The 56,416-nt window shown below is 70.5% G+C and carries 53 protein-coding genes (1 of these 53 cut by a window edge); 27 read left to right on the forward strand and 26 right to left on the reverse strand.

Annotated features, from left to right (window positions below; all coding sequences use genetic code 11):
* Positions 1 to 376 precede the first annotated feature (376 nt).
* From HH310_RS00005 to HH310_RS45155, 7 genes are all read right to left on the reverse strand, one after another.
* Positions 377 to 1,852, reverse strand: a complete 1,476-nt coding sequence (locus tag HH310_RS00005) for an oligosaccharide flippase family protein (protein WP_169173266.1) — start codon at positions 1,850 to 1,852, stop codon at positions 377 to 379.
* 1 nt (position 1,853) lies between these two features.
* Positions 1,854 to 5,540 carry a DUF4082 domain-containing protein gene (locus HH310_RS00010; protein WP_169173267.1) on the reverse strand — a complete coding sequence of 1,229 codons (3,687 nt, stop codon included), beginning with the start codon at positions 5,538 to 5,540 and terminating at the stop codon, positions 1,854 to 1,856.
* Between the two features lie 116 nt (positions 5,541 to 5,656).
* Positions 5,657 to 6,742 carry a DegT/DnrJ/EryC1/StrS aminotransferase family protein gene (locus tag HH310_RS00015; RefSeq protein ID WP_169173268.1) on the reverse strand — a complete coding sequence of 362 codons (1,086 nt, stop codon included), beginning with the start codon at positions 6,740 to 6,742 and terminating at the stop codon, positions 5,657 to 5,659.
* Complete coding sequence (locus tag HH310_RS00020; RefSeq protein ID WP_169173269.1) at positions 6,739 to 7,371, reverse strand: acetyltransferase; 633 nt, start codon at positions 7,369 to 7,371, stop codon at positions 6,739 to 6,741. The genes HH310_RS00015 and HH310_RS00020 overlap by 4 nt, the downstream gene beginning before the upstream one ends.
* The gene (locus HH310_RS00025) at positions 7,368 to 8,510 is read right to left on the reverse strand and encodes a DegT/DnrJ/EryC1/StrS family aminotransferase (protein ID WP_312033713.1); all 1,143 of its coding nucleotides are present in this window, start codon (positions 8,508 to 8,510) and stop codon (positions 7,368 to 7,370) included. Before HH310_RS00025 ends, HH310_RS00020 begins: the two co-directional genes overlap by 4 nt.
* Positions 8,492 to 9,457: an NAD-dependent epimerase/dehydratase family protein gene (locus HH310_RS00030; RefSeq protein ID WP_312033714.1), complete on the reverse strand. Its 966-nt coding sequence runs from the start codon at positions 9,455 to 9,457 to the stop codon at positions 8,492 to 8,494. The genes HH310_RS00025 and HH310_RS00030 overlap by 19 nt, the downstream gene beginning before the upstream one ends.
* Entirely contained in the window at positions 9,454 to 10,527 is a 1,074-nt protein-coding gene (locus HH310_RS45155) for a Gfo/Idh/MocA family oxidoreductase (protein WP_312033715.1), read from the reverse strand. The genes HH310_RS00030 and HH310_RS45155 overlap by 4 nt, the downstream gene beginning before the upstream one ends.
* Positions 10,528 to 10,773: 246 nt before the next feature.
* Here HH310_RS45155 and HH310_RS00040 point away from each other — a divergent pair, with 246 nt between their 5' ends.
* Complete coding sequence (locus tag HH310_RS00040) at positions 10,774 to 11,403, forward strand: acyltransferase (protein WP_169173271.1); 630 nt, start codon at positions 10,774 to 10,776, stop codon at positions 11,401 to 11,403.
* Positions 11,404 to 11,496: 93 nt separating this feature from the next.
* Positions 11,497 to 12,924, forward strand: a complete 1,428-nt coding sequence (locus HH310_RS00045) for a family 43 glycosylhydrolase (RefSeq protein WP_169173272.1) — start codon at positions 11,497 to 11,499, stop codon at positions 12,922 to 12,924.
* A 39-nt stretch (positions 12,925 to 12,963) separates the two neighbouring features.
* On the opposite strand, the gene HH310_RS43420 is transcribed toward HH310_RS00045, so the two are convergent.
* A complete protein-coding gene (locus HH310_RS43420) occupies positions 12,964 to 13,695 on the reverse strand; it encodes a helix-turn-helix transcriptional regulator (protein WP_169173273.1) in 732 nt (243 codons plus the stop codon).
* Between the two features lie 128 nt (positions 13,696 to 13,823).
* Here HH310_RS43420 and HH310_RS00055 point away from each other — a divergent pair, with 128 nt between their 5' ends.
* On the forward strand, positions 13,824 to 14,078 hold the full coding sequence (locus HH310_RS00055; protein WP_169173274.1) for a hypothetical protein: 255 nt from the start codon (positions 13,824 to 13,826) through the stop codon (positions 14,076 to 14,078).
* Here HH310_RS00055 and HH310_RS45160 read toward each other — a convergent pair.
* Together HH310_RS45160 and HH310_RS00065 are read right to left on the reverse strand one after the other, a co-directional pair.
* Complete coding sequence (locus HH310_RS45160) at positions 14,062 to 16,965, reverse strand: glycoside hydrolase family 2 TIM barrel-domain containing protein (RefSeq protein WP_211191589.1); 2,904 nt, start codon at positions 16,963 to 16,965, stop codon at positions 14,062 to 14,064. The two genes, HH310_RS00055 and HH310_RS45160, sit on opposite strands and share 17 nt — an antisense overlap.
* Positions 16,962 to 19,280, reverse strand: a complete 2,319-nt coding sequence (locus HH310_RS00065; protein ID WP_169173275.1) for a glycosyl hydrolase family 95 catalytic domain-containing protein — start codon at positions 19,278 to 19,280, stop codon at positions 16,962 to 16,964. The genes HH310_RS45160 and HH310_RS00065 overlap by 4 nt, the downstream gene beginning before the upstream one ends.
* 97 nt (positions 19,281 to 19,377) lie before the next feature.
* On the opposite strand from HH310_RS00065, the gene HH310_RS00070 reads away from it, so the two are divergent.
* Positions 19,378 to 19,812: an Rrf2 family transcriptional regulator gene (locus tag HH310_RS00070; protein WP_169173276.1), complete on the forward strand. Its 435-nt coding sequence runs from the start codon at positions 19,378 to 19,380 to the stop codon at positions 19,810 to 19,812.
* 8 nt (positions 19,813 to 19,820) lie between these two features.
* The gene (locus HH310_RS00075) at positions 19,821 to 21,005 is read left to right on the forward strand and encodes a globin domain-containing protein (RefSeq protein WP_169173277.1); all 1,185 of its coding nucleotides are present in this window, start codon (positions 19,821 to 19,823) and stop codon (positions 21,003 to 21,005) included.
* A gap of 34 nt (positions 21,006 to 21,039) precedes the next feature.
* On the opposite strand, the gene HH310_RS00080 is transcribed toward HH310_RS00075, so the two are convergent.
* Complete coding sequence (locus HH310_RS00080; protein WP_169173278.1) at positions 21,040 to 22,083, reverse strand: iron-siderophore ABC transporter substrate-binding protein; 1,044 nt, start codon at positions 22,081 to 22,083, stop codon at positions 21,040 to 21,042.
* Positions 22,084 to 22,184: 101 nt separating this feature from the next.
* Between HH310_RS00080 and HH310_RS00085 the strand changes: the two genes are divergently transcribed.
* Genes HH310_RS00085 through HH310_RS00095 form a run of 3 tightly spaced genes read left to right on the forward strand, consistent with a single transcriptional unit; the run spans position 22,185 to position 25,074 of the window.
* Entirely contained in the window at positions 22,185 to 23,234 is a 1,050-nt protein-coding gene (locus tag HH310_RS00085; RefSeq protein WP_169173279.1) for an iron ABC transporter permease, read from the forward strand.
* A complete protein-coding gene (locus HH310_RS00090; protein WP_312033721.1) occupies positions 23,231 to 24,265 on the forward strand; it encodes an iron chelate uptake ABC transporter family permease subunit in 1,035 nt (344 codons plus the stop codon). Before HH310_RS00085 ends, HH310_RS00090 begins: the two co-directional genes overlap by 4 nt.
* The gene (locus HH310_RS00095) at positions 24,262 to 25,074 is read left to right on the forward strand and encodes an ABC transporter ATP-binding protein (RefSeq protein ID WP_169173280.1); all 813 of its coding nucleotides are present in this window, start codon (positions 24,262 to 24,264) and stop codon (positions 25,072 to 25,074) included. Before HH310_RS00090 ends, HH310_RS00095 begins: the two co-directional genes overlap by 4 nt.
* Positions 25,075 to 25,264: 190 nt before the next feature.
* Here the strand turns inward: HH310_RS00095 and HH310_RS00100 are convergent, their stop codons facing one another.
* Positions 25,265 to 28,036 carry a BTAD domain-containing putative transcriptional regulator gene (locus HH310_RS00100; RefSeq protein WP_169173281.1) on the reverse strand — a complete coding sequence of 924 codons (2,772 nt, stop codon included), beginning with the start codon at positions 28,034 to 28,036 and terminating at the stop codon, positions 25,265 to 25,267.
* A 61-nt stretch (positions 28,037 to 28,097) separates the two neighbouring features.
* On the opposite strand from HH310_RS00100, the gene HH310_RS00105 reads away from it, so the two are divergent.
* Positions 28,098 to 28,325: a hypothetical protein gene (locus HH310_RS00105; protein ID WP_169173282.1), complete on the forward strand. Its 228-nt coding sequence runs from the start codon at positions 28,098 to 28,100 to the stop codon at positions 28,323 to 28,325.
* Positions 28,322 to 29,017 carry a DUF4386 family protein gene (locus HH310_RS00110; RefSeq protein WP_169173283.1) on the forward strand — a complete coding sequence of 232 codons (696 nt, stop codon included), beginning with the start codon at positions 28,322 to 28,324 and terminating at the stop codon, positions 29,015 to 29,017. The genes HH310_RS00105 and HH310_RS00110 overlap by 4 nt, the downstream gene beginning before the upstream one ends.
* Here HH310_RS00110 and HH310_RS00115 read toward each other — a convergent pair.
* From HH310_RS00115 to HH310_RS00125, 3 genes are read right to left on the reverse strand one after another with little or no spacing between them, the layout of a single operon-like run.
* Positions 28,938 to 30,068: a S9 family peptidase gene (locus tag HH310_RS00115; protein ID WP_169173284.1), complete on the reverse strand. Its 1,131-nt coding sequence runs from the start codon at positions 30,066 to 30,068 to the stop codon at positions 28,938 to 28,940. The two genes, HH310_RS00110 and HH310_RS00115, sit on opposite strands and share 80 nt — an antisense overlap.
* 4 nt (positions 30,069 to 30,072) lie before the next feature.
* Positions 30,073 to 30,255 carry a hypothetical protein gene (locus HH310_RS00120; RefSeq protein ID WP_169173285.1) on the reverse strand — a complete coding sequence of 61 codons (183 nt, stop codon included), beginning with the start codon at positions 30,253 to 30,255 and terminating at the stop codon, positions 30,073 to 30,075.
* Positions 30,252 to 30,758, reverse strand: coding sequence for a hypothetical protein (locus HH310_RS00125; protein ID WP_169173286.1), 507 nt, complete (start codon positions 30,756 to 30,758; stop codon positions 30,252 to 30,254). The genes HH310_RS00120 and HH310_RS00125 overlap by 4 nt, the downstream gene beginning before the upstream one ends.
* Before the next feature lie 158 nt (positions 30,759 to 30,916).
* Between HH310_RS00125 and HH310_RS00130 the strand changes: the two genes are divergently transcribed.
* Genes HH310_RS00130 through HH310_RS00145 form a run of 4 tightly spaced genes read left to right on the forward strand, consistent with a single transcriptional unit; the run spans position 30,917 to position 34,144 of the window.
* Positions 30,917 to 31,666: a LamB/YcsF family protein gene (locus tag HH310_RS00130; protein WP_169173287.1), complete on the forward strand. Its 750-nt coding sequence runs from the start codon at positions 30,917 to 30,919 to the stop codon at positions 31,664 to 31,666.
* Complete coding sequence (locus HH310_RS00135) at positions 31,663 to 32,280, forward strand: allophanate hydrolase subunit 1 (protein ID WP_169173288.1); 618 nt, start codon at positions 31,663 to 31,665, stop codon at positions 32,278 to 32,280. Before HH310_RS00130 ends, HH310_RS00135 begins: the two co-directional genes overlap by 4 nt.
* Positions 32,277 to 33,110 (forward strand): biotin-dependent carboxyltransferase family protein, encoded by an 834-nt coding sequence (locus tag HH310_RS00140; RefSeq protein ID WP_169173289.1) that lies wholly within the window; start codon positions 32,277 to 32,279, stop codon positions 33,108 to 33,110. The genes HH310_RS00135 and HH310_RS00140 overlap by 4 nt, the downstream gene beginning before the upstream one ends.
* 38 nt (positions 33,111 to 33,148) lie before the next feature.
* Entirely contained in the window at positions 33,149 to 34,144 is a 996-nt protein-coding gene (locus HH310_RS00145; protein ID WP_169173290.1) for a DUF6879 family protein, read from the forward strand.
* A 228-nt stretch (positions 34,145 to 34,372) separates the two neighbouring features.
* Here the strand turns inward: HH310_RS00145 and HH310_RS00155 are convergent, their stop codons facing one another.
* Both HH310_RS00155 and HH310_RS00160 read right to left on the reverse strand, forming a co-directional pair.
* Positions 34,373 to 35,212 (reverse strand): hypothetical protein, encoded by an 840-nt coding sequence (locus HH310_RS00155; protein WP_169173291.1) that lies wholly within the window; start codon positions 35,210 to 35,212, stop codon positions 34,373 to 34,375.
* A 9-nt stretch (positions 35,213 to 35,221) separates the two neighbouring features.
* Positions 35,222 to 36,556: an FAD-dependent oxidoreductase gene (locus HH310_RS00160; RefSeq protein WP_211191590.1), complete on the reverse strand. Its 1,335-nt coding sequence runs from the start codon at positions 36,554 to 36,556 to the stop codon at positions 35,222 to 35,224.
* Between the two features lie 151 nt (positions 36,557 to 36,707).
* Between HH310_RS00160 and lexA the strand changes: the two genes are divergently transcribed.
* From lexA to HH310_RS00190, 6 genes are all read left to right on the forward strand, one after another.
* Positions 36,708 to 37,337: a transcriptional repressor LexA gene (gene lexA, locus HH310_RS00165; protein WP_169173292.1), complete on the forward strand. Its 630-nt coding sequence runs from the start codon at positions 36,708 to 36,710 to the stop codon at positions 37,335 to 37,337.
* A gap of 157 nt (positions 37,338 to 37,494) precedes the next feature.
* Complete coding sequence (locus HH310_RS00170) at positions 37,495 to 39,117, forward strand: hypothetical protein (RefSeq protein WP_169173293.1); 1,623 nt, start codon at positions 37,495 to 37,497, stop codon at positions 39,115 to 39,117.
* Positions 39,118 to 39,298: 181 nt separating this feature from the next.
* Positions 39,299 to 40,204, forward strand: a complete 906-nt coding sequence (locus HH310_RS00175) for a DUF1295 domain-containing protein (protein ID WP_312033722.1) — start codon at positions 39,299 to 39,301, stop codon at positions 40,202 to 40,204.
* Between the two features lie 315 nt (positions 40,205 to 40,519).
* Positions 40,520 to 41,164, forward strand: a complete 645-nt coding sequence (locus HH310_RS00180) for a response regulator transcription factor (RefSeq protein WP_169173294.1) — start codon at positions 40,520 to 40,522, stop codon at positions 41,162 to 41,164.
* A 67-nt stretch (positions 41,165 to 41,231) separates the two neighbouring features.
* Positions 41,232 to 42,383, forward strand: a complete 1,152-nt coding sequence (locus HH310_RS00185; protein WP_169173295.1) for a DUF418 domain-containing protein — start codon at positions 41,232 to 41,234, stop codon at positions 42,381 to 42,383.
* A complete protein-coding gene (locus tag HH310_RS00190; protein WP_169173296.1) occupies positions 42,380 to 43,270 on the forward strand; it encodes a sensor histidine kinase in 891 nt (296 codons plus the stop codon). Before HH310_RS00185 ends, HH310_RS00190 begins: the two co-directional genes overlap by 4 nt.
* Here HH310_RS00190 and HH310_RS00195 read toward each other — a convergent pair.
* Complete coding sequence (locus HH310_RS00195) at positions 43,267 to 43,476, reverse strand: dodecin (RefSeq protein ID WP_169173297.1); 210 nt, start codon at positions 43,474 to 43,476, stop codon at positions 43,267 to 43,269. The genes HH310_RS00190 and HH310_RS00195 overlap by 4 nt on opposite strands.
* A 144-nt stretch (positions 43,477 to 43,620) precedes the next feature.
* On the opposite strand from HH310_RS00195, the gene HH310_RS00200 reads away from it, so the two are divergent.
* The gene (locus HH310_RS00200; RefSeq protein WP_169173298.1) at positions 43,621 to 43,935 is read left to right on the forward strand and encodes a helix-turn-helix domain-containing protein; all 315 of its coding nucleotides are present in this window, start codon (positions 43,621 to 43,623) and stop codon (positions 43,933 to 43,935) included.
* Positions 43,936 to 44,015: 80 nt separating this feature from the next.
* On the forward strand, positions 44,016 to 46,055 hold the full coding sequence (locus HH310_RS00205; protein WP_312033723.1) for a GAF domain-containing protein: 2,040 nt from the start codon (positions 44,016 to 44,018) through the stop codon (positions 46,053 to 46,055).
* A gap of 6 nt (positions 46,056 to 46,061) precedes the next feature.
* Here the strand turns inward: HH310_RS00205 and HH310_RS00210 are convergent, their stop codons facing one another.
* Complete coding sequence (locus HH310_RS00210) at positions 46,062 to 46,298, reverse strand: DUF5999 family protein (RefSeq protein WP_169173299.1); 237 nt, start codon at positions 46,296 to 46,298, stop codon at positions 46,062 to 46,064.
* A gap of 96 nt (positions 46,299 to 46,394) precedes the next feature.
* Between HH310_RS00210 and HH310_RS00215 the strand changes: the two genes are divergently transcribed.
* Positions 46,395 to 47,039 (forward strand): response regulator transcription factor, encoded by a 645-nt coding sequence (locus tag HH310_RS00215; RefSeq protein ID WP_211191637.1) that lies wholly within the window; start codon positions 46,395 to 46,397, stop codon positions 47,037 to 47,039.
* A gap of 130 nt (positions 47,040 to 47,169) precedes the next feature.
* On the opposite strand, the gene HH310_RS00220 is transcribed toward HH310_RS00215, so the two are convergent.
* Entirely contained in the window at positions 47,170 to 47,541 is a 372-nt protein-coding gene (locus tag HH310_RS00220; protein ID WP_312033724.1) for a response regulator, read from the reverse strand.
* A gap of 159 nt (positions 47,542 to 47,700) precedes the next feature.
* Between HH310_RS00220 and HH310_RS00225 the strand changes: the two genes are divergently transcribed.
* A complete protein-coding gene (locus HH310_RS00225) occupies positions 47,701 to 48,060 on the forward strand; it encodes a DUF6582 domain-containing protein (RefSeq protein WP_248293544.1) in 360 nt (119 codons plus the stop codon).
* A 14-nt stretch (positions 48,061 to 48,074) separates the two neighbouring features.
* Here HH310_RS00225 and HH310_RS00230 read toward each other — a convergent pair whose 3' ends face one another.
* The 6 genes from HH310_RS00230 to HH310_RS00255 form a co-directional block, all read right to left on the reverse strand.
* Positions 48,075 to 48,752, reverse strand: a complete 678-nt coding sequence (locus tag HH310_RS00230) for a GNAT family N-acetyltransferase (protein ID WP_169173303.1) — start codon at positions 48,750 to 48,752, stop codon at positions 48,075 to 48,077.
* A 58-nt stretch (positions 48,753 to 48,810) separates the two neighbouring features.
* Complete coding sequence (locus tag HH310_RS00235; protein WP_169173304.1) at positions 48,811 to 49,518, reverse strand: hypothetical protein; 708 nt, start codon at positions 49,516 to 49,518, stop codon at positions 48,811 to 48,813.
* A gap of 17 nt (positions 49,519 to 49,535) precedes the next feature.
* Positions 49,536 to 50,240 carry a DUF6973 domain-containing protein gene (locus tag HH310_RS00240; protein ID WP_169173305.1) on the reverse strand — a complete coding sequence of 235 codons (705 nt, stop codon included), beginning with the start codon at positions 50,238 to 50,240 and terminating at the stop codon, positions 49,536 to 49,538.
* Positions 50,241 to 50,355: 115 nt separating this feature from the next.
* Positions 50,356 to 51,435: a S9 family peptidase gene (locus HH310_RS00245; protein WP_169173306.1), complete on the reverse strand. Its 1,080-nt coding sequence runs from the start codon at positions 51,433 to 51,435 to the stop codon at positions 50,356 to 50,358.
* A 12-nt stretch (positions 51,436 to 51,447) separates the two neighbouring features.
* On the reverse strand, positions 51,448 to 52,725 hold the full coding sequence (locus HH310_RS00250; RefSeq protein ID WP_169173307.1) for a dihydrolipoamide acetyltransferase family protein: 1,278 nt from the start codon (positions 52,723 to 52,725) through the stop codon (positions 51,448 to 51,450).
* Between the two features lie 19 nt (positions 52,726 to 52,744).
* On the reverse strand, positions 52,745 to 54,913 hold the full coding sequence (locus tag HH310_RS00255; protein WP_169173308.1) for a thiamine pyrophosphate-dependent enzyme: 2,169 nt from the start codon (positions 54,911 to 54,913) through the stop codon (positions 52,745 to 52,747).
* 121 nt (positions 54,914 to 55,034) lie between these two features.
* On the opposite strand from HH310_RS00255, the gene HH310_RS00260 reads away from it, so the two are divergent.
* The 3 genes in view from HH310_RS00260 to HH310_RS00270 are tightly spaced (at most 2 nt apart) and all read left to right on the forward strand, a layout consistent with a single transcriptional unit that may run on beyond the window.
* Positions 55,035 to 55,529 (forward strand): VOC family protein, encoded by a 495-nt coding sequence (locus tag HH310_RS00260; RefSeq protein WP_169173309.1) that lies wholly within the window; start codon positions 55,035 to 55,037, stop codon positions 55,527 to 55,529.
* Complete coding sequence (locus HH310_RS00265; RefSeq protein ID WP_169173310.1) at positions 55,526 to 56,167, forward strand: GntR family transcriptional regulator; 642 nt, start codon at positions 55,526 to 55,528, stop codon at positions 56,165 to 56,167. The genes HH310_RS00260 and HH310_RS00265 overlap by 4 nt, the downstream gene beginning before the upstream one ends.
* 2 nt (positions 56,168 to 56,169) lie before the next feature.
* A protein-coding gene (locus HH310_RS00270) for a (2Fe-2S)-binding protein (protein WP_169173311.1) crosses the window boundary here: on the forward strand, positions 56,170 to 56,416 show its 5' portion. Its footprint extends 197 nt past the window's final position; 247 of the gene's 444 nt are visible here — the first part of the coding sequence; it begins with the start codon at positions 56,170 to 56,172; its stop codon lies off the right edge, out of view.

The following is a 56,416-nucleotide window of genomic DNA, read 5'->3' on the forward strand; positions in this document are numbered from 1 at the left end:
AGGTCTGGAAAATCTGCTGCAGACGCCTGAGCGGGGCAGACGCGCGGACGGACCGGCGGGCGGGATAGGGGACGTAACGAACGACGGATGCCATGGGCTGCCGCGGGACGAGCCGGGACCACCTGCCGCGATGACCGGGCCGGAGGACTCGCTTGGAGGACTGATCAGCCGGGGCGCGGGGCGAAAACATGCGCAAGGCCCGGACGGGGGCGCGCGCACGGCACGGCGGGCGGGACGGGCACGGCACGGCGGGCGGGACGGGCACGGCACGGCGGGCGGGACGGGCGCGCGGGCAAGGGCCGGAAGCCGGGGACGGCCCGGTGTTGCAGGGAGAGTGGCCGTAAAACCTAGGGGACTCTTCGTACGCCGTACGGGCTCAGGCTGGAATGGGGGTTGCCTCGGGGGAATCGTTGCCGACCGAGCGCAACGAGCGGACCGTGCCTCGCATGCCGTAGAGCAGGACGCCCAGGGCGGCGCCGGCGGCCAGGCCAGCGACGGCGACCGCGCCGAAATCGTTGGTGATGAGGCGTGCGGCCAAGGCGGAGACCAGCGCGACGCACGCGGCGGCCAACGCGGGGGCGGCGAGCCGGCGGGCGACCTGGGAGGTGGCCACGCCGGTGCGGGAAAGCTCGAACAGGTAGATCGGCGCCACCACGAAGGCGGCCACCGCGAAGGCCGCGAACGCCGCGCCGTCGACGCCCAGATAGTGCGCGCCGGCCCACAACGCGGGGGCCAGCGCGGCCAGCCATACCAGCTGCACCGTGAACACGACGCGGGTGTGGGCCAGCACGACGAAATAGTCGTAGACGAGCTCGAACAGGATGCGCAGAGCCGCCAGCAGACCAAGCCAAGCCAGCACGGTGGCGGCCGGCTGCCAGGCCTGGCCGTAGACCAAGGTGATCAGCGGGTCGGCGGCGGCCGCGAGCACGATGCAGGCCGGCAACGTGATGGCGGCCAGCAAGCCGCCGGTCGACAGGAAGGTCGCGCGCATTACCGGTGGGTCGTGCTGCAGGCGGGCCAGCAACGCGGGCGCCACCGAGCGGACCGGCAGCGCGAACATCTGGGCCGGCCAGTTCGACAGGTTCGCGGCCAGGACGTAGAAACCGAGCGGGACCGGGCCGAGGACCGCGCCCACGACGAGTTTGTCGACGTTCGTGACGGCGAACACGACGATGCTGGAACCCGCCAGCGGCAGGCCGAATTTGAGCAGGGCGCGCGCCTTGAGCGGGTCGAAGCCGAAGCGCAGCGAGCGCGGCGCGAACGCGATGAACAGGGCCGCGCCGACCGCCGAGCCGGCCAGCTGGCCGATCGCCAGGCTCATCGCGCCGGTGCCGGCCAGCGCGAAACCGACCGAGGTGAGCGCGCTGGTCCAGCTGCTCACCTGGTCGGCGACCATCTTGCGGTCCTGGCGGAAGGTGCGCTGCAGCATGGCGACCGGCGCCGCCGCGATGCCGCTGACGATGACGCTGAGGCCGAGGACCCGCACCACCGGGGTGGCGGCCGGGTCACCCATCGCGGCGGCGAACGCGGGCGCGCCGAAGAAGCAGGCGGCACAGATCAGCGTGCTGGAGAGCACCGAGATCGTGGTGACGGTCGGCGCGATCTCCTTGGGGTCGCCCGGCCATCGCACGATGGCCAGGCTCACGCCCAGCTCGTTGAAGCTCAGCACGGCCAGCAGCGCGACCGTCGCGACCGCGAAGGTGCCGAACTCGTGCGGCCCGAGGACCCGCGCGAGCACGATGCCGATCGCGAGCTGGCTGAACTTGGCCAGCGCGGTGCTGGCGAAGCTCCACCCCAGCGCCCGGCCGGCGCGGGAGAACAGCGAGCCGTCCTCCCGGACTCCCAGACCCATCTCAGTTGTCCGCTGTGAACACGACGTCCACGTAGTAGTTGTGGTCCACGGCGTTGGCCGGGAAGCCGCCGCCGTAAACGTAGGAGCCACCCCCGGCCACCGTACGCAGCGGCGCGTTGACCACCGGTGACTGCAGGCCGCCCACCTCGACCGCGTAATGGCCGGCCGGCGCGGAGTAGGAGACCACGTACGGGGTGTCCGGGTCGATCGATACCGGCGCGGCGAACAGCATGGTCTGCCATCCGGTCGCGCTCTCGCCGACGAACGATCCGCTCGCGAGGAAACCACCGGCCGCGGTCCACAACGTGGCGCTGTGCACCCCGCCGTTGTCCTCGCCCTTGTAGAACCGGACGCCGTTCACCTTGCCGGCCACGTCCGCGGTGAACTTCATGCCGACCTCGACGTCGGCGGGGTCGTTCCAGTTCGGGTTGGCCGGCACGGTGCTCTGCGGGAACACGGTGACCGCCCCGGACGGCACGGTCGGCTGCTGCGGCGGCGGCGCGGCCACGAACAGCGGATCCACCCAGTAGTTCGTGTTGTTCCACGAGCTGTCCGGGAACGTGTCGGACCCGTAGTGGTACACGCCGTTCGACCCGCCCGGCGCGCTGAGCGGCGCCCGCGTCCAGGTGCTGTTGAAGAAGCCGGCCGACGAGGCGTAGTTGCCGCGCGGGGCGTAGTACGAGGCGACGTAGCCGGTGCCGGCCGTCACCTGGACCGGGCTGGCGAAGTAGACGGTCTGCCAGCCGCTGGACGACTCGCTGACGAAGGTGGCCGTGGCCAGCCGCGTCCCGGCCGCGGTGAACAGGCTGCCGGTGTGCGTGCCGCCGTTGCCCGTGCCCTTCCAGAACCGGACGCCGATGACCGCGCCGGACGTGCTGGGCGTGAACCGGGTGCCGACCGAGATCGCGCCGGAGTCCTTGACCGCGGCCGTGTCGGGTGTGTCCGACGCCGAGAACAGGGTGCTGATCGTGGTGGTTCCCGGGTCGGTGGTGAACGACCACGTCTGCGGTGCGGCCATCACGTTGCCGTTGGTGTCGGTCGCCTTGGCCGAGGCCGTGTACTTCTGGCCGGCGGCCAGCGCGGCGGACGGCGTGAACGTCGCGGTCTTCGTGGTCGCGTCGTACGACACCGACCCGGCCACCGAGCCGCCGCCGTTCGCGGTGACGGTGAACTGGACGGTCGCCGCGTTGACCGGCTTGCTGAACGTCGCGGTCGGGTGGGCCGTGGCCGGCACGTACATCGCGTTCGGCGTGGGGGTCACGGTGGTGACCGTGGGCGGGGTGAGCGCCGACGAGTCGAACATGACGTCGACGTAGTAGTTCGTCGCGCCGTACGACTTCACCGGGAACTCCCCCGGGTCGCCGTACACCCCGTTGCCACCGGAGTCGGCGCTGCGCGGCGTGGACAACGGCGGTGCCGTGACGGCGTTGTAGACGAACGCCCACGGGTCGGCGGCGAAGTGGCCGTTGGGTGCGGTGTACGAGGCGACGTACGTGTTCCCGGCGATGACCGGGACCGCGTTCTCGAACGTCATGGTCTGCCAGCCGGACGTGCTCTCGTCGCCGAACGAGCCGCTGGCCAGCAGGTCGCCGTCCACCGACCAGAGCGTGCCGGTGTGCGTGCCGGTGTTGCCGGTGCCCTTGTAGAACCGGATGCCCTTGATGAAGCCGTCGGTCTGCGGCACCACCTTGACGCCCAGCTCGGTGGGGCTCGCGTCGGTGGTCGCCGGAGTGGCCGGCACGCGGCCGCCGAACAGCGACGTCGAACCGGTCAGCGTCACCGTCCGGGTGGCGACCGGACCGATGTTGGCGCTGTCGTCGGTCGAGCGCACCTTGATGGTGCCGACCCCGTCGCCGACCAGATAACCGCTGTACGACCAGCTGGTCGTGCCGCTGGCCGCCGGATGCCAGGTGGTGCCGTTGTCGAGCGAGACCTCGACGCCGCCGACCTGACCGGCGGTGTCGGTCGCGGTGCCGGTGACGGTGACCTTCGCGCCGTTGGCCACCGAGGATCCCGCGGCCGGCGCGGTGATCGTCGTGGTCGGGCCGGTCACGTCGGTGGACGCGCTGGCCGCCCGCAGGTTGCTCATCCGGGTGGCCGGCTGCACATGCATGTCGGCCAGCAGGTTGACCAGCATCTGCTGCATGGGCTGGCTGACCGGCGTCTTCGGGTCGTACGAGCTGTCGTGCTGGTCGTCGAGGCCCCAGGCGAACTGGATGGTACCGGCGCCGAACACCAGCGCCCCGCTCGCCGCCTTGTACAGCGTCATGTTGTGGGTCGTGGTGCCGGGCACGACGTCCTTGCCGAAGTCGGTCAGGTATTCCGGGGTGTCGCCGGTGGTCTGGGACACCCGGATCAGGCCGGCCGGGCGGAACCCGTTGTCCAGGTCCTCGTCCGACTCGTAGCCGACGGTGTGGTCGCCGAGCGGCGTGGACGCCGCCGTCATGTTCTCCAGCCCGCTGCCGCGCCAGATCCGCAGCTTGCCCATGGCCTTGGGCACCGTCATGTTCAGGTCGTCGCTGTTCGACATGAACATGGTGCCGGTCAGCTGGTTCTCCGGGCGGCCGCCGTTGGACGGCGGGCTGTACGTGGGGTCGCGCCAGGTGCCGGTCCACTCGGGCGTCGGGTCGCTCTTGGTCTTGTCCCAGGTCTCCTTGTAGCAGACCAGCGTGCGGTACGCGGTGTTCGCGCCGTCCTTGCTGGTCTCCCACCGGGTGCGCCAGTAGACCTCGTTGCCGCTGAGGAACGCCAGGTTGACGCCGGCGTCGCGGGCCGCCTCGACGTTGGCCCGCTCGCCGCCGGACCAGTACTCGTCGTGGCCGACGGACAGGAACGCCTTGTGGTTGGTGAGCAGGTTGCCGTGCCGATCGGCGTCAATGTCGGTCATGTACGAGACGTCGTAGCCGTTGCGCTCCAGGAAGCGGATCGCCGGGTACTCGTTGCTGAACACGAAGTCCCGCCCGTCGAGCGCGCCCCGGGTGGCGAACGGGCGGTTGTAGCTGATCTTCGTGGCCCGGCCCTGCGGCCCGCCGTAGAAGTCCGAACCGCCGAACGTGTTGTACGCCTGCCAGGTCGCGTCGGACGTCTTGAAGATGACGTCCGAGGTGCTGGCGTCGTCGCGGACCACGAACGTGACGTGGCTGCGCAGCGACTCCTCGGTGTTCGTGCCTTCCAGCAATGCGAAGTACACGCCGGAGACGGAGGTGGCCGGGACCGCCCACGTGGCGGACTGGGCCCACGTGCCGCAGTCGTAGATCTGCGTGGCGTCGTCCGTGACGCACTGGGTGTTCTGGTTCTGCGCCGGGAAGGTCGTGCTGCCGGTCGCCGTCTTCAGCTGCGTGATCTGCCGCGCGCCATCGCCGTTGTAGTAACCCATCCGGAAGATGGTGATCGTGTAGGACGACTGGGCCTGGATCTTGAACTTGACGGTCTCGCCGACGTTGACGCTCATGTCGGTCGTGAAGCCCTGGATCTCGTCGTCGCCGGCCCCGTCGATGTCCCACACCTCGGGGTCGGTGCCGGTCTTCTGGTTCTCGCACACCACCGGGTTGGGTGAGCAGGCCGCGGCCGAGGCCGGGGTGTCACTGCCGATGAGGCCGGCCGCGATCAGCAGGCCGACGCTCGCCAGCGCCACGAATCCCCGGAATGGATGACGCTTCCACGGCCCGGCCGCGACCATTATGTCCATATTGCTCGATCCATTCAGGGGAGTCTTTAATACGCGCGGGAGAGAAATTCAGGGATGACGATAGAACCGCCGTGCCAGCACGGGGACTCCACCGATTGGGCGGTGCCGGAGGAGATTCAGCCGAGCGCGGTCGCCAGAGTGTCCACGACCCGTTCCTGCACAGCGGCGGTGATCTGCGGGAAGATCGGCAGGGACAGCAGCTCGGGGGCGGTGGCCTCGGCGTTCGGGAAGGATCCGCCGAGGTGCGCGAACGCGCCCGTGCGGTGGATCGGCACCGGGTAGTGGATGCCCGCGCCGATCCCGGCCGCGTTCAGCGTGCCGAGCACCTCGTCGCGGCGGCCACCGGGCACCCGCACGCAGTAGATGTGCCAGACATGCTCGTTGCCGTCGAGGGTCACCGGGCGGATGACGTCCAGCCCGGCGAGGAGCTCGTGGTAGCGGGCGGCGGCCGCGCGGCGCAGCGCGTTCCAGTCGGCGAGGCGGGCCAGCTTGGCGCGCAGCACCACCGCCTGCAGACCGTCGAGGCGGCTGTTCACCCCGATCAGGTCGTGCGTGTACTTCTGCAGGCCGCCGTGGCTGCCCAGCGTCCGGACCGTGGTGGCCAGCTCTTCCGACGACGTGACGACCGCGCCCGCGTCCCCGTACGCGCCGAGGTTCTTGCCGGGATAGAAGCTGGTCGCGGCGATGCCGTCCACGCCCGCCGTGCGGCCGTGGCGGGTCGCGCCCTGGCTCTGGGCGGCGTCCTCCACGATGGCGACCCCGGCGTCCTTGAGACGCTCCACCGGGGCCATCTGGCCGTAGAGATGCACCGGCACGATCGCGCGGGTCCGCGGGGTGACGGCGGCGAGCGCGGCCTCGACGTCGATGAGGAAGGTCGCCGGATCGCAGTCGACCAGCACCACCTCGGCGCCGGCCCGGGCGACCGCCTCGGCGGTGGCGATGAAGGTGTTGGCCGGCACGATGACCTCGCTGCCCGGGCCGACGCCGGCCGCGCGCAGCGCCAGTTCCAGGGCGTCCGTGCCGTTCGCCACGCCGACGCAGTGCGGCAGCCCGGAGAACGCGGCGTACTCCTGCTCGAACGCGGCCACCTCGGCGCCGCCGACGAACGCGGTCTCGGCGATGATGCGCTTGAAACCGGCCTCGACCTCCTCGGCCACCTCCGCGTGGGCGGCGGCGAGGTCGACGAGCGGGATGCGGGTCATGATGAAGGCTCCTCGATGTCACGCAGTTTGCGGGCCGGGTTGCCGGCCCAGATCTGTCCGGGCGGGACGTCGTGCAGCACGACCGAGCCCATGCCCACGAGCGACCAGGCGCCCACCGTGACGCCCTCGCGGATGAGTGCGCCGGCACCGATGTACGCGCCGTCCTCGATGACGGCGCCGCCGCCCAGCCGGACGCCGGACGCGATGGTCGCGTAGTCGGAGATTTTGTCGTCGTGGGTGAGTACGACGTGCGGCATGATCGCCACGTGCGCGCCGACTTCGACGTCGGCGGTCAGGACCGTGCCGGCCAGCAGCACGCTGCCGGCGCCGACGACGCTGCCCGCACCGACGACGGCGGTGGGATGTGCCACGGACGCGTAGCGGACGTCACCCAGACGGTCGACGATCTTCTGGCGCGCCCGGTAGTTACGGGGGTTGCCGACGCACACCACGACGGCCGCGTCCATGCCCTTGACGGTGTCGACGCTGCCCAGGATCGGCAGGCCGGAGCGGGTGGTGCCGTGCAGTGCCGGGTCGTCGTCGACGAAACCCCGGACCCGCCAGAGCGCCGCGGCCGCCGCCGTCTCCCGGGCGAAGCCGCCCGCCCCGACGATGACCAGGTCGTTCACCGCCGGGCCATGTCCCTCAGCACGCCGGCGATGTGGTCCTGGTCGTCCTCGGTGAGCTTGTGGTGCAACGGCAGGATCAGCGAGTCCCGGGTGATCCGCTCGGTCACCGGCAGCGCCGCCGGGGTGACGTCGGCGTACGCCGGTTCGAGGTGCGAGGCCATGATGCCGCGCCGCGCGGACACGCCGCGTCGCGCGAGCTCGGCCAGCACCTCGTCGCGGCCCCTGGGATATTCCTCGCGAAGCAGCACCCAGAACGACTGGTAGTTGGTTTGGCCGTGGGCCGGGTCGCGCACCGGCACCAGGCCGTCGATGCCGGCCAGCAGCTCGTGATAGCGGGCCGCGAGCTCCCGCCGCTGCGCCACCAGCCCGGCCAGCCGGCCCAGCTGCACCAGCCCGACCGCGGCCTGAATGTCGGTCATCCGGTAGTTGAAGGCGGTTTCCAGGTACGCCTCGAGGACCGGCTGCGCACTGGCATGGCGCTCGGCGGCCGAGACGTTCATCCCGTGCTCCCGCAGGCGGCGCAGGCGCTTCGCGCCGTCCGCGTCGTCGAGGGTGACCATGCCGCCCTCGCCGGTCGTGATGACCTTGCGCGGGTGGAACGACCAGGCGGCGATCGCCGCGCCGACCCCCACCGACTGGCCGTATGCCGTGGACCCGGCGGCGCACGCGGCGTCCTCGACCAGCGCGACGCCCCAGCCGTCCGCGGCCTTGCGCAGCGCGGCCGTGTCGAACGGCACGCCGCCCTGATGCACCGCGATCACCGCGCGGGTGCGCGGGGTGCGGACCGCGTCGATCGTCTCGACCGTGAGGTTGCCGGTGGCGAGGTCGACGTCGGCGAACACCGGGGTGGCCCCGACGTGGCGGACCACGTTGGCGGTGGCGATGAACGACAGCGACGGAACGACCACCTCGTCGCCCGGGCCGAGACCGAGCAGCACCAGGGCCAGGTGCAGCCCGGTGGTGCAGGAACTGACGGCGACGCCGTGCCCGGCGCCGACCAGGCCGGCGAACTCCTGCTCGAAGCGGGCCACCCGCGGGCCCTGCGCGACCCAGCCGGAGCGGACCGCGTCGGCCGCCGCGAGGGCCTCTTCCTCGCCGAGCATCGGCACCATCACCGGAATCACTTCGACGACCTCCACCAGTCGACCAGGCCCTGCAGGCCGTCGTGCAGGCCGATCTCGGCGCGGAAACCGATCCGCTCGGCGGCCGTGCTGGTGTCGGCGAGCCGGCGGGTGACGCCGTTGACCGCGCGGGCCGGGCCGTGCTCGGGCGCGAGGTCGGACTTCATCACCTCGCTGAGCGCCGCGGCCAGCTCCTTGAGGCTGGTCTCGGTGCCGCTGGCCACGTTGAAGACGTCGTCGGTGACGTCCGCCTCGGCGGCCAGGATGTTGGCGCGGGCGATGTCGGCGACGTGCACGAAATCCATCGTCTGCAGCCCGTCGCCGAGGATCAGCGGCGGCGTGCCCGACTCGATGCGTTCCATCCAGCGGATCAGCACCTCGGTGTAGAGGCCGTAGATGTCCATCCGCGGGCCGTACACGTTGAAGTAGCGCAGGGCCACGTAGTCCAGCCCGTACATGCTGTGGAAGCTGCGCAGCATGGACTCGTTGAACGCCTTGGCCGCGCCGTAGAAGGTGTCGTTGTTGTACGGGTGGTGGCGTTCCGTGGTGGGGAACTGCTCGGCCAGGCCGTAGACGGAGGCCGACGAGGACGCGACGACCTTGCGCACCTTCTCGGCGGCGGCCGCCTCGAGGACGTTGAACGTGCCGTCGACGAGCACCTCGTTGGCCAGCCGCGGTTCCTCGGCGCACTGGGTGATGCGGATCGCGGCGAGATGGAACACCAGATCCTTGCCGGCGGTGAGCCGGCGCACCGTTTCCTGGTCACGGATGTCGCCCTCGACCAGTCGCACCGGGCCGTTCGCGGCGGCCCAGGCGAGATTGTCCGCCCGCCCGCGCACCAGGTTGTCCAGCACCACGATCTCACTCGCGCCGCCGCGGACGAGCTCGTCCACCACGTGCGACCCGATCGTGCCCGCTCCGCCCGTGACGAGGGCACGCGCGCCCTCGATCCGTACCGCCGTCACGCCAGTTGCCCTTCGTCCAGCTTGATCATCGTGCCGCCCTCGGCGAGGCTTCGCGAGGCGGCCTGCAAGATTTCCAGTACGCGCAGCCCGGACCGGCCGTCGGTCAGCGCGGGCGTGCCGGTGGTGATGGCCCGGCCGAACTCCTCGACCATGGTGCGCAGCGCCTCCCGCTCGGTGAGCGCGGGCGCGACCATGTCGCCGGAACGGTACGAGATGAGGATGTCGCGGCGCTGCTCGTCGCCCAGCTCGTCCGGGGAGGCCACGTCCACGCCGCGGTCGTAGATGGCCAGGCGCTGGCTGGGGTTGAGGTCGTCCCACACCAGGGTGCGCTTGGACCCGCCGAAGATGGCCGTGCGGACCTTGACCGGCGACAGCCAGTTGACGTGGATGTGCGCGATCGCGCCGCTGCTGAGCTGCAGCGTCAGATAGGCCACGCAGGCCCGTCCGGCGCCGATGCCGTCGGCGCCGTGCGCGGCGACCGCGACTGGGCGGATGGCCGGCGGCAGCACGAAGTCCAGAATCGACAGATCGTGCGGCGCGAGGTCCCAGACCACGTCGATGTCGCGCTGCACCAGGCCCAGGTTGATCCGCACCGAGTCGAGGAAGTGCAGGTCGCCGAGCTCGCCGGCGTGCAGCAGCTCGCGGATGCGCAGCACCGCCGGGGTGTAGCAGTAGGTGTGGTCGCACATCAGCGTGAGCCCGCGGCTCGCCGCCTCGCCGACCAGCTCGCGACCCTCCGCCATGGTGGCGGCGAGGGGCTTCTCGACCAGGACGTGCTTGCCGGCGCGCAACGCGGCCATCGCGACCGGCAGATGCGTCCCGGCGGGCGTGGCGATGGCGACCGCGTGCACGTCCGGGTCGGCCAGGACCTCGTCGAGGTCGGCGGTGACCTGGACGGTCGAGTAGGCGCCGAGCACCCGCTGGGCGCGCTCGACGTCGAGGTCGCACAGCCGGCGGAGCCGGAACGACGGCGTCGCCTGGAAGTTGCGGACGAGATTGGGGCCCCAGTATCCGGCCCCGATGACGGCGATTCCGATCGGGTCGTCGAGGGCGGGACGCGATGCAGACACAGACATCCGTTTCGTCGGGAAGCCACGGCTTCGACGCTGATTCCGACGGGAAGCTATCGAGGGTCTCCACTGTCACGCCAGAGCGCGGAGCGAATTACAGCTTCGCCGCGATACGAGCCGGACCGTTCGTCGCGCCGGGGGTACGCCCTTCGGTCAGATTGATGGGACTCGTCGTTTTCCGGACATCGTCCGTGCGGCGTAACCACTACCCTGATCCGACCTCCACGGTGTCGCGAAAGGACTGAAATGACCGATGTCGATGTGACGGTTGCCGCTACCGCCGATGTGGACGGACGCGCGCAAATCGGGGCAGGCACGCGAATCTGGCATCTCGCCCAGATCCGGGAGGATGCCGCACTGGGCCGGAACTGCAACATCGGCCGCGGCGCGTACGTCGGCCCGGGGGTCACCATCGGCGACAACGTCAAGTTGCAGAACTATTCATTGGTGTACGAACCGGCGGTCCTCGGTGACGGCGTGTTCATCGGCCCGGCCGCGGTGCTGACGAACGACGAGTATCCGCGCGCGGTCACCCCGTCCGGCCGCCTGAAGACCGACGACGACTGGACGACCGTCGGGGTGACCATCGGCGAGGGCGCGGCGATCGGCGCCCGCGCGGTGTGCGTCGCCCCGGTGACGGTGGGCCGCTGGGCGCTTGTCGCGGCGGGCGCGGTGGTTACCAAGGACGTGCCGGACTTCGCCTTGGTGGTCGGCGTCCCGGCGCGGCGAGTCGGGTGGGTCGGCCGTTCGGGCCGGCCGCTCGTCGCCGAGGACGGCGGCGTCTGGGTCTGCCCGGAGACCGGGGCAGAGTACACCGAAAAGGACGGTCGTCTGACCGAAAACATTTCGGTCGTTGACGGAGGAAAATCCTTCTGAAAAGGTTTTCGCTGTACTGCTCGGAACGTCGACCGCCGCGTGCCTCCCCGCGCCCGTCGGTTCCACCCTCCCACCCCGTCCGGAGGTAGCAGCATGGTCAGAAAATGCGCCGCAGCGCTCCTGCTGGTGCTCGGTCTCCTCCTCATCCCCGGCCGCGCGGACGCCGCGGTCACGTTCACCTCCACGATCGTCAACACCGCGAACGGCAACTGCGTCACCGTGCCCGGGGGTGCCACCACCAACGGGCTGCAGCTGACCCAGGCGGCGTGCGGAGTGTCGTTCACCCTCACCCCGGTGTCCGGCACGTCCGACACGTACACGATTGCCACCGGGGGCGGCCGTTGCGTCGACGTGTCCGGCGCGAGCACCGCCGACAACGCGCAGATCATCCAGTGGTCCTGCAACAGCCAGACCAACCAGCGGTTCCAGTTGCGGGCGGTCGGTACCAACACGTTCAACCTGGCGGCCGCGCATTCGAGCAAGTGCGTCGCGGCGTCCGGCAGCACGGCCGGGCTGGTTCAGCTGCCGTGCAGCACCGCGGCGGGCCGGGTGTGGCAGCTGTCCGGGTTCCCCACCGGCTCCGCGCACACTTTCACCAACCCGTTGAAGACGCAGGGCCCCGACCCGTGGCTCACCTATTACCAGGGCTTCTACTACCTGGCGACCACGACCTGGAACAACACGATCACGATGCGCCGCTCGGCCACCCTCGGCGGGCTCGCGTCGGCCGCCGACCAGACCATCTTCACGCTGACCCGGCCGAACGGCGCCGGCACCATGTGGGCGCCCGAGTTCCACCTGATCAACGGGCACTGGTATCTGTACTACGTGGCCGGCCAGGAGCCGTACAACCTGGGCACCCAGCGCATCCACGTACTCGAGTCGTCCGGCACCAACCCGATGGGCCCGTACTCGTTCAAGGCCGACCTGCTCGACCCGACGCAGAACAACACGTGGGAGCTCGACCCGAGCATCCTGCAGCTCAACGGCAAGCTGTACCTGCTGGGTACGTATTACAACGGGTCGCAGCCGAACTTCATCCGCGAGCTGTCCAACCCGTGGACCGCCGCCGGGACCCGGCACGTGCTGTCCACCCCCACGTACAGCTGGGAGACGGTCGGCGGGGCGGTCAACGAGGGCGCCGAGGTGCTGCAGCGGGGCGGGAAGACGTTCATCGTGTTCTCCGCGTCGCACTGCTCCACGCCGGACTACAAGCTGGGCATCCTCACCTACAACGGCGGTGACCCGCTCAGCGCGTCGTCGTGGGTCAAGTCGTCGCAGCCGGTGTTCCAGCGCAACAACGCGGCGGCCGTGTACGGCCCGGGCCACAACGGTTTCTTCAAGTCGCCCGACGGCACCGAGGACTGGATCGTCTACCACGCCACCAGCAACTCGCGCGGGAACTGCGACATGAACCGGTCCACGAGAGCGCAGAAGATCTCCTGGAACGCCGACGGCACCCCCAATTTCGGTACGCCGGTAGGCCTGGGCGTGACTCTGACAGCCCCTAGCGGCGAGTGACGACGTCGGTGCCGCTCGCCGGTTCTCCGGCGGGCGGCATCACCGATCAATGCCGAAAACCTTGGAGACCGCGGCCGTACGACTCGACACGTCCAGCCTCGCGAAAATGTTCTCGAGATGCTTGCGGACGGTCGGCTCGGAAATGTAAAGGCGGCGAGCGATCTGAACGTTCGTGTGACCGGCCGCGACCAGGCCGAGCAATTCCCGCTGCCGGGCGGTGAGAATGTCGGTCCGGTCCCGGCCGGCGCGATAGATGCGGTGGAGGTGCGGGCGTAAAAGCGTCAGCAGGCCGCGGTCGCGCTCCGTGAAGTTGTTTCCGCTGCCGCGCCAGAAAATCACCCGTAGCACCCGGCCGGGCCGGCTGGGCAGGCAGAGCATCATCTCGCGGTACCCGACCGGCTTGAGGAATTCGTTGTACATCGGGCTGGCCAGCAGCTCACGATCGGAATAGAAATCCGCCATCGTGGTCACCGTGGTCAGGTCGCCCGTGACGTCGGGGTAGCAGCATCCGCGGCTGTTCCAATAGTGGCGCCAGAACGCCCGGTCCAGCTCGGCCTCTTCCTCGGGCGTAACGCTGTAGATCAGTCCCTCCTCCTGGTCGAATATCTGCACCCGGCGCTCGGTGTCACATTGGGCGAAAGTCACGTTGTCGCAGCCGATCAGCTCGAACAGGCCGGCCATCACCGAGCCGGGAAGCGGGCTGCCGCCGGAACGGTCCTCGGTGTTCGCGATCTCCAGCATCGCCCGCATGTCGCGATCGGTGATGGTCATGCCAGGCATAGGTGTTTCCTCCCCATCCCATAGAGACACAAGACCGCGGCCGGCGCCATACGCGCATGCGCTGATGGCACGGCGGGAAGCCCGGATCGCAGCCTTTGGGGTGATGAGGGAGGGACACCATGTTGATCGAAGCCGCGGCGACCGTGCTGCTCGCCACCGCGCCCCTGCCGGCCTGGACGGATCCACCCGAACCGCCGCGGACCGACCCGTCCTGCACCGTCCGGCGGGAGGTGCTGGCTCAGGTGCTGGTGAGCCGGGGCCTCACCGCGCCGGTCGCGGAGACGTTCGCCTTGTTCACGGTGCCGGATTGCCGCCTGGTCCCGAGCGGGACGGTCATCCCGCTCGGAACGCTGACGCTCACGCTCGGAACGTGAAGCCCAGGTGTGTGTGGGCGGTCTCGAACATCGCGGACGGCCGGACCGGCGGGCCGCAGCTCGCCGAGCCGAGGCCGGTGACGCCGGCCGCCAGGTGCACGTAGAGCAAATCCTCCTCGGCCAGTTCGGAGGCGTGCCGCGCCTGCTCGAGCTGAGCGGTCGACCAGGGCCGCACCGCGACGTCGAACGTCTGATCCCCCTCGATGCGCAGGCCGGACAGGTTGATCCAGCTCACCTCGGAGCGGTTGCCGTTCTCCTGAGGTATCACATATGAGGTCTGAGCCTCCCGCACGGTCATGCGGTGCCGGCCGTGCCACGCCGCCGCCCGCGAGTCGGGATAGCTCTCCCCCGGGCCCAGGCCGAGCCACTCGAAGCCGACCGCACCCGGGTCCGGCGTGCGCAGCGCGATCACGATGCCGAGCCGGGGCAGCGGCAACCGCCATTCGCCGCGGCGCGTGATGTCCACCTCGAGGCGCAGGTCGTCACCGCGGGCCGCCCACGAGTAGGCGAGGTCGAAGCCGCTGTCCAGCCCCGGTGAGCCGTAGCGGACCTTACCGCGTTCGAGGAGATGCCCGCTGAGCAGGTCGAGCCCGGCGGCACGCCACCGCTGCTCCATCGAGATCGTCGCGCCGCGGCCGGCGAAACGGTCGTTCTCGGTCGGCGCGCGCCACGCGTCCAGCCCGAACGAGGCCACCTCGAACGGCCCGAGCCGCTTCGGCGACCGGGCGGGCTCGAACCCGTCGACCGAGACCGCGCGCGGCGCCTCTCGACGCATCGAGGCCGCGTCGGTCGGCCCTCGACCCGCGACCCGCACGCCAGACGACGCTGCACCGAAGCCAAGCGCGCCATATGACCCTCGACCCACCGCGAGCGCGTCCGGCGCCCCTCGACGTGCCTGCGCGCGCGCCGGGATTCGCTCGTCGCCGAAGGTCGCGGTCACGGTGAGCCAGCGGTCGCCGGTGTGCACGGCCGGCTGCGATCCCGCCGTCGATACCCGGCCGGCGTCGAGCGCGGTCTTCGGCAGCGGCACCCGCGCGACGGACAGCGGCTCCACGGCCGGCACCTCCACCGGCCCCGACGCCACCTCGTCGCCGTCCACGGTCAGCGACCACTCGAACGTGACATGTGAGGTATCACTGAAGCTCCAGCGGTTCTCGACCACCAGCTCGTCCGCGTCCACCCGCAGCCGCACCGGGTTGATGACCGCGGCCAGCTCGGTCAGGCCGGGCGACGGCGTCCGGTCCGGGAAGACCAGCCCGTCCACCACGAACGACCCGTCGTGCACCGGCTCGCCGAAGTCGCCGCCGTAGAGGTACGACCCGTCGCGGTAGAGGGCGTGGTCCACCCACTCCCAGATGAAGCCGCCGGCCAGCCGCGGATACGCGTCGATGATCGCCTCGTAGTCGGACAGACCACCGGGCCCGTTGCCCATCGCGTGCCCGTACTCGCACATGATCATCGGGAGGCCGCGCCGGTGCTCGTCGCGGGCCGGATCGGCCAGCCGCGGCTCGTCGTGCCGGCCGATCGCGTCCAGTTCGTCGTAGACCGGATACATCCGGCTGTAGACGTCGACGCTCTCGCACTCGTGGTCGGCCTCGTAGTGGATCGGCCGGGACGGGTCGCGCTCGCGGGTCCACTCGGCGTTGGCGGCCAGGTTGCGTCCCCAGCCGGCCTCGTTGCCCAGCGACCACATGACGACGCAGGCGAGGTTCTTGTCCCGCTCCACGGTGCGCCGCATCCGGTCCAGGTAGACGTCGGCCCACGCCGGGTCGTCGGACGGGTTGCCGCGCCAGTCGACCAGCGAGAAACCGTGCGTCTCGATGTCGCATTCGGCGATCACGTAGAGCCCGTACCGGTCACACAGCTCCAGGAACCACGGGTCGGCCGGGTAGTGGCTCGTGCGTACGGCGTTGATGTGGTGCTGTTTCATCTGTGATATGTCACGTTCCATCGCGGCGCGTGACACGGCCCGCCCGGTATGCGCGTCGATGTCGTGCCGGTTCACCCCGCGGAACGTCAGCGGCCTGCCGTTGAGCATCAGCCGGTCGCCCTCGATGTGCACGGTCCGGAAGCCGACGTCCAGCGTGACCGTCTCGGCTGCGGTGGACACGGTCAGGCGGTAGCGGTGCGGTTGTTCGGCGGACCACGGTCGTACGGCGTCGATCCGCACTTCCTCGCCGGCACCGCCCCGCCGGTCCAGCTCGGGCAGCTCCCAGGTCACCGCCGCGTCGCTGCGCGCCTCGACGCGCAGCACACCCGCGCCCGTCGCATGGTCGTAGCCGGCCACCACGTGCACGTCGTCGATGCCGCCGGCCGGGCGGTGCAGCAGCGCCACCGAGCGGAAGATGCCGGACAGCCACCACTGGTCCTGGTCCTCGACGTAGCTGGCGAAGCTCCACTGGTGCACGCGGACGGCCAGGACGTCGTCGCCGCCGGTCAGCCGGTCGGTGATGTCGAACTCGACGGTGAGCCGGCTGCCGGACGACCGCCCCACCGGCGAACCGTTCAGCCACACCTCGAACCACGAGTCGACGCCGTCGAAGCGCAGCAGCACCCGGCCGCCGTCCCACTCCTGCGGCCGGCGCACGATCCGGCGGTACTCCCCGGTCGGGTTCTGCCGAGGTACCCGCGGCGGATCGATCGGGAAGGGGAAACGCACATTTGTGTACGCCGGTTCGCCGTACCCGTGCAGCTGCCAGTTCGCCGGGACCGGGATCTCCTGCCACGACGTGCCCGCATCGGCCGGGTCCGCGCCCGTGTCGGCGGTGGGTGACCAGGCAAAACGCCACGTCCCGTCGAGTGGGAGGACGCCGGCGTCGGAGGTGAGGCGCGATCGTGGCGGCTCGGCTCCGGTGGGCGGCGTGATGATCTCGTACGGTGCGGTCACGTGGCGCTTCCTTTCGGCGCGAAGGTGTCGAGTTCGACCATGACACGTTCGCCTCGGGTGAGATCGACGGTGGTCCGGCGGCCGGCGAACTCGACGGTCACGGTGGTGCGTCCGGCGGGGCGGCGCGCGCGTAGTCCGATTTCGGTGGGTCCGGTCCGGTTCCAGGCTATGTCGACCGACACGCCCGGCCGGGCGACGAGTCCGGTGACCCGCCCTTCGCTCCAGGCGGCGGGCAGGCTGGGCAGGATTTCGATCACTCCACGATGGCTTTGCACCAGCATTTCGGCAACCGCAGCCACATAACCGAAATTTCCGTCTATCTGGTACGGCGGATGAGCGGCCATCAGGTTGGGATAGAACCCGCCGTGCTCGCCGGCCCGTTCCGGCGGGGCGGGCCGGATCATGAGATCGAGCAGCCGGGACACGTGCCCGGGTTGCCGCAGCCGGGCCCGCAGCGCGAGCTTCCAGGCGAGGGACCACCCGGTGGAGTCCTCGCCCCGATCGTCGATGCTGTGTGACACCGCACCGCGCAGCACCGGGTCGTCCGGGGTGTCCCCCGGGTAGGCGAACACGAGGTGGCTGAGGTGCCGGTGCCCCGGCTCGCCCTGCGCCGGATCGTCGATCCACTCCGGCACCATCCCGTCGGCGCCGATCGCGGGCCCCGGAATCCGCGGCCGCACCTGCCGCACCTCGGCGACCACCGGGTCATCGTCGACGCCGAGCCGCGCGGCCAGCCCGCCCAGCGCGTCGAACAGCCCGGCGATCAGTACCAGGTCCATGGTGGACGAACGGCCCGCCGCCACCACCCGCCCGTCCGGCCCCACGTAATGGTTCTCCGGCGAGGTCGACGGCACGGTCCCCACGGTTCCGTCCGCTTTCGGGCGCAGCCAGTCGAGGCAGAAGGCGGCCGCCCCGCGCAGGATCGGCCAGGCCCGCTTCGCGGCGAACTCGTCGGACGCGCCGAACCGCAGGTGCTCGTGCAGCAGCCAGGTGAGCCACACCCCGCCCATCGGCCAGAACGCCCACGACGGATCGGCCCGCCCGCGCCCGACCGGCGCGGTGAACGCCCACGCGTCGGTGTTGTGATGGGCGACCCAGCCGCGCGCCCCGTAAAGCGTCGCGCCGCCGTTCTCGGACAGCGCCTCGACCAGGTCGACCAGCGGTTCGAGGGTGTCGGCGAGGTCGGCCGTCTCCGCCGCCCAGTAGTTCATCTGAGTGTTGACGTTGATGGTGTAGTTCGAGCTCCACGGCGGCCGCATGTCGTCGTTCCACAGCCCTTGCAGCGTCGACGGCAGCCCACCCGGCGCCGACGAGGACACCGCGAGGTACCGCCCGTACGCGAAGAGCAGCGCCGCCAGCCCCGTGTCCCGTTCGGTCAGCCGCTCCGCCGTGGGCCGTTCCGCTGCCACCGGCCCGAGGTCAAGCGCGACCTGACCATAGCGGCGCGCGTGCTCCCGCTCATGCCGTCCGGCCAGGTCGGACCGGCCGAGCGCCCGATCGACGGCCTGTTTGGCGACGGCTCGCGCGGTCGTCTCGTCCCCGTCCGGCGGCAGCCCGATCCCGGTGAACGTGGTCGCGGTGGCCAGTACCAGATCCAGCCGGCGCACCCCCGCGGAACCCCCGGCTCGTCGCTGTCCGTCATGCGCGACGCGGACCACCACGGCCCCGCGCAGCGCCGCCCCCTCCGCTTCGTCCCAGGCGGGTTCGAGGTCCGGTTCGTGCGGCGGCGGCATGTCGCTGGGCAGCCGCACGGTCATCCACGCACCGTGCTCGTCGGCCTCGTTGCCGTGCACCCGCAACGGCGACGCGAGCCGCCACTCCACGTCCACCGGTCGTTCCGTCTCGACCCGCAGCACCAGCACGGAATCCGCCGCCGACACGAAACAGCTCCACCGCACCGGCGCGCCGTCCAGCAGATACGACACCCGATGGGTCGCGGTCGCCAGATCCAATTCCCGCCGGTACGCCTCGACGACGCCGGCATCCCCCACGGTCAGGTGAAGGTCCGCGAACGGCAGGTACGCCTGCGACCATCCACCTTGGACATCGCGGAGCCGCCGGTCCGCTGCGGCCGGATCGCCGCGATCGATGGCCGCCCGCGCGTCAGTCAGCGCCCGCGCCGCCACCGACGGGTCGATCCGGCTGTTCATCCGCTCGTTGTGCGGGCTGCCGGACCAGGCCGTCCCGTCGTTGATCTGCAGGTGCTCGCGGCCCGGCACGCCGTGCACCATCGCGCCGAGACGCCCGTTACCGAGCGGAAACGCTTCGAGCCAGCCGGCCGCCGGGGTCGCGGACCACAGAAGATGCTCGGACATCGGTTCTTCCTACCGCAGCGGCGGCCGAACCTGACCAGGATGTGGTGATCTCCACTAAACAGGACTCTCGGAGTCCTCTTTTGCTAGCGTCGCTCTCGTGCTTCTGAACCGCGCCACCGACATCGGCCTTCGCGTGCTCATGCTGGCCGCCGCGACGAACGGCCGGCACACGATCGACGATCTGGCCGAATCCCTGGTCGTCCCGCGTCACCACCTGGCCAAGGTGGTGCAGACGTTGCAACACCTCAACCTGCTGGACACGGTCCGTGGCCGGCACGGCGGGGTGAGCCTGGCCGAGGGCGCCGTGAACGTGTCCGTCGGCGGTGTGGTCCGGACCCTCGAGGCCGACGAGGAGGTCGTCGACTGCGACGAGCCGGCGGCGTGCCCGCTGCGGCACGCCTGCCGTCTGCGGCGTGCCCTGTGGCAGGCACAGGAGGCGTTCTACGCCAGCCTCGACGAGGTCACCATCGGCGACCTCACCCGCAAGCCGAGCGGCGAGGTGCTGTTGTCGCTCGGCCGCTCCAGCTCTTAGGAGAGATTGTGCTTTCTGAAACCAGCAGTGCCGTCGTCCGGGCCACGCTTCCCGCGGTGGGTGAGCATCTGGACGCCATCGCGGGCCGGTTCTACGAGACCATGCTCGGCGAGAACCCGGACCTGCTCAACCTGTTCAGCCGCAGCGCGCAGGCGACCGGCGAGCAGCGCCGGGCGCTGGCCGGCGCGATCGCGGCGTTCGGCGCCCACCTCATCGGCGAGGGGCCGTCGTTCGACGCGATCGCCGCCCGGATCGCGCATCGGCACGCCGCCCTGGGCATCCGCCCCGAGCAGTACACGGTCGTCGGCAAGTACCTGATGCGCGCCATCTCCGAGGTGCTCGGCGACGCGGTGACGCCGGACGTGGGCGCCGCCTGGGACGAGGTCTACTGGCTGTTCGCGACCCGCCTGGTCGGCCTGGAAGCCCGCCTCTACGCCGCGGCCGGGGTCGACGACGCGTCGCCGTGGCGTTCGTTCACCGTCGCGCAGCGCCGCGAGGAGGCCGAGGACGCGGTCTCCTTCATCCTGACCCCGGCGGACGGCGGTCCCGCCCCGCAGTTCCGCCCCGGCCAGTACGTGACGGTCGCGGCCGACCTCCCGGACGGCCGGCAGCTGCGGCAGTACTCGCTGTCTCAGGCGCCCGCGGCGGGCGCGCTGCGCATCACCGTCCGGCTGGTGCCCGGCGGCGCGGTCTCCACCCACCTGCACCGCACCGTCGCGGCGGGTGACACGCTGAGCCTGAGTGCCCCGTACGGGAACAGTCTTCTTCTCAGCCCCGGCCTCACCCCGCTGGTGCTGATCAGCGCGGGCGTGGGCATCACGCCGATGGCGTCGATCCTCGACCACGTGGCCCGCACCCAGCCCACCCGGGACGTGACAGTGGTGCACGCCGACCGCAGCCCGGCCCGGCACGCCCTGCACGACGACATCGCGCTGGCCGGCGCCCGGTTGCGCTCGTTCCACGAGATGCTCTGGTACGAGGAGCCGCGCGACGCCACTGACATCCACAGTGGTCTGATCGACCCGTACCGGATCCCGTTGACCGGCGACAGCGACATCTACGTGTGCGGCCCGCTGCCGTTCATGCAGGCCGTCCGCCGCGATCTGCTGGACCGGGGCGTCGCGCCGGAACGAATCCGCTACGAGATCTTCGGCGCCGACGTCTTCGAGTCGCCCCGGCCCGTCGCGGCGTGAGGAAGAGGGGGATTCCGCGGAATCCCCCTCCACATCAGACGGTCGCGCGCCGTACCGGGGTGGCCGGGTTGCCGTCGATCGCGGCGGCCAGCTGCGGGACCAGCTTGTCCAGCAGGAACGGCAGGCTCAACGGCGTCACGAACGAGGTGGCCCCGCCAACCAGCTCCTCGTTCTCCAGGTAGACGTCGCGCCCCTCGGTCTTGACCGCCAGCTTCGCGTAGAGCGGATCCGCCTGCACCTTCGCCTTGTCCGTGTCGTACTTGTCGACCAGCCAGATGAGCACGTCGGTGTCGAGCATGTCGGTGCGCTCCTTCGACAGGTTCGCGCCGAACTCCTTGCCGGTGATCTCGGCCAGCCCGGCCGGCAGCGTGAAGCCCAGATCGGTGAGGAATCGCCCGCGCGCGTCCTGCGGCCCGTACACGTAGTACCCCTCGTACGTGGTCGCCATCAGCCCGGTCTTGCCGGCGAACTCGGGGTGTGCGGCCTTCGCCTCGGCGAATTTCGCCTCGACGTCGCTGACGACTTTCGCCGCCTGCTGGGTGCGTCCCACGGCCGTTCCCACGGTACGCGTGAGGTCCTGCCACGAGACGCCGTAGTCCACCGCGTCCTTCGGCTGCGCCACGGTCGGCGCGATTTTCGACAGCGTCGCGTAGTCCTCCTTCGTCAGCCCCGAGTAGATCCCGAGGATCAGGTCGGGACGCAGCGCCGCGACCTTCTCGAACTGAAGGCCGTCGGTGTTGGTCAGCACCTCCGGCTTCGGCGCGCTGCCCAGCGCGGCGGTGGCCCACGGCCAGATCGCGCCCGGCTTCTCGCCGAACCATTCGGTGGTCGCGACCGGCACCACCCCGAGCGAGAGCAACGCGTCCTGCTCGACGAGTCCGACCACGACGATCCGCTTCGGCTCGGCCTTGACGGTGGTGGTGCCGAATTTGTGCTCGATCGACACCGGGAACGCGTCGGTCGGCGCGGCGCTGGACGACGAAGCCGGCGGCTCCGCATTGCCCCCGCAGGCTGCCAGAAGTAGCAGAAGCCCGGTCGCCGCCGCGATGGCGGTCCGCCGGATGAGGGGTAGCCGCACGGCTGATCCTTTCTCGCGATGAGGAGGCCCCGGATGGTGACCTCGGCGGAAGTGTAGGTTAGCCTTCCCTAACTACAGAAGGCGGATGGACGGAGTTGGCATTGACAACCGGCACCGGCGTGCTCCCGGCGCCTTCGACGACGCCGGCCCGCGCCGACCGCGGCGGTCGCCGGTGGACCGGCCTGCTGGTGGGTGTCGCGGCCCTGGTCGTGGCGGTCGCGCTGAGCATCGCGGTGGGCAGCCGCTCGCTTGGTCTCGGCGTGGTCTGGCAGGTGCTCTGGCACGACGACGGCTCGCCGGCCGCGGTGATCGTCCATTCGCTGCGTCTGCCCCGGACACTGCTCGGCATCGGCGTCGGCGCCGCCCTTGGCCTGGCCGGCACGATCATGCAGGCGCTCACCCGCAATCCGCTGGCCGAGCCTGGTCTGCTCGGCGTCAACCTCGGCGCCTCGACGGCCGTGGTGCTCGCGATCGCGTACCTGGGCGTGGCCGGCGCCACCGGCTACGTCTGGTTCGCCTTCGCCGGTGCCGCGCTGAGTGCGGCAGCGGTGTTCGCGCTCGGCGGTTCCGGCCGCAATCCCACCCCGGAACGCCAGATCCTGGCCGGCATCTCGTTCACGTCGGTGCTCGGCGCGTTGGTCTGGGCCGTCCTGGTCACCAGGCGCGAGGCGTTCGACCGCTACCGGCACTGGGACGTTGGCTCGCTCGCCGATCGGGAAACGGCCACGATCGTGCAGGTCATGCCGTTCATCGCGGTGGGCATCGTGCTCGCGCTCGCGCTGGGCCGCCAGCTCAACGCGCTCAGCATGGGCGACGAGTCGGCCACCTCGCTCGGCGCCCGCCCGGCCCGGATCCGGTTCCTCGGCATGGTCGCGATCACGCTGCTGTGCGGCGGTGCCACCGCGGCGTCCGGCCCGATCTGGTTCCTCGGCCTTGCCGTCCCGTACGCCTCCAGGCTGTTCACCGGCTCGGATCAGCGCTGGATCCTGGCCTACTCGCTGGTCCTGGGCCCGACCCTGCTGCTGCTGTCGGACGTGCTGGGACGCGTTCTCGTGGCGCCCGCCGAACTGCCCGTCGGGGTGGTCACCGCGTTCCTGGGCGCCCCCCTGTTCATCGCGCTGTGCCGCCGCCGGAAGTTGAGTGTGTGGTGAGCCGCCAGATCGTCCTGCGCCGCGGCAGCGGTTTCTCGGTGCGGCTGCACCCGCGCACGCTGATCGCCGGAACCGGCATGCTGCTGGTCGCGCTGAGCGTCTCCCTGGTGAACCTGTCCACCGGCGACTTCCCGGTCCCGGTCGCCGACGTGCTGCGCAGCCTGATCGGCCAGGGCGACACCGGAACCGACTTCATCGTCTACCAGCTGCGGCTCCCCCGGGTCCTGGTGACCCTGCTGGTCGGGGCGGCGCTGGGCGCGAGCGGCACGATTTTCCAGGGCCTGACCCGCAACCCCTTGGGCAGTCCCGATTTCGTCGGCCTGACCGTGGGCGCGACCAGCGGCGCGCTGATCGTCATCCTGCTGATGCACGGCGGTGGCCTGCAGGTCGCCGCCGGTGCCGTCGCCGGCTGCATCGCGACCGCGGTCGGCATCTATCTGCTCGCGTTCCGCCGCGGTGTGCAACCGTTCCGGCTGGTGCTGATGGGCATCGGCGTGTCCGCGATGCTCGACGCGTTCAACTCCTACCTCATCTACCGGGCCCGGCTGGACGAGGCCCTCGAGGCGCAGGTCTGGCAGATCGGCAGCGTCAACGGCGCCGGCTGGACCGAGGTGGCGCTGGTCGGTGTGATGCTGGCGGTGCTGCTGCCGGTCATCCTCTCCTACGGGCGGCACCTGGACATGCTGGCCCTCGGCGACGAGACCGCCACGCTGCACGGGATGCCGGTCGAGCGCAGCCGCATCATGCTCGCGCTGTCCGCGGCCGGGCTCGCCGCCGGCGCCACCGCGGCGGCCGGGCCGATCGCGTTCGTCGCGCTGGCCGCTCCCCCGCTGGCCGCCCGGCTCACCCGCGCACCGCGCGCCGGGGTGCTGCCGGCCGCGCTGATGGGTGCCGCGCTGCTGTGCGCCAGCGACTGGACGGCCCAGAACGCGTTGCCGGCCAACGACATTCCGGTCGGCATCGTCACCGCGGCGCTCGGCGGTGTCTACCTGACCTGGTTGCTGATCCACGAGAGGAAGAGGCTGCGATGACGCGCTTGCGGGCCGGCGAGCTGACGTTGGCGTACGAGAAACGGGTGGTGGTCGCGAATCTCGACGTGGAGATCACCGATGGTTCGTTCACCGTCATCGTCGGCCCCAACGCGTGCGGCAAGTCGACGCTGCTGCGCTCGCTGGCCCGGGTGCTGAAGCCGCAGTCCGGCGCGGTCTACCTGGACGGGCAGGCGATCGCCTCGTACTCGTCGAAGCAGGTCGCCAAACAGCTCGGCATGCTGCCGCAGTCGCCGGTGGTGCCGGGCGGGATCGTGGTCGAGGAACTCGTGGCGCGTGGCCGGTTCGCGCATCAGCGGCTGCTGCGGCAATGGTCGCCGCAGGACGAGGCCGCGGTCGCCGACGCCATGCGGCTCACCGAGGTCGCCGATCTGGCCGACCGCTTCGTCGACGAGTTGTCCGGCGGCCAGCGCCAGCGCGTGTGGCTGGCCATGGCGCTGGCCCAGCAGACCCCGATCCTGCTGCTCGACGAGCCGACCACGTTCCTCGACCTGTCGCACCAGTTCGAGGTGCTCGACCTGTGCGCCGAACTGCACGAGCAGGGCCGCACGATCGTGGCCGTGCTGCACGACCTCAACCACGCCTGCCGGTACGCCACCGAACTGATCGTGATGCGCGACGGCGCGATCCTGGCGCAGGGCGCGCCCGCCGAGGTGATGACTGCCGAGCTCGTGGAGCGGGTGTTCAGCATTCCGTGCCGGGTGATGAACGATCCGGAGACGGACACCCCGATGGTCGTTCCGGCCAGCCGGGCGCGGCGCCGCGGCGGCCTCACCACCGCGACCGCGTGATCGCCGGGCCATCACCGCCTCGCTCCTGTCCAATATGGCCGTCCGGGCGGGCTCCTGCCGGGGGGTGACGCAATCGACGTGGCGCAACTCATGCATCTCCGGACGGCGGCCGCCATACGCTTGTCTCGGAACGGCCGCGCGGCCGGATGTCTCCCCCCGATCGCCCGGCCGTGCGGCCGTTCCAGATGATTCAGAGAAGGTCGGCGTCGGTCACCAGGTGCCGCACGGCCGGGCGTAACGCGTCCGCCTCGGCCCGGAGCCGCGGGTCGCCGGTGATGCGGGCGAGAGCGTCCAGCGCCAGCATCTCCACCTCACCGTCGCCGGCCGCCCGCGCCGCCGCCAGGACCCGTTCCAGCCCCGCCGCGTCCCCGTCGATCAGGGCCGTGAGCTGGGCGGACAGCAGGTCCCCGTCGCCGCCACCGGCCGAGGCGTACCAGTCGCGGGCGATCCGTAGCTCGGCGCGCGCCTCGCCGATCCGGCCCACGGCCCGCAGCACCCGCGCCCGCCGGGTCCGGGCCAGCGCCACGGTGCGCAGATCACCGGCCGTCCCGGCGGCGGCCGCGGCCCGGTCCAGCGTCGCCAAGGCCGCCTCCGCCGAGCCGTTCTGCTGCTGCGCCCGGCCCAGATTCGCCAGGTGCAACGCGGACGCGGCGCCGAACCCGAGCTGCTCCGCGGCGTCGGCGGCCCGGCTCAGGTGCGCGACCGCCTCGGCGTACCGGTGCTCGGCCTGAGCCAGGCCGCCCAGCAGGGCCTCGGCGTGCGCGAGCGCCCAGGCGTCGTCCAGGACCCGCCGGGCCTCGTCGCAGGCGGCCCGTGCCCGCCCGACGTCGCCCAGCGCGATGCTCGCCCACGCCTCGATGAGCTTGCCCGCGCCCGCCTCCCAGCCGTCCAGCACGGGCAGGGCGTCCAGGGCCTCGGCCGGACGGCCCTGCTGGGTGTGCAGGAAGGCGAGAAACAGTCCGGTACGCGGCAGCGGCGCGATCTGGCGGGCCGCGCGCACGTCCACGAAGGCGCGGTCCAGATCGCCGCCGGACGCCTCGAACCAGCCGGCGAACAACAGCGCGTCCACCCGGTCCTCGACGGCGGCGTCCGGGCCGGCCGCGGCGAGCACCGCACGGCTGCGGCGGGCCGCTTCCGCGCCGGCGCCCAGGAAAATCCACGCCCAGCCGAACCCGTTGACGATCCGCAGGGCCAGCACCGGATCGTGCTCCACCGCCCAGGCCACGGCGGCGTCGATGTCGGCACGCTCGGCGCGCACGAAGGCCAGATGACGGCCCTGCCCGGGACCCCGGGAATCGGCCCCCGCCGCGGCAGCGGCATACCAGGCCGCGTGGGCGCCGGCAGCGAGGTCGCCGGCCCCGGCCGCGTGCGCCCGGCCGCGTCCGTAGTCGCGGACGCTGTCCAGCAACCGGTAACGGACCGCGTCGCCGGTCACCTCGGCGGTGGCGAGCGACCGGTCCACCAGCCGGTCCAGCGCGTCCAGGGCGGCGGGCGCCGGCACGTCGAGCGCGGCCAGCACGTGCTCGGCGCCCGCCAGCGGGGCGCCGCCGGCGAAACAGGACAGCGCCCACAGCCCGCGCTGGTCGTCCGGGAACAGCAGGTCGTAGCTCCAGCCGATGGCCGCGCTCAGGGTGCGCTGCCGGGCCGGGCGGCGGCTGGCCGGGTCGGTCAGCAGCGCGAAGCGGTCGTCCAGGCGGCGCGCGATCTCGGGCACCGGCAACGCCTTCGCCCGGGCCGCGGCGAGCTCGATGGCCAGCGGCAGCCCGTCCAGCGCCCGGCACACCGCGGCGACGTCCTCGTCCGGGCCGATCGCGCGGTGCCGGGACGCGCGTTCGCGGAACAGCCGGGCGGCGTCGTCCGGCGGCAACGGCTCCACGGCGTACGTGGTCTCGCCGGGAAGCCCGAGCGGCACCTGGCTGGTGGCCAGCATCGTGAGCCCGGCAACGTCGCTCAGAAGGCGTTCCACGACCGGGATCAGCCGGTCCACCAGATGTTCGCAGTTGTCCAGCACCAGCAGGGTCCGATGGCCGCGCAGCCGGTCCAGCACCATCGCCTCGGTCGCCTCCGGCAGGTCGAGTGCCTCCCCGATCGCCTGCCAGATCGGCCCGGCGGACTCCAGCCGCACCAGCCAGCCGCCCTCGCCGCGGGCCGTGTCCACGGCGAGCCGTGTCTTGCCCACCCCGGCCGGCCCGACCAGCGTCACCAGCCTATGGGTGGCCAGCAGCCCGGAAAGCGCGGTGCGGTCGGCGTCGCGGCCGATCAGCGGGGCGGTCAGCGCCGGGAGGTTCCCCCGCAGCGGCGCCTGCGCGAGGATCCGCTGGTGCAGGTCGCGCAGTCCCGGCCCGGGCTCGATGCCCAGCTCGGCCATCAGAGAAGACCGGGCCCTCCGGTACGCCTCGAGCGCCTCCCCCGCCCGGCCGTCGCGGTACCAGGCCGCGACCAGCAGCTGCCACAGGCCTTCATGCGTGGGGTACGCCGTGACGAGCGCGTCGAGTTCGCCGATGTCCGCGCCGCCCGCGTCGGCGTAGTGCGCCTCGGCCAGCGTGAGCCGCGCCTGCTCGAGCCGGGCCCGCCACGGCACCGCCCAGTCGCCGTCGCCCGCGTCCGGCAGGATCTCGTCGCCGTCGAACAGCGTGAAAGCGCCCGGCTCCAGCCGCAGCGCCCGCAACGCGTCCACCGCCTCCGGGCCGACGTGCAGCGTGTATCCGGCCGGGCCGCCGCCGAGCAGCGCCGGGTCGCCCAGCGCGCGGCGCAGCTTCGACACCTTCACCTGAAGCGTGTTGCGCGCGACGCCGACCGCCTCGCCCGCCCACAGGTCCTCGATCAGGCGTTCGGCGCGCACCGGCCGCCCCGCCTCCAGGGCGAGGCGGATCAGCAACTCGGTCGTCTTCCCGGCCGGGACGGCCACCGGCACACCGTCGCGGCGCAGGTCAACCGGGCCGAGGACCGCCACGGTCAGCACTGACGCAGCATAAGTCCGCCGCGTCAGCGTCGCGTCAGCCATTGCGGCTTCGCTGGGTGCCATGACCGACCTACTCGTGGAGACAGCCCTCCGGTTGCTCGCCGCGGCGCAGGCCACCGCGGTCACCCCGCGGGACCGGCAGACCGTGGCGATCGCCCGCGCCTACCTGGCCGGCGACCTCGACCGGGTGGACGTGCTGGCCCGCGACCACCTCGCCGAGCACCCGGACAACGACCTCGTCCGCCGTATCGCGGCCTCCGCCCGTACCCCCGGAAAGGTTTTCGCATGAACCGCAAGCTGACCGCGGCGCTGCTGATCACCGCCGCCGTTCTCACGAATGTCGCCTTCTTCGCGCTGGGCAGCGTCTTCGACTACCCGGACGTCCTGCAGAAGCCCAGCGGCGAGATCCTGGCCGCGTTCACCGCTTCGCAGCGCGCGGTGGTGGGCTGGTTCGTCGTGCTCGCGCTGTCCGCCGCGTTGTTCGCCCCGATCGCTGTCGGTGTGGGGAAACTGGCCCGCAACCGCGCGATGCGGATCGCGGTGCCGGTCGGCATGGCCGCGGCGGTGGTCCAGGTGGTGGGCCTGTCGCGCTGGCCGCTTCTGGTTCCCGGGTACGCCTCGGCCGGTGACGTGTCGGCGTTCGAGACCGCGCACCGCCTCCTCGGCACGCTGATCGGCGAGACATTGGGTTACGCGCTGACCGCCGCCTGGATCCTGCTGGTGCTGGCCGCGCTGGGCCGCTCGTTGGCCGGTCTCTGGTTCGTCGCCCTCGGCGGGGTGGCGGCCGTGCTGGTCCTCACCGGGGTGGTCTCGCCGTTGGGCGTGCCCGGCGTCGACTTCACGAACTTCCTCGGGTACGTGCTTTTCAGCGTCTGGCTCGTGGTCTTCGCGGTGGTCCTGCTCACCCGGCCAGGAACTCGAACATCCGCCGATGCGTCTCCCGGCGAGCCAGCGGTTGGCAATGCCAGTTCGCGCCGGTAGCGGCCGTGAAACGAACAAGCTTCTTCGCGCCGGGCAGCCGGTCGTACAGCTCCTGCGACTGCCCCGCGAAGAACTGGTCGTCGTCCGGCGCGAGCACCAGCATGGGCGTACGGATGTTCTGAATCTCGTCGCCCAGCCGGAACTGCTGCACCACGCGGAACGTGTCGAACGGGTTGTCCTGCCCGTACGGCCGGCTCCGGAAGGCGAACTCCCGCGCCTGCGCCGGATCCCCGCCGATGCTCGCCATGATCCCGTTGAACGTGTCCTTGTCCCCGCCCCGCAACAGGTCGAGCATCTGCGGCGGCAGATTCTTGTTCCACGTACGGGAAACGTCGACCACGCCGCCGTCCACGACCGCGGCCTGGAGGCGATGCTCGAAGGCCAGCGCCCGCGGCAGCCAGTAGCCGCCCTGGCTGATGCCGTAGCCGGTCAGCCGGTCGGCGTCCACGTCCGGCCGGGTCACGAGGGCGTCGATGACCGGGGTGAGGACGGCCTCCCAGTCGTGGCGGAACGGCACACCGCGCTGAAAAAGCATGGATTGCTGACCGGGCCCGTCGAACAGGAAGGCATTCCAGCCGCGTTCCAGGGCCGCCCCCGCGCCGTAGCCGACGAGGCCGGCCATCGAGCCGTCGCTGCCGTTCGTCATGACCAGCGTCGGCCGTCTCGCCCCGGTGTCATCCGGCCGCAGCAGGTAGCCCGGCAGCGTGGCACCCTCGTAGGGCACATCGATCCGGACAAACTTCCGTTCCCCCGCGTACGCCTCCCACGCCGCGACCTGCCGCTGGAAGGTGTCCGCCGGGTCCGTCGCCAGCGCGTCCGCGACCACGAGTGCCTTGGCGAAATACGTGCTGGCGGCGAGGTGGTCGGCCTCCTCGGCGGCCGCGACCCAGGCGTCGAACCAGCTTTGCGCGTCACCGTCCGCGATCCGCCCGATGGTGGCGAGCACCAGCCCCGCGTCGCCGACGCCTTGGGAGACCGCGCCGAGGGCGATGCGGGTCTCGTAGTCGAAGGTCGGGTCCTTGAAGAAAGCTCCTGCCGAAGTCCAGTCCATGGCCTCACTGTGGCCAGCCCATCCGGCCCGCACAACCGGGCCGCGTGCTCTGCGCCCGCATGACCATTTTGCGTTGCCAGAAACGTTTCCGGGCAGGGGTCCGAATCCGCCGGGCGATCAGGTGGCCCGCGGGCTCGGCCAACGCGGCGGCCGACACGTATTCGACCTCGATGCGGTAGCGAATCATGCCAGGCCCGATCGTCGGATGCGGCCCCACGGCTTGAACACCGCCAGCACCAGGGCGACGAGCAGCGCCACCGGGGAGACGATCGGCGGGTAGATCATGTTGCCGATCGAGGTCGTCAGCGCGTGCCCGGCCGCGAGATCCCGGCCCGTCTCGTTCAGCTCCGACACGCCCGGCGCCAGGGCGAGCGGCACCAGCCCGGTGAGCACGATGTTCAAGCCCAGCTTCACCGCGACCCACCAGTACCGCACCAGGCCGTACTTGCTGCCCATCCCCAGCAGCACGCCGCTGACGAGGGAGACGGCGCCCGCGGTGAACAGCGGCCAGACCACGAAAAGGTGGAGCGCCTGATAGCACAGCGCGCGGGTGCCGGCATCGTCGGTGAACAGCGCGGTGAAGACGACCACCGCCATGGCCACGTCGAGGCCGATCCACGCGCCGGCGAACGCGATGTGAACCACCAGCACACCCTTGCGCGTACGAGGGCCGAGTCGGAAGGATTTCATGCCCGCCACCCTCCACCCGGGACACCGCGCCGCGCGTCCGTCCGCGCGCTGATCCCCGGCTACGTTCGATGACGTACGCCGGGGCACCGCGACGCGGGACGGCCGGAAATGGCCGCGGCGGGGCATCGCGGCCGACCGAACGGGTCGACAATGAGCGCATGGATCTCAACAGTGACCTGGGTGAGAGCTTCGGGTCGTGGCGGCTCGGCGACGACACCGCCATGCTCGACGTGGTCAGCAGCGCCAACATCGCCTGCGGCTTCCATGCCGGCGATCCGCGTACGCTGCTGGCCGCGTGCGAGCGCGCGGCTCAGCAGGGCGTGAGTATCGGGGCTCAGGTGGGCTATCGGGATCTGCCGGGCTTCGGCCGCCGGTTCATCGACTACGAGAGCGACGACCTGATCGCCGACGTGCTGTATCAGATCGGCGCGCTGGACGGCCTGGCCCGCGTGTCCGGCAGCCGGGTCCGGTATGTGAAGCCGCACGGCGCGCTGTACAACACGATCGTGCATCACGAGCAGCAGGCCGCCGCGGTCGTCGAGGCGGTCCGCCGCTACGACCCGGAGCTGCCCGTCCTCGGCCTGCCCGGCTCGGCGTTCCTGCGGCTCGCGGCCGACAAGGGGCTGCGGACCGTGCGCGAGGCGTTCGCCGACCGCGGCTACCGCAACGACGGCACGCTGGTCCCACGAAGCGACGAAGGTGCGGTCCTGCACGACCCGGTCGTGGTGGCCGCCCGGATGGCCCGGCTGGTCACCGAGGGCACCCTGGTCGCCACCGACGGGACGACGCTGATGGTGCAGGCCGAGTCGATCTGCGTGCACGGCGACTCGCCGGGCGCGGTCGCGATGGCGCGCGCCGTCGGCGACGCGTTGCGGGCCCAGGGCGTACGCGTGGAGGCCTTCGCGTGACGCGGTTTCTGCGCTGTGGCCGCGAGGCCGTGCTGGTCGAGCTGAACGATCTGAGTCAGGCGATTGCCCTGTACGCCTCCCTGAGCGCCGCGGATCTGCCCGGAGTCACCGATCTGGTGCCCGCCGCCCGCACCGTGCTGATCCACCTGGACCCGGCGGTGACCAGCCCGGACGCGGTGCGCGCCGCGGTCGAGAGCCGGGACACCTCCGAAGCGGCCGCCGCGCCGGCCCGTGCGGTGCGGATCCCGGTCGTCTACGACGGCCCCGACCTCGCCGACGTGGCCGCCCTGCTCCAGCTGACCCCGGGCGAGGTGGTGGCCCGGCACACCGGCACGCCGTGGACGGTCGCGTTCACCGGCTTCGCCCCCGGCTTCGGTTACCTGACCGGCGGCGACCCGGTCTTCGACGTGCCCCGCCGCGAGTCGCCGCGCACCCGCGTCCCGGCCGGATCGGTCGGCTTGGCGGGCCGGTTCTCCGGCGTCTACCCCACCGACAGCCCCGGCGGCTGGCAGCTCATCGGCCGCACCGGCGAACACCTGTGGGACCTGGACGGCGCCGAACCGGCCCTGCTGCTGCCCGGCGCCACGGTGACCTTCGAGGCGGAGACGCGATGAGGATTCTGCGGACCGGACCGCTGACCGTGCTGAAGGACGCGGGCCGCCTCGGACACGCGCACCAGGGCGTCCCCCGGTCGGGGGCGGTGGACCGGGAGGCGTACGGCAGGGCCAACGCTCTCGTGGGCAACCAGCCGGGGGCCGCGGTCCTGGAATGCACCTTGGGCGGCCTGCGCGTGGTTTTCGACGAGCCGGCGCTGGCCGTGCTGACCGGGACCGACGCGGTGCTCACGGTCGACGGCGAGCCGACCGGCGTGGAGCAGGTGGTGTCCGTGCCGGCCGGCGCGACCGTCGCGGTCACCATGCCGAAGCTTGGTCTGCGCAGCTACCTGGCCGTGCGGGGCGGTTTCGACGTGCCGCCGGTGCTGGGCTCGCGCTCGACCGACCGGATCGGCCGGGTGGGCCCACCGCAGCCGGCCGCCGGCGACATTCTTCCCATTGGTACGCCCTTGGGCGCGCCAACCGCCGGAGACGCAACCCGGCGCGAAGGACCGCTGGAGGTCGACCTGGGACCACGCGACGACTGGTTCACCCCGGCGGCGGTCGAGACGTTCTTGAGCGCCGAGTACGTGGTGCTTCCGGCGAGCGACTCGGTGGGCGTACGGCTGGATGGTCCGGCTCTGGCCCGGGCCCGCCCCGAGGAACTGCCGACCGAGGGTGTGGTGCGTGGCTCGGTGCAGGTCCCGCCGGACGGCCGCCCGATCCTGTTCCAGTCCGACCATCCGGTGACCGGCGGCTATCCGGTGATCGCCGTGCTCACCCCGGAGTCGGCGGACCGGGCGGCCCAGTTGCGACCGGGAGCGCGCGTCCGTTTTATCGAAGCCTTTTGATTCGTCGATATCATCCCGGTAACAGAGGGAGAACCGGGATGACCCACGGCACAACCCTCCGGCGAAAGATCGGGTGGACGCTTCTCACCGGCTTCGTCGGCTTCAGTGGCTCGGAACTGCTGGACAACGTGCTCAACGTGACGGTCGCCGAGCAGCTGATCATCACCTTCATCATCGGCGGCGTCACGCTTCTGGCGCAGTACCTGGCGGACGTCGAACACCGTTTCGACGAGTCCGACCGGCTGCACCGCGAGGCGATACAGGACTTGCGCGAGATGATCCGTCGCGGTTTCCAAAGCGTCGACGAGGCGACCGAGTTGATAGCCGAGATCGATCGGTCGGCGATTCACCCCGACCTGCTCAAACAGCTGATCCGTCGCTCCTCGCATCTGACCTCGGAAGCGGGTCCCCTGGTTCGGGCACTGGCGAGCAGCGAGACACAACGGCTGGCGACGACCATCCAGTCCTTGGCCGACGGTCATCAGTTGTACTACGACGGCGAGGACCGTGAGTTTCTGCTCGCCCTTGCGCGCGGAACCAGCGCGTCGCTGTACGCCACAAGCTGGGCGGTGATCAAGACCAACGTGGGCTTCGAGGCTGGATTCTGGCTCAGCGACCTCGGCGCTCGCTATCTCGACCTGCAACGCACCGCTACTCGCCGGGATGTCGTAGCCCGTCGAATCTTCATTGTCGAATCCACCACGGCGGCTGCCGATCCCGAACTGATCCCGATTCTCGGGATGCAGAGAAACGCAGGGATTGAGGTCCGTGTCCTGGTGGCGAGTGACGCGGCCCAGGACGGCGGGCTGTCGGACTACGTCATCTTCGACGAACAGATCTGCTACGAAACGACCCCGGTCATGAGGAGCGAGCTACCAGGTTCTCCCTGGCGGCTGACCACCCGCTTGCTCCTGAACGAGGAGACCGTGCGTCACCGCGTCCAGCACTTCCAGGAGCTGTGGGCCCGCGCCCTACCGGTGAGCGAGGACGGCGCGCCCATGGCTTCCGGTGCGGAACCCCTCGGACCTGCGTAGGTCTGCCGTCACGGTCACGAGGCGCAGCCAGCGGTCACGACCGTCATAGCGAGCGGTAAACGGCCGCCGCCCATCGACGCTCCGAAGATTATCGATGAAGCGACAGCCGTCTGATCGACTCGGATGTATTGTCAGACACCGATGTCCTCCGCAGGACTGGAATGCTTGACCGACCCAGGCTAGATGTTAGGCGAGAGGTATCCCGGTCCGCGTCGCACCAAGCGTCTGTCAGGTGTTACGGCGATGCTTCTTGACGAACGTGTAGCCGGGCTCGAGCTCCGTCTCGGTCACCTGTTCGTGCAGCGCCACCTGCCGCTCCGACGGCTGCGCCCCGCGCGGCAGCTTGCGCACGAAACCGCTCACCCAATACTCGCGACCCGCCTCCTCCTCACCCGGGTACGGCGCGGGCTCCACCATCGGCGCGTAGAACAACATGTCGGCGGTCTTCTGGCCCCCGACCGCCGGATACGCCGGGTAGCCGGACGCGTCGAGGCTGCCGGTCACCCGGGTCAGATACCCCTCGCGGATCAGCTGGTCGAGGGCGTTACGCAGCAGAAACGTCCCGCGACTGCCGCGTCCGAGGCCGGTGCGCGCGGCTAACCCGGCCTCGGCGAGCACCGCGCTTCCGTCATCAAAGACACGACCATGCTTGCGTACGGCGTACAGCACCTGCCCCCGGTTCGACGTGCCCGCCTCGAACTCCCTGGTGACCACCCGCGGGTCGTACTCGTGGAAGTAGTCGACGCCGTCCACGCGGATTGGCTCCTCCATCGCGGTGGTCCGCACGACCACCTCGTCGGGGCGGCCGGCCTGCCAGGACACGGTGGCGAACACGCCGGGGCGTACCTCGTCCGGCCAGACGATGTCGCCGAACTGCCACTCGATGTCCTGGCGCAGGGCCGTCTCGAAGGTGCGCGTCGCGGGCGTCATCCCGTACGCCTGGTGTTCCAGGACGAGCGAGATGGGCCCGCGATCGCGCAGCACCTCGACACACTCCTCGGGGGCGGCGCACACACCGCCGTCGAGGTCGGCCCGCCAGAGCGCGAGCCGGCGGGTCGCCTTCTTCATGCCGGAAGGTTACCGGTGACTGAACCCGATCATGTGGTCGCGCGGGACCACCTTGATGCGGGCGCGGCCGTGCGGCTGCCCCAGCGCGATCTCGTGCGCGTCGAGCAGCTGCCAGCCCGCCCACGTGGTGAACTTGATACCCCGGTTGTGCAGGTAGCCGAGCACGTCCTCGCGTTCCGCGGCGGGCAGCGACGGCAGGTCGGCGAGCAGGCTGGCGATCGTCTCGTTGGCGTCCTTCTTGGTGTGCCCGATCAGGCCGACCGGCCCGCGCTTGATCCACCCGGTGGCGTACATGCCCGGCACCCGGTCGCCGTCAAGGTCCAGGATGCGGCCCTGCGCGTGCGGGATGGTCGCGCTGCGCTCGTCGAACGGCAGGTCGGCGATGGGCCGGCTGCGGTAGCCGATGGCCCGGTACACCGACTGCACGTCCCAGTCGGTGAACTCGCCGGTGCCGCGGACCGAACCGTCGCCGGTCAGCTCCTGGCGCTCGGTGCGCAGCCCGGTCACGCCGTCCACGCCGAGGATCGCCACCGGCGCCTCGAGGAAGTGCATGTGGATGCGGTGCTGCTTGCCGCGCGGCTCACGGGCCGCCCAGTTCTGCAGGATGTCCACGCACATCTTGATGCTGCGCTTGCCGCGGATCGTGGCCATGCTGCCCTCGTCGAACTCGATGCCCTCGGGGTGCACGACGACCTCGACGTTCGGCGAGTCGTCCATCTCGCGCAGTTCCATCGGGGTGAACTTGACCTGCGCCGGGCCGCGCCGCGAGAACAGGTGCACGTCGGTGACCGGGCTGGCGGCGAGCCCGCGGTGCACGTTGTCCGGGATCTCCGTCTCGAGCAGTTCGTCCGCGGTCTTGGCGAGGATCCGGGCGACGTCGATCGCCACGTTCCCGGCGCCGAGCACGGCGGCGCTTGTCGCGGTCAACGGCCACTCGCGGGGCACGTCCGGGTGACCGTCGTACCAGGAGACGAAGTCGGCGGCGCCGAAGCTGCCCGGCAGCTCGATGCCCGGAATGTCCAGGTCGCGGTCCCGGTCGGCGCCGGTGGCGATGACCGTCGCGTCGTAGAACGGACGCAGCTCCTCGGCCTTGACGTCCACGCCGAAGTCGACGTTGCCGATGAACCTGATGCGCGGCTCGTCCAGCACGTGGTGCAGGGCGGTGATGATCTCTTTGATGCGCGGATGGTCGGGGGCCACGCCGTACCTGATCAAACCGTACGGGGTGGGCAGCCGGTCGAAGATGTCGACCGTGACCTCCGGAAGGGCCTTGATGAGTATGTCGGCGGCGTAGATGCCGGCCGGGCCGGCGCCGATGACGGCGACCCGCGGGGCGTCCTGCATAGTTGAGTTTGTCCTCAATGCCTTGCAACGGTTGAACTAGAACGGTAGAACCTGAACCTGGCTTCAAGTCAATGTGCACGGGATTACGAGACGCGGGTCACTCCGGCGCGCCTCCCCGCCCCGGTGCCCGCCGTCCGGCAAGATCGTTTGGATGCTCGACGATCTCGAAACCTCCGGCCTCACGCCCCGGCAGCGGCGGATCCTCGAGGTCATCCGCGACTGGGCGCAGCGGTACGGGCACGGTCCGTCGACGCGTGAGCTCGGCGCCGCGGCCGGGCTGTCCGGCTCGTCCGTCAGCCGGCACCTGCGCACCCTCGAAGACCTGGGCTTTCTCCAGCGAGGTGCGTCGGTTTCCCGGCCCATCGACGTACGCCCGTACCTGGCACCCGCCGTGGCCCAGCCGGACGGCGTGGAGGTCCCGCTGGTCGGCACCATCGCCGCGGGTGTCCCGATCCTCGCCGAGCACATGGAGGACGAGCGCCTGATCGTGCCCCGCGAGCTGGTCGGCCGCGGCGGCACCCTGTTCAGCCTGCGCGTGCGGGGCGACTCGATGATCGATGCGGCGATCTGCGACGGCGACATCGTGGTGGTCCGCCAGCAGTCCGAGGCGTACAACGGCGACATCGTGGCCGCGATGATCGACGAGGAGGCCACCGTGAAGGTGTACCGCCGCCGCGCCGGCCACGTCCTGCTGGAACCGCGCAACCCGGCCTACGAGCCCCTCGACGGCGACCGCGCGGTGATCCTCGGCAAGGTGGTCTCGGTCCTGCGCCGCGTCTGAGCGAGGTCCGTCAGGATGAGCCCGCACGTACATCGAGGGCTGGTCCGGCCCGGCCGGAGGTTGCTCGACAAGGTAAAAGCGGGAGCGGCCAACTGGCGACTCCCGCTTCTTAGAAACCACAGGCTTGCGGCCCGTGGCTCTACCGTAGCATGCACGGATGCCCCCGCAGGACAAGAACGTCGAGATGATGCTCAAGCGTCGACTTCTGGAGCTCTTCGACCGTCGCACTTCCTGGAACCGAAGCCTATGGCAGGTCGGAACCAACCTTGCGCTTCAGGAAGTGCTGGAATATGCCGACGGGTACCGCTCGGGGACGGTCTCAGATGAGGGCCTGAGGCACGTAACCGCGTCCGCCGCCGTACTAACGCGACGTGATATCGGGCTTGGCTCGGACGAGGTGCGCGACAAGATAGAAGCTCTTTTGCGCGCAACACATGCACGCAAGACCTCGGCTGGTCTCGCATCCACTACCAACGCCGATGAACTGCGTGAGCTGGCGCGCAGAACCCAAACTCGATATCTTGAGTCCTGGGCCGAGGTCGCCGATCAAGGACTTATCACTCCTAGCCTCATCGAGATGGTGGCCCGATCAGTGGCCGCCCATCTTCTGGACGCACAATTTTCCGCAAACCATCTACACGGCTGGCTCCTGTCGACGCTGGACAAGCATCGAGAAATATCGGTGAGCGAATTATTCTCACAGGCACACAAGATGTGGGAGCAGACGCCGACTCCCTACACAGTTATCGTCCCATTCCATAAATTGCCGGCAGAGGTGACCAGCGCCGCCGGTGACGATTTTGTTTCTTGGAGCGACCTTCGTGCGATACGCGTCTCGACCCCGGCTGGGACGCCAAAGCTCCGACAGGGCGCTGGGGCCTTGCGCTTTCATGTCGTCACAAGAGAGCCTTTCGCGGCGATCGCAGCAGCGGAGGACGAGGTGCGACGCCTGACCGCTCGGGCGGTGGTCGGGCTATCTTCCGCTTCGATCGAGGCCGCCTCAGACGCCTTGGTTGGAAACAGCTCAGATTCGCTTAGGTGGCGTCCGTTTCGGAGCTGGCGTAAGGACGTCGTCGTTCCCTCGATACAGCGCAACGGATTGCTATTGACGCGATCTTATCCAGACGTTACCGCTGCTCTAGACGACGCTTTTGAATTGCTGGCAAGCGCTGGCACTTCGACCACGTGGGCTTCTGTTGCTGCAACGTGGGCCGTTGTCGAAGGGCTCCTCGCGCCGCCTGACGACTCGGGAGCCAGCTCAGCGGACAGGATGGCTGCCATTGTTGCGTGCAGTTGGCCACGGGCGGAAATGACGCAATTGGTTGATGTTCTGATTTCCGCGGGAGGGGAAACTGGGAATCTCCTTAGAGGCGAACCTACCGTCACCGACCGCCTCGACGTCCTGGATAAGCTTCTTGCCAGAAAGGTCGATCTACCGCTAACAGAGCCAGCCGACATGGCAGCCTTAGCCCGGATGCGAGCCTTGTACGAGAATCCGCAGGCCGTTCTCGGAAGAGTACGATCCTATTATTCCGATGCATTTCGCAGGCTGTACCAACAGCGCAACCTGGTCATGCATAAGGGGCGCTCGAACTCTGTGGCCTTGGCTCCGACCCTTCGAACCGTGCCAGTACTGGTTGCTGCAGGGGTTGATCGCCTCGTACATGCCGCGTTCCAGCCGATGCCGTCAACACCTGCAGCGCTCGCGGCACGCGCTTCCGTTGAGCTGGGGTTGGTCGGCGCCCCTGGAGGCAAGCGGATACACAGAATGCTAGATTGACAGGAATCTCTGGATGGCTGAGAACAGCCGTCAACGCGCCGACTCCCAACCAGCGATCCATCGCGCACAACCCCTTCGAGCCGCGAGCAACCCACGGCGGTCGCCCGCGGCTCGACGAAAGAACCGGCATGCTCGCAACAGAGCCATTAGAACCAAGAACTTACGTGACTATCCTTTGCCGGTGACGACAGATCGTTCGCGGCTGATGGGGTTTGCCGTGGTGGCGTTGAGTTACGCCGCGGCCGGGCTAGCCGCCTGGGGGCTCGTCGCGGTGCTGCCGGGCCGGCATCCCCTCGCCGTCACGCTCTACGCCGACCTGCTCGCGACCATTGTGGTGTTCGCGGCGAGCATGGTGGTGCGCAACGCCAGCCTGTACGACCCGTACTGGAGTGTCGCCCCGGCCGTGATCGTCGCCGCCTGGGTGTGGCAGGCCGGGCTCAGCGGGCGGCGGATCGCCGTGCTGGTCCTGGTGCTGGTGTGGGCGGTCCGGCTGACGGCCAACTGGGCGTCGTCCTGGCGCGGGCTCGGCCACGAGGACTGGCGATACGTCCAGCTGCGCGAGCAGCGCCCGCGCCTGCTGCCGTGGTGGCTGCTCAACCTGACCGGGATCCAGCTGATGCCCACGCTCGTCGTCTTCGCCGGGCTGCTCGCGGTCTGGCCGGCCGTCAAAACGAACGAGCATTCGTTCGGCCTGATCGACGTCCTTGCCGTCGTGGTGACCGGGACGTCCATCGCCGTCGAGGCGACCGCGGATCGGCAGCTGCGCCGGCACGCACGCCCCGGCCGGACCCTCGACAGCGGACTGTGGCGTTACTCGCGGCACCCCAACTACCTGGGCGAGATCGGCTTCTGGTGGGGTCTGTGGCTGTTCGCCCTGGCCGCGGCCCCGAGCTGGTGGTGGACCGTCGCCGGGCCGATCACGATGGTCCTGCTGTTCACCTTCGTCAGCGTGCCGTTGATGGACCGCCGATCGCTGAGCCGCCGCCCCGGCTACGCCGATCACATGCGTCGCGTGCCGGCGTTACTGCCCCGCATCGTGTCGGTGGCGGCGCGACCGAGCCCTGAGCGTCGCGACGGTGTGCCATAAAAGGAGTGCCCAGCCGATCGCGGCCAGCCATCGCGGTCCCTGCACCGAAAAGAACACCGACAGCGCTACCACCCCGACAACGCTGACAAACTGCGCAGCACGCTCCCACGCGGGCGACCGCCAGATCGACCGTTTGCCCACCTCGTCGGCCTCGTTTCCGGATGGGGATGACTCGGCATCCACGTCTACCCCCGCCCTGTCTCAGAATTTGGATAATAGCCGCATTTCGCAAGGTCCGGCATGCCTGCCCGTGGAGGCGCAGGGGGGATTCCATCGGGGGCGGCTGGCGCGCGTCCGACCCGATACGGTGGCGCGATGAGGATCGTTGTGGCCGAGGACCTTATGCTGCTGCGGGACGGGATCGTCCGGATGCTCGAGGCGTACGGGTTCGACGTGGTCGCGGCCGTGGACAACGGTCCGGACCTGGTGAAGGAGCTGGTCGGGCAGCGCCCGGACGTGGCCGTCGTGGACGTGCGGCTGCCGCCGACCTACACCGACGAGGGGCTGCGGGCCGCCCTGACCGCGCGCGCCGAGATCCCCGGGCTCCCGGTTCTCGTGCTTTCCCAGTACGTCGAGCGCCTGTACGCCCGTGAGCTGCTCGCCGACGGCGCCGGCGGGATCGGCTACCTGCTCAAGGACCGCGTCTCGGACATCGACGAGTTCATCGACGCGGTCCGCCGGGTCGCGGCCGGCGGCACCGCGCTCGACCCCACCGTGGTGGCGAAGCTGATGGACAGCCGCGAGCACATCGTGTCGCTGACCCAGCTCACCGCCCGCGAGCGCGAGGTGCTCGGGCACATGGCCCAGGGCCGCTCCAACGCCGCCATCGGCACCGCCCTGTTCATCACCGAGAAGGCCGTCGCCAAGCACACCAACAACATCTTCGCCAAGCTGGGCCTGCAGTCCTCCGAGGACGACAACCGCCGCGTCCTGGCGGTGCTTCGATACCTGGACGGGTAGTAGTACCCCCACGGAACGGGTTCCAGTGCCATCGTGGCCGGCATCGGTTTCGACGAATCTTGTCGGCATGACAACCTCGCTGGTCAAGCCCATCGCCGAACCCGTCCGGCGCGCCGAGCGGGCGCTCGCCCCGGACCTCACCCGCGGCGCCATGCTGCTGTTCATCGCGCTCGCCAACGCCGCCAACTTCGCCTTCGCCGGGCAGCCCGGCCTCGACGGCACCCCGCACGGCCTGCAGCGGGTCATCAACTTCGCGATGGCCACCCTGGTCGACAGCCGCGCCTACCCGGTGTTCGCGGTCATGTTCGGCTACGGGCTGGTGCAGATGTACCGCCGGGTCCAGGACCGCCGGATCCTGCTGCGCCGCAACACCGCGCTCGTCGTCTTCGGTCTGGCGCACGCCACGCTGCTCTACTTCGGGGACTTCCTCGGGGCGTACGGGATCGTGGGAATCATCTGCACGGTGTTCCTGCTGCGCCGCGGTGACCGGTTCCACCGGCTGATCCTGTGGCTCTGGGGCCTGCAGACGCTTGAGGCCGTCGTGTTCGCGGTGGTCGCCGCCACCCGGCCCCACTCCGGCGACGCCGGCATCGTCAACACCCCCAACCCCTCCCTCGGCGCTTCCTCGTACGCCTCCTCGCTGCTCGACCGGCTGGCCGAGTGGCCGGTGCACACCGCCTCGGTCATCCCGTTCATCATCATCGTCTGGCTGGGCATCTGGGCCGCCCGCAAGCAGATCCTGGAAAACCCGGGCTTGCACCGTACGCTGCTGCGCCGCACCGCCGTCGCGGGATTGAGCATCTCGATCGCCGGCGCCCTGCCCTACGCCCTGATCGCGGCCGGAGTGTGGCACGTCGATGCCGGTACGGTCGGTGCCATGAGCATGGTCCACAACATCACCGGTGAATACGGCGGTGTCGGATACATCGCGCTGTTCGCCCTGATCGCCCTGCGCCTGGGCCGGCCCACCCGCCTGACCGCGCCGGTGGTGGCGCTGGGCCAGCGCTCGCTGAGCGGCTACCTGTTCCAGTCCGTGGCGTGGCTGGCCCTGTTCTCGCCGTGGGCCCTCGGCCTGGGCGGCAACACCTACGTCGCGCTGCTCGCCGCGGTCGCCGTCTGGGGCGTCTCCGCCCTGGTCGCGCAACGGATGAGCGAGGCCGGCAACCGCGGCCCGGCGGAGACGCTGCTGCGCCGGATCACCTACCGGTCCGCCGCATGATCGTCCTTGCCGGGGTGGCCGCGGCGCTGTGCGCCGCGGCCGCGGTGTATCTGTTCCGCCTTTTTCTGCGGATGGTCCCGGGCCGTCGTCGCTGGCTGGCCGCCACCGCCACCTTCGGCGCGGGGCTCGCCACGGTCGACCTGATCGTCTGGGTGGCCACCGGCGGCGGCTACTTCTGGCCGGCCTGGACCATCCTGGGGCTGTCCGCGCTGCTCAGCCTGCACGCGTGGATCGTCAGCCGGCCGCCCGGCCGCCGCGAGCGCGAGCTGGCCGCCCGGGTCGGCACGCTGACCCGCTCGCGCAGCGAGGCCCTGGACCGGCAGGCCGCCGAGCTCAAGCGGGTCGAGCGGGACCTGCACGACGGCGCGCAGGCCCGGATGGTGTCGCTGGCGCTGACCCTGGGGCTGGCCGGGCGGATGGTGCGGCACGACCCGGACGGGGCCGAGCGGCTGCTCGACGAAGCCCGCTCGACGGCCCGAGCCGCGCTCGACGACCTGCGCGCGGTCATGCACAGCATCCATCCGCCGGTGCTGGCCGACCGGGGGCTGGGCGACGCCGTCCGGGCGCTGGTGCTCGACCTGGCCGTGCCGGTGACGGTGACCGGCGAGGCGCCGTCCGGGCTGAACGCGGCCACCGAGACCGCCGCCTACTTCGCGGTCGCCGAGTGCCTCAGCAACGTCGTCAAGCACAGCGGCGCCACGGCGGCCGAGGTGACCTTCGCGGACCGGCTGATCACCGTGACCGACGACGGCACGGGGGGCGCGGACCTTGCCGCGGGCACCGGGCTGCGCGGCATCGCCGACCGCCTGGACGCCGTGGACGCGCGCCTGGAGGTGGACAGCCCGCCGGGCGGTCCGACCCGTATCGTCCTGCGAATCCCGATTTAGTCTTCTACGCGGAAGCCAATCTTCATCCGCACCTGGAAGTAGGCGACCTCGCCGTCGGTCACCTGGCCGCGGATCTCCTGCGTCTCGAACCACTCGATGTTGCGGACCGTGCGGTTGGCCTTGGAGATGGCCGTGCGGATGGCGTCGTCGACGCTGGTCGGGCTGCTGCCGACGACCTCGGTGAGCCGGTACACGTGGTTGGTCATGCGGGCCTCCTGGTCCTGTCTCTCTGGAGGTTATAGCTGACCAGACCCCGAACTGGTACGCAGCTGCGTTCTTGTTCCGGCGGGTATACGCGACTGAAGATCGGGAGCGGAACCGGCGATGTGTGGAGAGCGGAGACGCGGCGGATGAGCCCGGTGAAGGTGCTGACGGCAACCTCGGACCCCATGGACGCGAGCACGCGTCTCGACTTCGCGCGCCTGCTGCGTGCCCTGATGCAGGAGCGCCGGCGGTCCGCGGACAGCGTGGCGCGGCGCAGCCGGTACGCGGGGATGCCGATCTCCCGCGCGACGGTCTACAACCTGATCGCCGCCGAGGGCGTGCCCCGGAGGGAGACGGTGCTGGGCTTCCTCCGGGGCTGCGGCCTGCCGGCCCAGGAGCAGATCCGGTGGCTGGTCACCTTCGACCGGCTGTACCCGGCCGGCAGGCGGGCCGCGTCCTAAACGGTGATCTCGATCACCGCGGCCCCGCCTGAGGCCCCCTTCGTTTCGCCACATCGCGGGACGGTGGCAGCCTCGATGCCGTGCAACTGAGAGCCCGCCGCCTCCCTTTCTCACTCGAGGTGGCGCTGTCCGTCGTGGTGGCCATGATCGCGTTCGCCGCGGCGAGCGGGGTCTGCGTCGCCGCGCGGCACAGCCACGTCCCCGACCTGGTTCTCGGACTCGCACTGCTGGCGGTCGTGCTGGCGGTGGCCCAGACCGCCGGAATCCTGTACGCGCTACCGGTCGGCGTGGTCGCCACCGAGGCGTACGACTGGTTCTTCCTGCCGCCGCTGCGCTCGCTCGACCCGGCCACCTTCTCCGTCCTGGGCCTGCTCATCGCGATGGCGACGATGGTCGGCGCGGTGACCACGACGATCGCCCGCAACGCGGTGGCCTCGGAGCGCGCCCGCGGCAACCTGGCCGACGAGCAGGCCGCCCTGCGACGCGTCGCCACCCTGGTCGCGGGCGGTGCGGCGCCCTCCGAGGTGTTCGCGGCGGTCTCCGACGAGCTGGGCCGCCTGTTCGGCGCCGACGCCAGCTTCGTGGCCCGGCTCGACACCCACCCGGACGCCGACCAGACCGAGCCGTGGGTGACCGTGGTCGGCTCGTACGGGCTCTCCACCGGCGACGCCCCGGTCGGGACCAGGGTCGACCTGCCGCCCGGCCGGATGATGCGCTCCGCGATCGACGGCGGCAAGCCGGTGCGGCTGGTCGGCGACCGGCTGATCGTCGGGCCGTTCGGCGTGATCGCCGCCAAGCTCGGTCTGCTGTCCGGGATCGCCACCCCGATCAAGGTGGGGACCCGCACCTGGGGCGTGACGGTGATGGCCTCGCGCGACGACTTCCAGCCCGGCGCCGAGTCCCGCATCGCCGACTTCATGGAGCTGGCCGCCATGGCCATCGCCAACACCGAGGCCGACGAGCAGCTGCGCCGGCTCGCCGACATGCAGGACTCGCTGCGCCGGCTGGCGTTCCTGATCGCCCGGGGCGTGGAACCGGAGCGGGTGTTCTCCGCGGTCACCAAGGAGGTCCTGCGTCACTTCGGCGACGGCGGCACGGCCCGGCTGCTGCGCTACGAGCTGGACGGCACGGTCACGCTGCTGGCCAACGAGGGCACCTCCGGGCCGCACGTGCAGGTCGGCGGCCCGTGGGAGAACCGGCCGCCGGAGGGCGTGCTGGAGACCGTGCGGCGCACCGGGCGTCCCGCCCGCGTCGACGACTACCGCTCGCTGCCGGGCGGCGAGGTGTACGCCGCCGAGGGCATGATCTCCGCGGTCGGCATGCCGATCCACGTCAACGGGCGCCTGTGGGGGCTGATCTCGGTCGGCACCGGGCACGGGCACCTGCCGCCCGACCTCGAGGCGCGGATGACCGAGTTCACCGACCTGGTGGCGACCGCGGTGGCGGACGCGCAGAGCCGTGACGAGCTGACCAACTCGCGGGCCCGGATCGTCGCCGCCTCCGACGAGGCGCGCCGGCGCATCGAACGCGACCTGCACGACGGTGTCCAGCAGAGCCTGGTGGCGCTCGCGCTGCGGCTGCGCTCGGCGGCGATGGACGCGGCCGCCCGCGGCGAGGCCCACGAGGAGGTGGCGGACGTCGCCACCACGCTGATGTCGGTCATCGAGGAGCTGCGGGAACTGTCCCGCGGCATCCATCCGGCGGTGCTCTCGGACTCCGGTCTGCGCCCGGCTCTGCGGGCCCTCGGCCGCCGGTCACACGTGCCGATGAAGGTGGACGTCCGCTTCGAGGGGCGTCTTCCGCTGCCGGTCGAGGTGGGTGCCTACTACGTCGTCTCGGAGATGCTCACCAACGCCGTGAAGCATGCCGGCGCCTCGCTGGTCGAGGTCGAGGCCGACGAGAAAGACGATGTGCTGACGCTGCGGGTCCGGGATGACGGCGTCGGCGGCGCCGACCCGGAGCGGGGAACGGGGCTTCTCGGTCTCAAGGACCGGATCGAGGCCCTGGGCGGGACGTTCGACGTGCACAGCCCCGTAGGCGAGGGCACGACCGTCACGTGCCGGATTCCGACGCGGCGCGCCATCACGGCGGAGACCAGCGGCGGATTCCGGCGAAACTAAGCGTAGTTACGCGGCAACCGGCTGCTGACGCTGCTCGCGACGCGCCCGGATCGTGGTGCGGGTGTTGGTGCGGCGAGGCGTACGGCGTTGCTGCTGTTGCGGCAGGGCCTGCTCGGCGACGTCCAGGACGATCGCGCCGTTGCACAGCATGCTCCAGCCCAGCTCCGCGTGATGGACGACGACGCAGGCGTTGTGCGCGTTGGGCTCATCAATGGACGGGCACTCGGGTCGATGCGTACACATGCCAATTAGAGTCGCGGAAATCACGAGGCGCCACATCGAGGGCAGCCCCACTCCTGAAGTACCGGCTAGCCGGTATCGTTCGGGGACGTGGCGGGGCTGCGGGTGGTGGTAGCGGAAGACGACGTGCTGCTGAGAGAGGGCATCGCGAGTCTTCTGGAGCGTTCTGGCCTGGAAGTGATGGGCCAGGTGGGTGACGGGGCCGAGTTGCTGGAGGTGGTCCGGCGCACGCACCCCGATGTCGTGGTGGTCGACGTGCGAATGCCGCCGACGAACACGACCGAGGGGCTGCAGGCGGCCCGGGCGATCCGCGAGGAGCTGCCGGACACGGCGATCCTGGTGCTTTCCGCGTACGCCGATGTGGAACAGGCCATGGAGCTGCTGGCCAGCGGGCGCAGCATCGGATACCTGCTGAAGAGCCGGATCACCGACGTGCAGGAGTTCCTGGCGGCGCTGGAGCGGGTCGCGAACGGCGGCTCGGTCATCGATCCGGCCCTGGTCGAGGAGCTGGTGACCGCGCGCCGGCGGGACGATCCGCTGGCGGCGCTGAGCCCGCGGGAGCGCGAGGTGCTGGCGCAGATGGCGGAGGGCCAGTCGAACTCGGGGATAGCGCGGCGCCTGTGGATCAGCGAGGGGACCGTGGAGAAGCACGTACGGGCCGTGCTGACCAAGCTGAACCTGCCGGACACCGACGACCATCATCGGCGCGTCCTGGCCGTCCTGACGTTCCTGGACGCGGCCTGAGGGTGCGGCGCCCGGGGCCGGGGCGCCCCGGGTTCGCGTTTTCGCCCATCGGCCCGCGGCACGATCCCCTTTATCACGATATTTCGGGCAATCAGTGGACAGAAACCGGCATCGTCCGACCGGCTCTCACTCAGGCTGATACGCCGCTGCCGGAAAGCAGCTCGTTCACCGCGCGGGCCGAAAGCGCGACCTTCGACAGATACCCGACCGCCGGGCTGGCCGCGATGATGTCCGCGTAGTCGTCCCCGCCGTGCGTGGAGATCATGATCACGGGGACCGGCCGAGCCGTACGGGAAAGCTGTTTGGCCAGTTCGAAGCCGCTCTCGCCGCCGAGGTTGATGTCGACCAGCGCCACGTCCGGCCAAAGCTCGTCGGCCCGCTCCACCGCGTCCGCGATGCGGGTTGCGGTGCCCACGACAACAAGTCCCTCGCGCTCGAGCAGGGTCCGGGCGGCAGCGAGGAACTGATGGTTGTCGTCCACGAGCAAGCAACGCAGTGTCACATGAACCAGGGTGCCAAACACGGACCCTCCCCGCATGCCTGCTAGCCGGAGGTTTCTCCGGCTGATGGTCCCGGTCGCATAGGCCGCGACGGGTGGGGTACTCCGGCAAACATGGCTACCAAGGCAGGACATGAGCTGGACACCGCAGAGCGTAACGCAATGCCCGACAGCGAGTACGCGTTCCCCCGCCTGCGGAAGGAACCGCTGAGCGACGCACGTCACGTCCGTAACGCGATCGCCCGGTTCGACCAGGTGAAGGACGCCACCGACAGCGAGCGCGACGAGGCCTTCCGCCGGATCCAGAAGGCCGCCGCGCGGTTCGGCGTGCACGTGAGCGAGAGCCGCTGGCAGGAGCTCGGCAAGCCGGGCAAGGGCATGCGCTCCTCCGGCAAGCCCGAGCGCGGCAGCTCCGCGCGTACCGGAAAATCCAAGGCCGAGTTGTACGCCGAGGCGCGCCGGCGTGGCATCGCGGGCCGCTCCGCGATGACGAAAGATGAGCTGCTGAAGGCCCTCGGGTAGCGCCCGGCGCCCGGTCAGAAGTCGGTGCGCCGGTAACCGCTCATGATCGAATCGAGGCGCAGCGTGAAGCCCATCGCCCGGTAGAGGCTGATCGCGGCCGTGTTGGTCGCCACGGCGTGCAGGAACGGCGTCTCGCCGCGGGCCCGGATGTCCGCGATGATCGTCTCGACGAGGCGGGTCGCGAGGCGCTGGCCGCGAAAGGCCGGATCGGTGCAGACCAGGCTGATCTCGGTGTAGCCCGGCGGGCGCATACGTTCGCCGGCCATGGCGATGAGCGCGCCGTCCCGGCGGAATCCCACGAACGTGCCCATCTCGATGGTCCGGGGCAGGAACGGCCCCGGCTCGGTGCGGCGCACCAGATCGCGGATCTCGGGAAGGTCCCCGTGGCCCAGCACCACCGCCTCGGGATCCGCCGCGGCGTACACGTGTTCGCCCACCATCTGGACGCCGCCGCCCTTATGCACCAGCTCCCAGCCGGGCGGCGGGGTGTGCGTCTCGATCGGCACGAAGAACTCGCCGCCCGGCGGGACGAATGCGGCCATGTCCGCCCACGCTCGCGGATCGTCCGGGTCTTCGAGGGCATAGAACGGCGACACGTCGGTCTGGTAGCGCGCGGCTCGTCCGCTCACTTCGGCGAACCTCGCCTGTGCGCCGCGTAGCGCGCCCCACGCGGGGTTGTCCAGCACTGTCATGCCTACATTTCACTGCTGCGCCACGCACATTCTTTGCGGTTGGGACCAACGTCACGGTTCAGAACAGCCGAATGACAACCGCGACAATCGACCCCAGGCCGTACGCGACAACGCTGTAAACGGTGACCGGAAACCGCAGTGATTCGCGCCGTTTCGGCAGCCACATCGCGACCGTAAAGGCCAGTGTGACAAGCGAGAAGACCAGTCCCGCGAGCACCGTGTCGAAGGCCGCGTACGCCACGACGGTAGCCGCGAACACCACCGCGTTGACCCCGAGCAGCGGCAGATCCCGCCGCCCGAACGAGTCGTTGGGCAGCAGCCGCTCGGCGAGGAGCAACGCGGCCGTCGTCAGGAACGCCCCCACGAAGAACAGGATGTTCCCGGTATAGAAATCGTTGACGAAGAGCCCGCCGCACAACGTGCCGGCCGCGTGCTCCGGATCCGGGCACTGCGAGTTGAGCAGATAGGACGAGACCTCGTGCAGCCCTTCGCCGGCCCCGTAGAGGTACGTGCCGACGACAAACGTGACGGCGAGCCAGAACGTCGCGCGCGTGGGGATCCCGCGCAGCCGCCCCGACACCACAAAGAACGTCCAAAAGAACGTCACGGTGCCGGCCAGGATCAGCACACAGGTCTGCACCAGCTGATGAAGACTGAGAAACGAATGCGGCTGCAGAATGACATCGGTGGTAGCCGAGAACCGCTCGACACTGACCAGCACGACAAGCAGCGAATTGACAAGAAATATCCGATTGAGAATGTGCACGGTACCCCTCGCCCCGGTCACGCGACACCGGGCGGCAGCCCGCCGTCCGCATCGGCACGCGGGCCATCGCCGTCCGCGTTCCCGCCCGCCTGCGGAGCGCCACGCAGGCCATCGCCGTCCGCGTTCCCGCCCGGCTGCGGAGCGCCACGCGGGCCATCGCCGCCCTGATCGCCGTGCGGGCTGGTGCGCCGCAGGCGGCCGTCCGGGCCGATCTCGACGGTCTTGCCGTCGCGGACCGCGGCCGTGACCATGTCCTGCAGGCGGTCCCGGGTCGCGTCCGGGTGGGCGCTTCCCAGTCCCCGGCCGAACTCGTTGTTGTGCAGGTCCATCGCCATCGCGACCACGTCGGCCGAGGGCAGCCGCTCGTGCGCCGTGGTGAGCCGCGCGGCCCACTCCGCTCCGAAGTGCTGGGTGAGCCGGGCACTCCAATACGTGTGCCGGAACGCGTCGGCGAGCCCACCGTTGAGCCCCGTCCGCCCGAACACCCGGATACATCGGCGGGCCGCGTCCTGCGTGATGCTCACCAGCGTGACGAGCTGCGCCGGACGCAGGCCCCGGATCAGCTCGGCCTCCGAGTGCGGCACCCGCCGCACCAGCCCGGCCTTCGTCATCACACGCCCCAGCCGACCGCCGAAGATCGGCCCGAGACCCTCCGGATCGGACGTCACCTGGTAGGCCGCGAGCAACTCGTCGTGCAGATCGACCGTGTCCGGCTCCGGCATCGGCCCGCTCCTCCAGATCGTGCCCGGCCACATCTTCTGCCCCTGATAGACGGGTCAGACGGCCGGGAAGTTCACGCCGGAACCCTATAGACCCACCTCCCTGCGTCCGCTGTCGTCATCGCCCGACCGTGTCCGGCGACACGCCCAGATGATCGGCCATCCAGTCGGCGATCATCGGGCGGGCCTTCGACGGCAAGTTGGACACACCGTGGTTGCCCTCGGGGAAGCAGACGAACGTGCCCTTCGGCGTCTCGTCCGCCTGCCGCTGCGTCTGCTGCCACGGAATCAGCCGGTCGAGCTTGCCGGTCACGTACAGCGCGGGCACGCTGATCTGCTGGCACACCCCGTCCAGGTCGAGGGTGAGGGCCAGCCGCCGGCCCTCCTCGTCGTCGCGCGCTCCGGACTTCACCACGAACGCCTGACGGGTCATCGGCGGCAGGTCGTCCCACATGTCGCCGAACCGGAAGGGCCCGCTGATCGCGGCGACCGCGGCAACCCGCGGCTCGTGAGCCACCGCACGTGGCGCGTAATACGCGCCCAGGCTCACACCGGCGACACCGATCCGTGCGTGGTCCAGGTCGTCGCGATCGGACAGCAGGTCGAGCAGCGGGCTCACCGCCACCTCGTAGTCCGGCCGGATCCGCAGCTTCAGCCCCGTCTCCCCCTGCCCCGGCCCGTCCAGCGAGACGGTGGCCATGCCACGGTCCAGGAAGGACTGCTCGAAGTAGAAGAACTCCTCCTTCGTCGAGTCCAGCCCGGGGATCACGACGACGTAGGGCGGCCGTTCGACGCCCGCGGGCCGCCGCAGGTTGGCGTAGGCCGTGCCATCGGGAATCGGGATCTCCAGACGCTCGCCCGACGGGTCGAGGCGCTCCAGCGCGGTGCGGGTCTCCCACACCGACCGGTGGGTGGCCTCGGCCGCCAGATCGAGGTCGACCATCCAGACGAACTTGCCGAAGTGCCGGTTCACCGACGCTCGCCGCCAAGCCTGCCCGGCGGTCAGCGCGTGCCCGGTCGCGTCCGCCTCCCGCGCGAACTCCGCCTGCTCGTCCGCGGTCCGGTTCCACTGCGGCAGCCAGTCCGCCCAGGTCTCGGTGCGCGCGATCGTCGCCATCAGGTCGTTGTAGTCCACGCCGTTCTGGATCAGCCGGGGTCCCCAGTGGGCGAGTGCGGTCTCGATTGCGGTGTCGGGCATGCGGAACCTCCGTCAGACCAGAATGCGGACAGGGGCCTCGAGGAGGCCGAGGAAGTGCGCCATCCAGCGGGCGCCGAGCACGCCGTCGACCGGCCGGTGGTCGACCGAGAGCGACACCCGCAGCACGGTGGCGACGGCGGGTTGCCCGTCGACGGCGACGACCTCCGGCCGGGCGGCGCCGACGGCCAGGATCGCGGCCTGCGGCGGGTTGATCACCGCGGTGAACTCCTCCGTCCCGTGGACGCCGAGGTTCGTGACGGTGAGCGTGCCGCCGTCCAGCTCGTCCTGGCGCAGCTTGCCGTCCCGGGCGCGGGCCACCAGCTCGGCGCTGCGCCGGGCCAGCGCGGAGACGGTCAGGCTCTGCAGGCCGCGCATCACCGGCGTCACCAGTCCGCTGTCGGTGGCGACCGCGATCGCGAGGTCGACGTCGTGGAACCGCCGGACAGCGTCGTCGGTCCACACCACGTTCATGTCCGGGATGGCGACGTGCGTGCGCGCGGCCGCCGCGACGACCAGGTCGTTGAGCGAGATCTTCACGTCGGTGGCGGCGTTGAGCTCGGTGCGGAGCGCGAGGAGGGCGTCGACCCGCGCACTCCCCCGGATCGTGAAGACCGGTGTCTGGCCGGCGGCCGTGCCCAGGCGGGACGCGATGGCCCGCCGCATCCGCGAGTGCGGGATCTCGTCGTATCCGGCCGGGGCGTCGTCCACGACCGCGGGTTCGGTACGCGACGGTCCAGCAACCTGAGGACGGTCGCTGCTCGGCGCGACGCCGTTGGGGACGGGTCGAACGGCCGCGCGAGCCGCCAGCGCTCGGTGAATGTCGCTGCGGACGATCCGCCCGCCGGGCCCGGTGCCGTCGAGGTCCTCGACCCGCAGACCGTTCTCCCGGGCGAGCCGGCGGGCCAGCGGGCTCGCGAACACCCGTTGCCCAGCCGTGCTCGCGAGCTCTCGCTCCGCGGCGTTCTGGCTGACCTCGCGATCGCCCGCCGGAGCCGGTTCGTCCGGCACCGGCGGCGACGCCGCCCCGATGAGCGCCCGCACCAGGGCGTCGATGTCGTCGACGACCTCGCCGGGCTCGGCGAGCAGCGCCATGGGCGTGCCCACCGATACGGCCTTGCCGGGCTCGACCAGCATCCGCAGCAGAACCCCGTCGCTGTCGGCGGGCACGTCCACGACGGCCTTGTCGGTCTCCACCGTCGCGATCGGATCGCCTTGCGCGAACGCCGCGTTCTCGGCGAGCGGCCACTCGCTCAGCACGGCCTCCACCACGTTGGCGGAGATCGCCGGCATCCTCAGCAGGCTCGCCATCTCACGCCTCGCCGATCTGGCGCAGCGCTCCGGCGACCTCGTCGGCACGCGCGATCGCCGCTCGCTCCAGCACCTTGGAGATGCTCGGGGACGCCTCGCCCCCGGTGACCCGCTGGATCGGTGCGTCCAGCCAGTCGAAGAACCGGCGCTGGATCTCGTCGGCCAGCCACCCGCCGTAGGAGGTGCCGACCGCGCCCTGCTCGACGATGAGGATCCGGTTGGTCTTGCGGATGCTCTCGCCGACCGTCTCCCAGTCGAGGCTGGCCCGGTCGAGCCAGCGCAGGTCAATCACCTCGGCGTCCACGCCGGTCTCGTCGGCCGCGGCCAGTGTCTCGGCGACCATCGAGAGGTAGGTCAGGACGGTGACCGCCTCCCCGGTGCGGCGCACGGCCGCCTTGCCGACCGGCAGGCAGTAGTCGTAGTCGTCGACCGGGGCCTCGCCGGTGCTGTTGTAGAGGTCGACGTGTTCGAGCACGACCACCGGGTCGTCGCAGCGCAGGGCGGCGTTCATCAGGCCGACGTAGTCGAACGGGGTGGACGGCGCGACGATCCGCCAGCCGGCCGACGTCGCGTACACCCCCGCGGGATCCATCGAGTGCTGCGAGCCGTAGCCGGTGCCGGCCGCGGATTTGCTGCGCAGCACGAGCGGGACCGGGCCGTCGCCGCCGAACATGTGCCGCGCCTTGGCGACCTGGTTGAACAGCTGGTCGGCGGCGACCCACATGAAATCGGCGTACATGAACTCGACCACCGGCCGGAACCGGCCGTCCAGAGCGATGCCGCCGGCCAGGCCGGTGAAGGCGTTCTCGCTGATCGGCGTGCCGAGCACCCGATCGGGGAAGGCGGCCTTGAGCCCCTTGGTGGCCCCGTTGGTGCCGCCGTTGAGCCGGTGCACGTCCTCGCCCAGCACGATGATGCGGTCGTCGGTCTCCATCCGGCGGCGCATCACCTCGGCGACCACGTCGATGAACTTCGCCTCGTGCACGGCGACGTCCCCGTCGGCCGTGCGGACGCCGTCGAACTCGCGCAGATCGCCCCGGACGCCCACGTTGACGAAGGTGGGGTCGGGCCACTCCCCCGGCCGGATGCGCCGCTCGCCGGGCTTGCCGCCGGGTAAGGACTCGAGCAGGGTCGAGCCCGCCGCGTCCATGGCGGCCCGCGCGCCCGCAACGGCTGCCGCCCGCGCCTCGGCGGTGAGCAGGCCCCGGCGTACGAGATGGGAGGCGACCTGGTCGATGGGGTCCCGGGCGCGCCATCGCGCTTCCTCGTCCTTGTCGCGATAGCGGAAGGCACTGCCGGGGAAAGGCCCGTTCTGGTGGAAGTAGCGGTAGGTGTCCGCCTCGACGAGCGTGGGGCCACGGCCGGCCCGCATGTGCGCGGTCGCCTCCCGCATGGCCAGGTGGACGGCGAGCGGGTTCATGCCGTCGACCCGCCAGCTCGCGATGCCGAAGCCGGGCCCGCGCGCGGACAGCCGCGGCTCGCCGGTCGCCTCGGCGACGCTGGTGGACACGGCGTACTGATTGTTCTCCAGGAAGAAACAGACGGGCAGCTGCCAGGCGGCGGCCAGGTTGAACGTCTCGAGCGTGGAGCCGATGTTGGCGGCGCCGTCGCCGAAATAGGTCGCCGCGACGGCGTCGGTGCCCGCGTGCCGGCAAGCCCACGCGAAGCCGGCCGCGAGGGGCACACCGCCGCCGACGATGGCGTTCGTGCCCATCGCGCCGGCTTCCTTCCATTGCAGGTGCATCGAGCCGCCGCGGCCGTGACTGAAGCCGCGGTCCAGCCCGCAGATCTCGCCCAGCGTGCGGAGCAGCAGCGTGCGGATCTCGTCGGGCAGCTCGGCGGTCAGGTCGAAGCCCTTGGGTGCGACGTGCTGCAAAGCCTTCGCCAGGAACTGGTGGTGGCCGCGATGCGACCCGTTGACCTCGTCGCCGGGCGCGAGCGCGAGAACCGACCCGACCGCGCCGCCCTCCTGGCCGATGCTGGAGTGCGCGGGGCCGTGCACGAGGCCCGCGCCGGCCAGCTCCAGCACATATTCCTCGAAGGCACGGATGAGCACGAGCTGATGGAACATCGTGGCGAGCAGCTCGGGGTCGGCCGCGTCCCAGTCGGCATCGGTGGTGACGAGCTCCCGCCAGGGGGCATCGGGGTGAAGCGATTGGTGGTCCGGCATCTCGACCTCCTTCGTCGCGAGTCAGCCTGCCATGCATTGGATCCAATTTTCAACCCCGGCCCGGCTTCCGTCGACCACGGCGGGTGCGATAGGTTCGATTGGATCCAAACGGAGGTGCGCGATGGGACTCCCCGGTCTACGACGGCTCGACCACGTCGGCTTCACCGTGCCCGACCTCGACGAGGCGCAGAAGTTTCTGGTCGACGTGCTCGGCTGTGAATACCTGTATTCGCTCGGCCCGTATGCCGACGACGGCTCATGGATGGCCGTCCACCTCAACGTGCACCCGCGCGCGACGATCCCGGAAAACCGGTTCTTCCGCCTCGGCGACCAGGCGATCCTCGAGGTGTTCAGCTACACCGCGCCGGACCAGTGCGCCACCCCGCCGCGCAACAGCGACATCGGCGGCCACCACGTCGCGTTCTACGTCGACGACCTGGACGCGGCGGTGGCGCACCTGCGCGACCACGGCGTGACCGTGTGCGGCGAGCCGACCACGAGTCGCGGGCCGCACGAGGGGCAGCGGTGGATCTACTTCCTGGCACCATGGGGCATGCAGTTCGAGCTGGTGTCCTACCCGCACGGCCGGGCCTTCTTCCGGAACGAGAAACGATGACCGTCGCTACTCAACGCGTCGCCGACCACCTGCGCAGCGCCATCCTGGGCGGGCACATCGCGCCGGGCGAGCGCGTCCGCCAGGAGGACATCGCGCAGCAGCTCGGAGCGAGCCGGCTGCCGGTTCGCGAGGCGCTGCAGATGCTCGCGGCCGAGGGCCTGGTCGAGCACGAGCCCAACAAGGGCGCCCGGGTGCCGTGGTTGTCCATGCACGAGGTCGATGTCATGTACAAGATGCGCGAGCAACTCGAGCCGCTCGCGCTGGCCGAGAGCATGCCGTTCCTGACCCCCGGCGACCTGCTGCGCCTCGACGAGATCCAGGAGGAGATCGAGACCGGCGTCGACGTGGAGAGCTTCATGTCACTGGACCGCGAGTTCCACCTCCGGACGTACAGCGCCTGCGGGATCGACCAGCTCACCAACGCGGTGACCCGGCTGTGGAACTCGACGCAGTACTACCGGCGCGCGTTCATGCAGCTCACCGGTCCGAGCCGGCGGTGGGTGGTGAACGCGGAACACCGCCTGATCATCGACGCGGTCAGCCGCCGCGACGAGGTGGACGCCGGTCGCTTCCTGGCCGGGCACATCCGGCGCACCCGCATCGAGCTACGCCGTCATCCCGAGGTCTTCGCGGAGTAAATATGATCAGCTTCTTGGTGAACGGGGTGCCGCGCGAGGTCGACGCGGATCCGGAAACCCCGCTGCTGTACGTGTTACGCAACGACCTGGGGCTCATGGGCGCCCGGTTCGGGTGCGGGCTGGGGCTGTGCGGCGCGTGCTTCGTGCACGTCGACGGCGTCGCGGTGCCGTCCTGCGACACGCCGATCTGGTCGCTCGCCGGCAAATCCGTGGTGACCGTCGAGGGTCTGACGCCGCACCCGGTCCAGC

It is taken from the genome of Actinoplanes sp. TBRC 11911, from assembly GCF_012933445.1.
GTDB lineage: Bacteria > Actinomycetota > Actinomycetes > Mycobacteriales > Micromonosporaceae > Actinoplanes.

Coding starts and splice junctions, on each gene's coding strand:
- HH310_RS00005 (WP_169173266.1), bottom strand. CDS start 1,852: ATGGGTCTGGGAGTCCGGGAGGACGGCTCGCTGTTCTCCCGCGCCGGC.
- HH310_RS00010 (WP_169173267.1), bottom strand. CDS start 5,540: ATGGACATAATGGTCGCGGCCGGGCCGTGGAAGCGTCATCCATTCCGG.
- HH310_RS00015 (WP_169173268.1), bottom strand. CDS start 6,742: ATGACCCGCATCCCGCTCGTCGACCTCGCCGCCGCCCACGCGGAGGTG.
- HH310_RS00040 (WP_169173271.1), top strand. CDS start 10,774: ATGACCGATGTCGATGTGACGGTTGCCGCTACCGCCGATGTGGACGGA.
- HH310_RS00045 (WP_169173272.1), top strand. CDS start 11,497: ATGGTCAGAAAATGCGCCGCAGCGCTCCTGCTGGTGCTCGGTCTCCTC.
- HH310_RS43420 (WP_169173273.1), bottom strand. CDS start 13,695: ATGACCATCACCGATCGCGACATGCGGGCGATGCTGGAGATCGCGAAC.
- HH310_RS00055 (WP_169173274.1), top strand. CDS start 13,824: ATGTTGATCGAAGCCGCGGCGACCGTGCTGCTCGCCACCGCGCCCCTG.
- HH310_RS00065 (WP_169173275.1), bottom strand. CDS start 19,280: ATGTCCGAGCATCTTCTGTGGTCCGCGACCCCGGCGGCCGGCTGGCTC.
- HH310_RS00095 (WP_169173280.1), top strand. CDS start 24,262: ATGACGCGCTTGCGGGCCGGCGAGCTGACGTTGGCGTACGAGAAACGG.
- HH310_RS00105 (WP_169173282.1), top strand. CDS start 28,098: ATGACCGACCTACTCGTGGAGACAGCCCTCCGGTTGCTCGCCGCGGCG.
- HH310_RS00110 (WP_169173283.1), top strand. CDS start 28,322: ATGAACCGCAAGCTGACCGCGGCGCTGCTGATCACCGCCGCCGTTCTC.
- HH310_RS00115 (WP_169173284.1), bottom strand. CDS start 30,068: ATGGACTGGACTTCGGCAGGAGCTTTCTTCAAGGACCCGACCTTCGAC.
- HH310_RS00120 (WP_169173285.1), bottom strand. CDS start 30,255: ATGATTCGCTACCGCATCGAGGTCGAATACGTGTCGGCCGCCGCGTTG.
- HH310_RS00125 (WP_169173286.1), bottom strand. CDS start 30,758: ATGAAATCCTTCCGACTCGGCCCTCGTACGCGCAAGGGTGTGCTGGTG.
- HH310_RS00130 (WP_169173287.1), top strand. CDS start 30,917: ATGGATCTCAACAGTGACCTGGGTGAGAGCTTCGGGTCGTGGCGGCTC.
- HH310_RS00140 (WP_169173289.1), top strand. CDS start 32,277: ATGAGGATTCTGCGGACCGGACCGCTGACCGTGCTGAAGGACGCGGGC.
- HH310_RS00145 (WP_169173290.1), top strand. CDS start 33,149: ATGACCCACGGCACAACCCTCCGGCGAAAGATCGGGTGGACGCTTCTC.
- HH310_RS00155 (WP_169173291.1), bottom strand. CDS start 35,212: ATGAAGAAGGCGACCCGCCGGCTCGCGCTCTGGCGGGCCGACCTCGAC.
- HH310_RS00160 (WP_211191590.1), bottom strand. CDS start 36,556: ATGCAGGACGCCCCGCGGGTCGCCGTCATCGGCGCCGGCCCGGCCGGC.
- lexA (WP_169173292.1), top strand. CDS start 36,708: ATGCTCGACGATCTCGAAACCTCCGGCCTCACGCCCCGGCAGCGGCGG.
- HH310_RS00170 (WP_169173293.1), top strand. CDS start 37,495: ATGCCCCCGCAGGACAAGAACGTCGAGATGATGCTCAAGCGTCGACTT.
- HH310_RS00180 (WP_169173294.1), top strand. CDS start 40,520: ATGAGGATCGTTGTGGCCGAGGACCTTATGCTGCTGCGGGACGGGATC.
- HH310_RS00185 (WP_169173295.1), top strand. CDS start 41,232: ATGACAACCTCGCTGGTCAAGCCCATCGCCGAACCCGTCCGGCGCGCC.
- HH310_RS00190 (WP_169173296.1), top strand. CDS start 42,380: ATGATCGTCCTTGCCGGGGTGGCCGCGGCGCTGTGCGCCGCGGCCGCG.
- HH310_RS00195 (WP_169173297.1), bottom strand. CDS start 43,476: ATGACCAACCACGTGTACCGGCTCACCGAGGTCGTCGGCAGCAGCCCG.
- HH310_RS00200 (WP_169173298.1), top strand. CDS start 43,621: ATGAGCCCGGTGAAGGTGCTGACGGCAACCTCGGACCCCATGGACGCG.
- HH310_RS00210 (WP_169173299.1), bottom strand. CDS start 46,298: ATGTGTACGCATCGACCCGAGTGCCCGTCCATTGATGAGCCCAACGCG.
- HH310_RS00225 (WP_248293544.1), top strand. CDS start 47,701: ATGCCCGACAGCGAGTACGCGTTCCCCCGCCTGCGGAAGGAACCGCTG.
- HH310_RS00230 (WP_169173303.1), bottom strand. CDS start 48,752: ATGACAGTGCTGGACAACCCCGCGTGGGGCGCGCTACGCGGCGCACAG.
- HH310_RS00240 (WP_169173305.1), bottom strand. CDS start 50,240: ATGCCGGAGCCGGACACGGTCGATCTGCACGACGAGTTGCTCGCGGCC.
- HH310_RS00245 (WP_169173306.1), bottom strand. CDS start 51,435: ATGCCCGACACCGCAATCGAGACCGCACTCGCCCACTGGGGACCCCGG.
- HH310_RS00250 (WP_169173307.1), bottom strand. CDS start 52,725: ATGCCGGCGATCTCCGCCAACGTGGTGGAGGCCGTGCTGAGCGAGTGG.
- HH310_RS00255 (WP_169173308.1), bottom strand. CDS start 54,913: ATGCCGGACCACCAATCGCTTCACCCCGATGCCCCCTGGCGGGAGCTC.
- HH310_RS00260 (WP_169173309.1), top strand. CDS start 55,035: ATGGGACTCCCCGGTCTACGACGGCTCGACCACGTCGGCTTCACCGTG.
- HH310_RS00265 (WP_169173310.1), top strand. CDS start 55,526: ATGACCGTCGCTACTCAACGCGTCGCCGACCACCTGCGCAGCGCCATC.